At 70.4% G+C, this 56,543-nt stretch carries 51 protein-coding genes and 2 pseudogenes (2 of these 53 only partly in view); 30 read left to right on the top strand and 23 right to left on the bottom strand.

The genetic code is table 11. The annotated features are described in order from the left end of the window. The 4 genes in view from AC07DS_RS26100 to AC07DS_RS26085 are tightly spaced (at most 44 nt apart) and all read left to right on the top strand, a layout consistent with a single transcriptional unit that may run on beyond the window. Positions 1-2,597: the 3' portion of a glycoside hydrolase family 2 TIM barrel-domain containing protein gene (locus AC07DS_RS26100; protein WP_479148981.1), read on the top strand. The gene continues 328 nt to the left of window position 1, outside the view; 2,597 of the gene's 2,925 nt are visible here — the last part of the coding sequence; the start codon falls outside the window, past its left edge; it ends in the stop codon at positions 2,595-2,597. Positions 2,598-2,641: 44 nt separating this feature from the next. Continuing rightward, positions 2,642-4,474 (top strand): LamG-like jellyroll fold domain-containing protein, encoded by a 1,833-nt coding sequence (locus tag AC07DS_RS26095; protein ID WP_479148979.1) that lies wholly within the window; start codon positions 2,642-2,644, stop codon positions 4,472-4,474. Between the two features lie 26 nt (positions 4,475-4,500). After that, on the top strand, positions 4,501-6,174 hold the full coding sequence (locus AC07DS_RS26090) for a PHP domain-containing protein (RefSeq protein WP_479148977.1): 1,674 nt from the start codon (positions 4,501-4,503) through the stop codon (positions 6,172-6,174). Then, the gene (locus tag AC07DS_RS26085; RefSeq protein WP_479148976.1) at positions 6,174-7,016 is read left to right on the top strand and encodes a hypothetical protein; all 843 of its coding nucleotides are present in this window, start codon (positions 6,174-6,176) and stop codon (positions 7,014-7,016) included. The genes AC07DS_RS26090 and AC07DS_RS26085 overlap by 1 nt, the downstream gene beginning before the upstream one ends. A gap of 4 nt (positions 7,017-7,020) precedes the next feature. On the opposite strand, the gene AC07DS_RS26080 is transcribed toward AC07DS_RS26085, so the two are convergent. From AC07DS_RS26080 to AC07DS_RS26065, 4 genes are read right to left on the bottom strand one after another with little or no spacing between them, the layout of a single operon-like run. Further along, positions 7,021-7,476 carry a MaoC family dehydratase gene (locus AC07DS_RS26080; protein WP_479148975.1) on the bottom strand — a complete coding sequence of 152 codons (456 nt, stop codon included), beginning with the start codon at positions 7,474-7,476 and terminating at the stop codon, positions 7,021-7,023. Then, positions 7,473-8,987: an o-succinylbenzoate--CoA ligase gene (menE, locus tag AC07DS_RS26075; RefSeq protein ID WP_479148973.1), complete on the bottom strand. Its 1,515-nt coding sequence runs from the start codon at positions 8,985-8,987 to the stop codon at positions 7,473-7,475. Before menE ends, AC07DS_RS26080 begins: the two co-directional genes overlap by 4 nt. A 10-nt stretch (positions 8,988-8,997) precedes the next feature. After that, entirely contained in the window at positions 8,998-9,873 is an 876-nt protein-coding gene (locus AC07DS_RS26070) for an amidohydrolase family protein (protein ID WP_479149008.1), read from the bottom strand. Next, on the bottom strand, positions 9,873-10,790 hold the full coding sequence (locus tag AC07DS_RS26065) for an SDR family NAD(P)-dependent oxidoreductase (RefSeq protein WP_479148971.1): 918 nt from the start codon (positions 10,788-10,790) through the stop codon (positions 9,873-9,875). Before AC07DS_RS26065 ends, AC07DS_RS26070 begins: the two co-directional genes overlap by 1 nt. Positions 10,791-11,006: 216 nt before the next feature. Here AC07DS_RS26065 and AC07DS_RS26060 point away from each other — a divergent pair, with 216 nt between their 5' ends. Beyond that, a complete protein-coding gene (locus tag AC07DS_RS26060; RefSeq protein WP_479148970.1) occupies positions 11,007-11,426 on the top strand; it encodes a MarR family winged helix-turn-helix transcriptional regulator in 420 nt (139 codons plus the stop codon). A gap of 25 nt (positions 11,427-11,451) precedes the next feature. Here the strand turns inward: AC07DS_RS26060 and AC07DS_RS26055 are convergent, their stop codons facing one another. Next, positions 11,452-12,834: a hypothetical protein gene (locus AC07DS_RS26055; protein WP_479148968.1), complete on the bottom strand. Its 1,383-nt coding sequence runs from the start codon at positions 12,832-12,834 to the stop codon at positions 11,452-11,454. Between the two features lie 163 nt (positions 12,835-12,997). Here AC07DS_RS26055 and AC07DS_RS26050 point away from each other — a divergent pair, with 163 nt between their 5' ends. Then, the gene (locus tag AC07DS_RS26050) at positions 12,998-13,195 is read left to right on the top strand and encodes a hypothetical protein (protein WP_479148967.1); all 198 of its coding nucleotides are present in this window, start codon (positions 12,998-13,000) and stop codon (positions 13,193-13,195) included. Between the two features lie 110 nt (positions 13,196-13,305). Here the strand turns inward: AC07DS_RS26050 and AC07DS_RS26045 are convergent, their stop codons facing one another. Then, a complete protein-coding gene (locus tag AC07DS_RS26045; RefSeq protein WP_479148966.1) occupies positions 13,306-14,577 on the bottom strand; it encodes a lipase family protein in 1,272 nt (423 codons plus the stop codon). Positions 14,578-14,805: 228 nt separating this feature from the next. Between AC07DS_RS26045 and AC07DS_RS26040 the strand changes: the two genes are divergently transcribed. After that, a complete protein-coding gene (locus tag AC07DS_RS26040) occupies positions 14,806-15,600 on the top strand; it encodes a DUF817 domain-containing protein (RefSeq protein ID WP_479148965.1) in 795 nt (264 codons plus the stop codon). 96 nt (positions 15,601-15,696) lie between these two features. On the opposite strand, the gene AC07DS_RS26035 is transcribed toward AC07DS_RS26040, so the two are convergent. Continuing rightward, the gene (locus tag AC07DS_RS26035; protein ID WP_479148963.1) at positions 15,697-18,390 is read right to left on the bottom strand and encodes an FAD/NAD(P)-binding protein; all 2,694 of its coding nucleotides are present in this window, start codon (positions 18,388-18,390) and stop codon (positions 15,697-15,699) included. A 194-nt stretch (positions 18,391-18,584) separates the two neighbouring features. On the opposite strand from AC07DS_RS26035, the gene AC07DS_RS26030 reads away from it, so the two are divergent. Both AC07DS_RS26030 and AC07DS_RS26025 read left to right on the top strand, forming a co-directional pair. Next, positions 18,585-19,832 (top strand): L,D-transpeptidase, encoded by a 1,248-nt coding sequence (locus AC07DS_RS26030; protein WP_479148961.1) that lies wholly within the window; start codon positions 18,585-18,587, stop codon positions 19,830-19,832. 182 nt (positions 19,833-20,014) lie between these two features. Further along, positions 20,015-21,409, top strand: coding sequence for a glycoside hydrolase family 16 protein (locus tag AC07DS_RS26025; RefSeq protein WP_479148959.1), 1,395 nt, complete (start codon positions 20,015-20,017; stop codon positions 21,407-21,409). A 249-nt stretch (positions 21,410-21,658) separates the two neighbouring features. On the opposite strand, the gene AC07DS_RS26020 is transcribed toward AC07DS_RS26025, so the two are convergent. Continuing rightward, complete coding sequence (locus tag AC07DS_RS26020) at positions 21,659-22,015, bottom strand: hypothetical protein (RefSeq protein WP_479148957.1); 357 nt, start codon at positions 22,013-22,015, stop codon at positions 21,659-21,661. A 396-nt stretch (positions 22,016-22,411) separates the two neighbouring features. Between AC07DS_RS26020 and AC07DS_RS26015 the strand changes: the two genes are divergently transcribed. After that, positions 22,412-22,759, top strand: a complete 348-nt coding sequence (locus AC07DS_RS26015; protein WP_479148955.1) for a hypothetical protein — start codon at positions 22,412-22,414, stop codon at positions 22,757-22,759. A 34-nt stretch (positions 22,760-22,793) separates the two neighbouring features. On the opposite strand, the gene AC07DS_RS26010 is transcribed toward AC07DS_RS26015, so the two are convergent. Beyond that, positions 22,794-23,390, bottom strand: a complete 597-nt coding sequence (locus AC07DS_RS26010) for a TetR/AcrR family transcriptional regulator (RefSeq protein WP_479148953.1) — start codon at positions 23,388-23,390, stop codon at positions 22,794-22,796. 161 nt (positions 23,391-23,551) lie between these two features. On the opposite strand from AC07DS_RS26010, the gene AC07DS_RS26005 reads away from it, so the two are divergent. Next, the gene (locus AC07DS_RS26005; protein ID WP_479148952.1) at positions 23,552-24,511 is read left to right on the top strand and encodes an alpha/beta hydrolase family protein; all 960 of its coding nucleotides are present in this window, start codon (positions 23,552-23,554) and stop codon (positions 24,509-24,511) included. 19 nt (positions 24,512-24,530) lie between these two features. Here AC07DS_RS26005 and AC07DS_RS26000 read toward each other — a convergent pair whose 3' ends face one another. Beyond that, a complete protein-coding gene (locus AC07DS_RS26000; RefSeq protein ID WP_479148950.1) occupies positions 24,531-25,421 on the bottom strand; it encodes a helix-turn-helix domain-containing protein in 891 nt (296 codons plus the stop codon). 146 nt (positions 25,422-25,567) lie between these two features. Between AC07DS_RS26000 and tkt the strand changes: the two genes are divergently transcribed. Genes tkt through AC07DS_RS25965 form a run of 7 tightly spaced genes read left to right on the top strand, consistent with a single transcriptional unit; the run spans position 25,568 to position 34,454 of the window. Beyond that, on the top strand, positions 25,568-27,643 hold the full coding sequence (gene tkt, locus AC07DS_RS25995) for a transketolase (protein WP_479148948.1): 2,076 nt from the start codon (positions 25,568-25,570) through the stop codon (positions 27,641-27,643). Positions 27,644-27,662: 19 nt separating this feature from the next. Then, complete coding sequence (gene tal, locus AC07DS_RS25990; protein ID WP_479148946.1) at positions 27,663-28,805, top strand: transaldolase; 1,143 nt, start codon at positions 27,663-27,665, stop codon at positions 28,803-28,805. Beyond that, on the top strand, positions 28,805-30,394 hold the full coding sequence (gene zwf / locus AC07DS_RS25985) for a glucose-6-phosphate dehydrogenase (RefSeq protein ID WP_479148944.1): 1,590 nt from the start codon (positions 28,805-28,807) through the stop codon (positions 30,392-30,394). The genes tal and zwf overlap by 1 nt, the downstream gene beginning before the upstream one ends. After that, a complete protein-coding gene (opcA, locus tag AC07DS_RS25980; RefSeq protein ID WP_479148942.1) occupies positions 30,391-31,317 on the top strand; it encodes a glucose-6-phosphate dehydrogenase assembly protein OpcA in 927 nt (308 codons plus the stop codon). Before zwf ends, opcA begins: the two co-directional genes overlap by 4 nt. A gap of 1 nt (position 31,318) precedes the next feature. Beyond that, entirely contained in the window at positions 31,319-32,968 is a 1,650-nt protein-coding gene (gene pgi / locus AC07DS_RS25975; RefSeq protein ID WP_479148940.1) for a glucose-6-phosphate isomerase, read from the top strand. Positions 32,969-32,975: 7 nt separating this feature from the next. Continuing rightward, positions 32,976-33,854 (top strand): phosphogluconate dehydrogenase (NAD(+)-dependent, decarboxylating), encoded by an 879-nt coding sequence (gene gnd / locus AC07DS_RS25970; RefSeq protein ID WP_479148939.1) that lies wholly within the window; start codon positions 32,976-32,978, stop codon positions 33,852-33,854. Positions 33,855-33,860: 6 nt separating this feature from the next. Beyond that, a complete protein-coding gene (locus AC07DS_RS25965; protein WP_479148937.1) occupies positions 33,861-34,454 on the top strand; it encodes a histidine phosphatase family protein in 594 nt (197 codons plus the stop codon). A 21-nt stretch (positions 34,455-34,475) separates the two neighbouring features. Here AC07DS_RS25965 and AC07DS_RS25960 read toward each other — a convergent pair whose 3' ends face one another. Then, the gene (locus AC07DS_RS25960) at positions 34,476-36,368 is read right to left on the bottom strand and encodes an ArnT family glycosyltransferase (protein ID WP_479148936.1); all 1,893 of its coding nucleotides are present in this window, start codon (positions 36,366-36,368) and stop codon (positions 34,476-34,478) included. A 246-nt stretch (positions 36,369-36,614) separates the two neighbouring features. Between AC07DS_RS25960 and AC07DS_RS25955 the strand changes: the two genes are divergently transcribed. Continuing rightward, positions 36,615-37,280, top strand: coding sequence for a TetR family transcriptional regulator (locus AC07DS_RS25955; RefSeq protein WP_479148934.1), 666 nt, complete (start codon positions 36,615-36,617; stop codon positions 37,278-37,280). Positions 37,281-37,397: 117 nt separating this feature from the next. On the opposite strand, the gene AC07DS_RS25950 is transcribed toward AC07DS_RS25955, so the two are convergent. After that, positions 37,398-37,739, bottom strand: coding sequence for a VOC family protein (locus AC07DS_RS25950; RefSeq protein WP_145877835.1), 342 nt, complete (start codon positions 37,737-37,739; stop codon positions 37,398-37,400). 53 nt (positions 37,740-37,792) lie between these two features. After that, positions 37,793-38,389: a TetR/AcrR family transcriptional regulator gene (locus tag AC07DS_RS25945; protein WP_479148932.1), complete on the bottom strand. Its 597-nt coding sequence runs from the start codon at positions 38,387-38,389 to the stop codon at positions 37,793-37,795. Between the two features lie 71 nt (positions 38,390-38,460). Here AC07DS_RS25945 and AC07DS_RS25940 point away from each other — a divergent pair. After that, positions 38,461-39,378 (top strand): annotated as a pseudogene (locus AC07DS_RS25940) (NAD(P)-dependent oxidoreductase); the annotation flags it as partial. Positions 39,379-39,385: 7 nt separating this feature from the next. On the opposite strand, the gene AC07DS_RS25935 reads toward AC07DS_RS25940, so the two are convergent. Then, entirely contained in the window at positions 39,386-39,823 is a 438-nt protein-coding gene (locus AC07DS_RS25935; protein WP_479148930.1) for a PPOX class F420-dependent oxidoreductase, read from the bottom strand. 89 nt (positions 39,824-39,912) lie between these two features. On the opposite strand from AC07DS_RS25935, the gene AC07DS_RS25930 reads away from it, so the two are divergent. From AC07DS_RS25930 to AC07DS_RS25905, 6 genes are all read left to right on the top strand, one after another. Further along, complete coding sequence (locus tag AC07DS_RS25930) at positions 39,913-40,491, top strand: TetR/AcrR family transcriptional regulator (protein WP_479148928.1); 579 nt, start codon at positions 39,913-39,915, stop codon at positions 40,489-40,491. Next, positions 40,488-41,849, top strand: a complete 1,362-nt coding sequence (locus AC07DS_RS25925) for an MFS transporter (RefSeq protein ID WP_479148926.1) — start codon at positions 40,488-40,490, stop codon at positions 41,847-41,849. The genes AC07DS_RS25930 and AC07DS_RS25925 overlap by 4 nt, the downstream gene beginning before the upstream one ends. A 61-nt stretch (positions 41,850-41,910) precedes the next feature. After that, a complete protein-coding gene (locus AC07DS_RS25920) occupies positions 41,911-43,134 on the top strand; it encodes a serine hydrolase domain-containing protein (protein ID WP_479148924.1) in 1,224 nt (407 codons plus the stop codon). A gap of 579 nt (positions 43,135-43,713) precedes the next feature. Beyond that, entirely contained in the window at positions 43,714-44,247 is a 534-nt protein-coding gene (locus tag AC07DS_RS25915; RefSeq protein ID WP_479148922.1) for a DUF4232 domain-containing protein, read from the top strand. 434 nt (positions 44,248-44,681) lie between these two features. After that, positions 44,682-46,478 (top strand): trypsin-like serine peptidase, encoded by a 1,797-nt coding sequence (locus AC07DS_RS25910; protein ID WP_479148921.1) that lies wholly within the window; start codon positions 44,682-44,684, stop codon positions 46,476-46,478. A gap of 335 nt (positions 46,479-46,813) precedes the next feature. Continuing rightward, positions 46,814-47,011 carry a hypothetical protein gene (locus AC07DS_RS25905; protein WP_479148920.1) on the top strand — a complete coding sequence of 66 codons (198 nt, stop codon included), beginning with the start codon at positions 46,814-46,816 and terminating at the stop codon, positions 47,009-47,011. A 580-nt stretch (positions 47,012-47,591) separates the two neighbouring features. Here the strand turns inward: AC07DS_RS25905 and AC07DS_RS25900 are convergent. The 3 genes from AC07DS_RS25900 to AC07DS_RS25890 are packed head-to-tail and all read right to left on the bottom strand — an operon-like array spanning position 47,592 to position 48,523. Then, positions 47,592-47,963, bottom strand: a complete 372-nt coding sequence (locus AC07DS_RS25900) for a hypothetical protein (RefSeq protein WP_479148919.1) — start codon at positions 47,961-47,963, stop codon at positions 47,592-47,594. Continuing rightward, on the bottom strand, positions 47,960-48,094 hold the full coding sequence (locus AC07DS_RS25895; protein ID WP_479148917.1) for a hypothetical protein: 135 nt from the start codon (positions 48,092-48,094) through the stop codon (positions 47,960-47,962). The genes AC07DS_RS25900 and AC07DS_RS25895 overlap by 4 nt, the downstream gene beginning before the upstream one ends. Before the next feature lie 54 nt (positions 48,095-48,148). After that, entirely contained in the window at positions 48,149-48,523 is a 375-nt protein-coding gene (locus AC07DS_RS25890) for a MerR family transcriptional regulator (protein WP_237514721.1), read from the bottom strand. A 45-nt stretch (positions 48,524-48,568) separates the two neighbouring features. Here AC07DS_RS25890 and AC07DS_RS25885 point away from each other — a divergent pair, with 45 nt between their 5' ends. The 3 genes and pseudogenes from AC07DS_RS25885 to AC07DS_RS25875 all read left to right on the top strand — a co-directional run bounded on the left by AC07DS_RS25885 (position 48,569) and on the right by AC07DS_RS25875 (position 50,478). Further along, a complete protein-coding gene (locus tag AC07DS_RS25885; protein WP_479148915.1) occupies positions 48,569-49,462 on the top strand; it encodes an NAD(P)H-binding protein in 894 nt (297 codons plus the stop codon). A gap of 88 nt (positions 49,463-49,550) precedes the next feature. Next, positions 49,551-49,733: pseudogene (locus AC07DS_RS25880) on the top strand (helix-turn-helix domain-containing protein); the annotation flags it as partial. 109 nt (positions 49,734-49,842) lie between these two features. Then, positions 49,843-50,478, top strand: a complete 636-nt coding sequence (locus AC07DS_RS25875) for a transposase family protein (RefSeq protein WP_479148913.1) — start codon at positions 49,843-49,845, stop codon at positions 50,476-50,478. A gap of 104 nt (positions 50,479-50,582) precedes the next feature. Here the strand turns inward: AC07DS_RS25875 and AC07DS_RS25870 are convergent, their stop codons facing one another. After that, positions 50,583-51,236, bottom strand: coding sequence for a hypothetical protein (locus tag AC07DS_RS25870; protein ID WP_479148911.1), 654 nt, complete (start codon positions 51,234-51,236; stop codon positions 50,583-50,585). A gap of 48 nt (positions 51,237-51,284) precedes the next feature. Between AC07DS_RS25870 and AC07DS_RS25865 the strand changes: the two genes are divergently transcribed. Then, positions 51,285-51,650, top strand: a complete 366-nt coding sequence (locus tag AC07DS_RS25865) for a hypothetical protein (protein ID WP_479148909.1) — start codon at positions 51,285-51,287, stop codon at positions 51,648-51,650. Positions 51,651-51,793: 143 nt separating this feature from the next. Here AC07DS_RS25865 and AC07DS_RS25860 read toward each other — a convergent pair whose 3' ends face one another. The 5 genes in view from AC07DS_RS25860 to ribA are tightly spaced (at most 33 nt apart) and all read right to left on the bottom strand, a layout consistent with a single transcriptional unit that may run on beyond the window. After that, positions 51,794-52,945 carry a saccharopine dehydrogenase family protein gene (locus tag AC07DS_RS25860; RefSeq protein ID WP_479148907.1) on the bottom strand — a complete coding sequence of 384 codons (1,152 nt, stop codon included), beginning with the start codon at positions 52,943-52,945 and terminating at the stop codon, positions 51,794-51,796. Beyond that, positions 52,938-54,002, bottom strand: a complete 1,065-nt coding sequence (locus AC07DS_RS25855) for a saccharopine dehydrogenase (protein WP_479148905.1) — start codon at positions 54,000-54,002, stop codon at positions 52,938-52,940. The genes AC07DS_RS25860 and AC07DS_RS25855 overlap by 8 nt, the downstream gene beginning before the upstream one ends. Further along, a complete protein-coding gene (locus tag AC07DS_RS25850; RefSeq protein ID WP_479148903.1) occupies positions 53,999-55,144 on the bottom strand; it encodes an NAD(P)/FAD-dependent oxidoreductase in 1,146 nt (381 codons plus the stop codon). The genes AC07DS_RS25855 and AC07DS_RS25850 overlap by 4 nt, the downstream gene beginning before the upstream one ends. Next, a complete protein-coding gene (locus AC07DS_RS25845; protein ID WP_479148901.1) occupies positions 55,141-56,115 on the bottom strand; it encodes an ornithine cyclodeaminase family protein in 975 nt (324 codons plus the stop codon). The genes AC07DS_RS25850 and AC07DS_RS25845 overlap by 4 nt, the downstream gene beginning before the upstream one ends. 33 nt (positions 56,116-56,148) lie before the next feature. Continuing rightward, positions 56,149-56,543: the 3' portion of a GTP cyclohydrolase II gene (gene ribA, locus AC07DS_RS25840; protein WP_145884785.1), read on the bottom strand. The gene runs 265 nt beyond the window's last position; only the last 395 of its 660 coding nucleotides appear in the window; the start codon falls outside the window, past its right edge — the gene reads right to left on this strand; it ends in the stop codon at positions 56,149-56,151.

The following is a 56,543-nucleotide window of genomic DNA, read 5'->3' as shown; positions in this document are numbered from 1 at the left end:
GCCGTCGTGTCGTCCTCCAGGTCGGCGCCGCCGAGAGCGTGCTGCTGGTGCATGTGGACGGGCATCCGGTCGGCATCTCGAAGGACTCCCACCTGGCCGCCGAGTTCGACCTGTCGGGTGTCGTACGCGCCGGGGAGCCGTCCGTCGTACGGCTGACCGTGGTGAAGTGGTCGGACGCCTCGCACATCGAGGACCAGGACCAGTGGTGGCACGGCGGGATCACCCGGTCGGTGCTGCTGTACGCGACGGATCCGCTGCACCTCGCGGATGTGACCGTCCGGGCGAGGTTCGACGGCGCACTGCGGGTGGACTGCCGGGTACGGGACGCAGGCGGTGCCGCGCTGCCCGAAGGGTGGTTCGTCGGCGCGGAGCTGGACGGGCAGCCGCTCCCCCAGGACGCGGAGTTCGACCGGGCCAACGCCGAGGACGAGCGGATCTCCGACTTCCTGGGCGAGGCGCGCATCAGTGCCGTCGTCCCCGAGGTCCGCACCTGGACCGCCGAGACCCCCGAGCTGTACGGCCTCACCGTCCGGCTGCACCGCGCCGACGGCACGGTCGCCGACGTCTCCCGCCACCGCGTCGGCTTCCGGGACGTCGAGGTCGTCGGGCGGGACCTGCTGGTCAACGGCGAGCGCGTGTTCGTCCGGGGCGTGAACCGGCACGACTTCCACCCGCTGACCGGGCGGACGGTGTCGTACGACGACATGCGCGCGGATCTCGTGCTGCTCAAGCGGTTCGGCTTCAACGCGGTCCGCACCTCGCACTACCCGAACGACCCGGCCCTGTACGACCTCGCGGACGAGCTGGGCCTCTACCTCGTCGACGAGGCCGACGTCGAGTCGCACGACCACGCGCACGAGATCGCCGACGATCCGCGCTATCTGAACGCCTTCGTGGACCGGGTCTCGCGGATGGTGCTGCGAGACAAGAACCACCCGTCGGTCATCATCTGGTCCCTGGGCAACGAGTCCGACTACGGCGCGAACCACGACGCGGCGGCCGGCTGGGTGCGGCGGCACGACCCGACCCGGCCCCTGCAGTACGAGGGCGCCGCCAAGCGCGGCTGGGCGGATCCGGACGTGGCCTCCGACATCGCCTGCCCGATGTACGCGCCGATCGAGGACTGTGTCGCACACGCCCTGTCCGGGGAGCAGACCAAGCCGCTGATCCAGTGCGAGTACTCGCACGCGATGGGCAACAGCAACGGCACGCTCGCGGACCACTGGGCGGCCATCGAGTCAACGCCGGGTCTTCAGGGCGGCTTCATCTGGGAGTTCTGGGACCACGGAATTCTGCAGCGCGTGAGCGACGGAAGACCGGCCGGGCGCACGGGCGCCGGGCTCCATGACAACGGTGTCGCGGCGCCCGGCCATCGCTGGGCGTACGGCGGCGACTTCGGCGAGACCCGCCACGACGGTGCCTTCATCGCCGACGGGGTCGTCTTCCCGGACCGCACGCCCAAGCCGGTGATGTACGAGCACCGTGAGCTGGCGGCCCCGGTCCGCATCCGGTGCTACCGGCACGAGGGGATCGTCCTCGCCAACCATCAGCACTTCCGCGGCCTGAACTGGCTTGCGGCCACCTGGGAACTGTCGCTGGCCGACGGCCGCGTCCTGACCGCCCCGGCCCGGCTGCCCGACCTCCGGCCGGGCGAGACGGCTGCCGTGCCGCTGCCCTTCGCGCTGCCCCGGGACGGCGGCGAGGCGTGGCTGACCCTGCGGGTGACGACGGCCGAGGACGAGCCGTGGGCGCCGCGCGGCACGGAGGTGTGCGCACCGCAGGTACGGCTGCGGGCGGCCGCCGTACCGCAGTCGCGGCCGGCCGTGGCCGGGCCGCCGGTGGCGGTGGACGACGACGGGCTGCTGACGCATCCCATGCTGACGGCCGCGCCGGTGCTGTCCCTGTGGCGGGCGCCCACCGACAACGACGAGCTGGGCGGCGCCGCCCGCCGCTGGCGCACCTGGGGTCTGGACGCGCTGGTCCGCAAGGTCGTCTCGGTGCGCCGCGCGGGCGGGACGGTGACGGTGCTCGCCGAGTACGCGGGGACGGCCGGTGTCGTACGGCACCGGCAGGAGTTCACGCCGGTCGAGGGTGGCATCCGAGTGGCCGAATCGGCGGAACTGCCCGCCGAGTTCGACGATGTGGCCCGGGTCGGCTCGGTGTTCGAGACGGTGCCGGGGCTGGATCTGCTGGAGTGGTTCGGCCAGGGTCCCTGGGAGTCGTACCCGGACCGCTCGGCGGGCGCACCGGTGGGCCATCACGCGCTGCCGGTGAACGAGTTGTTCACGCCGTATCTGCGCCCGCAGGAGAGCGGCGGCCGGCACGGGGTGCGGCGGTTCACGCTGTCGGCTGCGGACGCCACCGGACTCGGGGTCGAGCTGGACGAGCCGCGGCAGGTGTCCGTGACGCGCTATCGCGCCGAGGATCTGACGTCCGCCGCCCACCATGACGAACTGATGCCGCGCCCGGGCTGCGTGGTGCACCTCGACGCCGCGCACCGGGGCCTCGGCACCGCGTCCTGCGGCCCCGACACCACCGCCCCCTACCTCGTTCCCGCCGGGGTCCACCGCTGGAGCTGGACCCTGCGCGTTCTCTGACTCCCCCACGCCTCCTCTCCCCCGTCACCTCTCACGGAGCACACGTGTGTACTTCGCATGACCACCCCCAGGACGAGGCCGCGCAGGCCGGAGCCGGACGACGCGGCTTCCTCCGGGCCACGGCGCTGCTCGGCGCCGCCGCCACGGCCGGGCTCGCCCTGCCGGCCGCCGCCGAGGCGGCGCCCCGGCCGGCCTCCCACCGGCGGCCCGACCCGGAGAGCCGCCGCTTCACGCTCGCGGTGATGCCGGACACGCAGTACCTGTTCGACGGACCGAGCATCAACCCCGCGCCCGTCGAGGCCTCCCTGCGCTATCTGCTGGAGCACGGCCGGGACGAGAACATCGTCTTCCTGTCCCACCTCGGCGACCTCACCCAGAACGGCGCCGAGGACGAATTCGCCGCGATCGGGGAGGCGTTCGGGATCCTCGACCGGCGGGGCGTCGGCTACAGCGTCCTCGCCGGCAACCACGACGTCCGGTCCTCGACGGACGACCAGCGCGGTGCGACGCCGTACCTGGATGCCTTCGGGCCGCAGCGCTTCCAGGACACGGAGACGTTCGGCGGGGCCTCGCCCGACGGCTACAACACCTACCACCTCTTCCGGGCCGGCGGCCGGGAGTGGATGGTGCTGGCGCTGGACTGGCGGCTGTCGGCGGCGGGGTACGCCTGGGCGAAGGAGGTCCTCGCCCGGCACCCGAAGACGCCGGTCGTCCTCACCACGCACGAGCTGGTCGCCGAGGACGACACCCTGTCGGGCTACGGGCAGCAGCTGTGGGACCGGCTGATCGAGGACCACGACCAGATCTTCCTGACCCTGAACGGCCACTACTGGCCCGCGGGCCGCGCGATCCGGAAGAACGCGGCCGGCAACGAGGTGCACCTGCATCTGACGAACTACCAGAACCGCTACTTCGGCGGCGCCGCGATGATCCGTCTCTACCGCTTCGACCTGGACCGCGGCGTGATCGACGTGGAGACGGTCTCCCCGTGGATCCTGGGCCGGGCGGCAAAGGGACTCAACGAGCTGGAGCGGCAGGAGATCGAGCTGAGCGGCGACGCGGACCGCTTCTCGGTCGAGATCGACTTCGCCGAGCGGTTCGCCGGCTTCGACCCGGTGCCGGTCCGCCGGGCCCGGCCCGCCTCGGAGATGCTGATTCGGGGCACGCTCGCCTACTGGCACTTCGAGTCGCCTGTCTCCGGAACCGTCCGTGACCTGTCCGGCCGCGGCAACGACCTCACCGTGGTCCCGGTGGGCGGCGGCTCGCTCGGCTGGTCCGCCGACCACCACCCCGACCAGCCCGGCCACGGCAGCCTGGAGTTCCAGGGGTACAAGTCCCCGCTGAAGGGCGCCTACCTGCGCACGGTCGACGGCGCCCCGCTCAACTCGGCCACCTTCAGGAACGGTTACACGATCGAGGTGTTCTACCGCCTGCCCGCGGACTGGGACCCCGGGCACAACGCCTGGTCGGGCCTGGTCAGCCGCACCGGCCGCAACGGCTCCGCCGGTCCGGTCACGGACGATCCCGACGAGCCGCTCGCCACGCTGTCGATCTCCGACGGGCCGGGCCCGCAGTGGGCGGTCCATCCGCTCAACCAGCAGCAGCTCGCCACCAACTGGGGGGACGAGACCGCCCGCGAGAAGTGGTGGCACCTGGCCGTGGTCAACGACGGACGGCACACGACGATGTACGTCCAGGGCTGCCCCGTGGCCCGCAACCCGCACGCCGCCGCCGTCGGCATCGCCTCGGCCGGGCTGCCCTGGCTGCTCGGCGGCTACGAGTACGCCGACCGGATCGACCAGATCCTGCATGGCCGCCTCGGCGATGTCCGCATCGTCGAACGGGCGCTGCCCGTCACCTCCTTCATGACCCACTGACGACTTCGCGGAGGACCTTGACGATCATGACCGAGCAGCAGCTGCCCGCCTGGGCCGACCCGTCCGTGTCCGCCGCATCCCTCGACGCGCAGGGCGTGTCGAGACGCGGACTCCTGCGCCGTGCCGGCCTGTTCGGCGCCGCGTTCGCCCTCGGCCCGGCCGCGACGCCCGCCTTCGCCGCCTCCCGCAGGGAGGGCTTCGGCGGCGACGACCCGCACCTCGCCTACCTCGTGGGCGACCACCACGTCCATTCCGTCTACAGCCACGACGCCAAGTACACGTTCTCGCAGCAGGCCCAGGCCGCCGCCCGGTACGGCCTGGACTGGATGGTGTTCAACGAGCACGCCAACTTCGGGCACGCCCGCTACGGCGCCGCGCTGGAACACCAGGAGATCCTCAAGGCCCGCGCCGAGAACCCGCGTCAGCTGATCTTCCAGGGACTGGAGTGGTACATCCCGGCCGCGGAGCACTGCACGGTCTTCGCCGCCCCCGGCCCCCACGAGGCCGACCTGCTCACCCGGTTCGAGCTGGCCTACGACGGCAAGCTGCTCGGCTACACCGACGGCGCCCCGGGCAGCGCCGACACCGCCCGCAACGAGGCCCATGCCGTCAAGGCCATCCAGTGGCTGGCCGAGCAGCGCCGCACCGGCTACGTCGACGACGTCCTGGTCCTCGCCAACCACCCGCTGCGCCTCGGCATCGACTCCCCGCACGAGATGCGCAACTGGCGGGACGCGGCCCCCGAGATCATGATCGGCATGGAGGGCGCGCCCGGCGCCCAGGGCGCTGCCATCCCCGGCCGGCGCGGCTCGACGTCGATCCGCGGCGAGTACGAGAACAAGCCGTCCGCCAACTCCTTCGCCGGCTACCCGGCGGACGCCTACCTCACGTACGGCGGCTTCGACTGGGCGACCGCGACGGTCGGCGGCCTGTGGGACTCGATGCTGGCCGAGGGCCGGCTGTTCTCGATCACCACCAACTCCGACAACCACCGGACCGTCTTCGACACCTGGAAGAACGGCGACTGGCAGCCCGGCCAGAACTTCGACAACACCGGCAGGCTGCCCGACCCCGTCGACACGGACACTCCGCAGCCCGGCAGCGACTTCTGGCCGGGAGAGTTCAGCCGCACCCATGTCGGTGTGACCCGCTACGGCTACCGTGCCGTGATGGCGGGCCTGCGCGCGGGCCGCGTCTGGCTGGACCACGGGCAGCTGCTCGACGGGCTCGACGTGCGGCTGAAGCGGGACTGCGACTTCGGGCGGGGCGTCACGCTGGGCGGACGGCTGCGCGTCCGCAGGGGTGAGAAGATCACGCTGTATGTGACGGTGACCACCGCCTCCCGGGCCAACCCGCAGGGCATCCTGCCCGAGTTGGCGCACGTGGACGTGATCCGGGGCGCGGTGCGCGGCCCCCTCGCCGACCGCGACAGCTGGCAGGCGCCCGACACCAAGGTCGTCCGGAGCAAGGACGTCAGCGGTCGCAACGGCACGTACACCCTGCGCATCCCGCTGACCGCGGGCGACGAGTCCTTCTACGTGCGCCTGCGCGGCAGCGACGGCAACCGGCACGGCGCGGGATACCTCGGCGCGGCGATCGACCCGCACGGGCCGATCACCCACGAGCCCGGAAACGGTGACCCGTGGGCCGATACGTGGTTCTATTCCAACCCCATCTTCGTCGACGTGGCAGGAGTCTGATGAGACGCCATCTCCTCACCCTCACCGCCTTATTGGGCACGCTGGCCCTCGGCGCCCCGAGCGCCTCCGCCGCCGAGGGCCCCCAGTGGACGCACACCGGGACGTCGTACACCGACACCCTCGGCGGCGGTCAGGGGCTCGCGAGCCGGGCGGACGGTTCACTGCTGCACCGCGGTCTGCTGGACATCCCGCTGGACCTGCGGATCAAGGGCTGGAACCACGTGGGCGACCCGGACATCGCGCGCGGCTACGTCTTCGACGCCTACCAGGGCGCCGACACGGCCACGTCGAAGATGTACGCGGTCACCACGCCCTCCGGGAGGCGGTACGACTATGTGCACCGGCTGGATCCCGGCGAGAAGGTGAACAACTCCTTCGCCACCGTCTCGCCCGACGGCCAGTGGCTGGTGTCGGGCGAGTGGGGCGACCAGAACCGGCTCCAGGTGTTCCCGGCGCCCCTGCTCAACCCGGCCACGCCGGCCACCGGCGGCTCGCTGGCGCAGGCCGGGCAGATCAGCCTGGACAAGCCGGTACGGGACATCCAGGGCTGTGACTTCGTCACCGCCACCCGGCTCGCGTGCGCCTCGGACGACGCCTCCGGCACGCTCTTCCCGCAGAGCAGGCCGCTGCTCCGGGTCGACCTGCCGCACCCGCTGGACGGCAAGCCGGTCACCGGCACGGTGACCAGTCTCTTCGGGCTGGAGCAGAAGAGCGTGTGCACCGGCACGTTCGAGGCGGAGGGCGTCGACTACGACCCGGGCAGCGGCACGCTGCGGGCCGAGGTGATCCCGCCGGGCGTGTGCGCGATCGCGACGACCGTGTACGCGTACCGGCAGCAGTAGGCGCTCACGCGTAGAAACGGGAGAGACTCTGCAGGACGGCGGCGGGCTTCCCGCCGCCGTCGATCTCCACCGTGCCGTCGACGGCGATCTGCACCCCGCCCGGCACCTCCTCGACGGCGGCGAGCCGCGCGGCGAGCCGGATGCGCGAGCCCGCCTTCACCGGGGCGGGGAAACGCACTTTGTTCAGCCCGTAGTTGACCTTCGTGGTCACCCCCTGGACGTCCAGCAGCTCGGTGAAGAGCGGGATGAACAGGGAGAGGGTGAGATAGCCGTGGGCGATCGGGGCACCGAACGGGCCCTTCCCGGCGCGTTCGCGGTCCACGTGGATCCACTGATGGTCGCCAGTGGCGTCGGCGAAGGTGTCGATGCGTTCCTGGGTGACTTCGATCCACTCGCTGGTGCCGAGGTCGCTGCCGGCCAGCTTCTTCAGCTCGTCCAGACCGTTGACGGTGACGCTCATGAGGTGCCTCTTCCTTGCGGGAGCCGGTGACCGAAGTGCTCGCGCACCCGGGACTTGAGCAGCTTTCCGGAGGCGGTGCGCGGGAGTTCGTCCGCGACCACCAGCGATTTGGGGATCTTGTACTTGGCGAGCCGGCCGGCCAGCGAGGCCAGCGCCTCGTCCGGGTCGAGGTCCACGCCCGCCTCGGGGACGACGACCGCGCGGGGCACCTCGCCCCACCTGTCGTCCGGGACACCGATGACCGCGCACTCCGCGATGCCGGGGTGGGCGAGCAGCAGGTCCTCGATCTCGGCGGGATAGACGTTCTCCCCACCCGAGATGATCATGTCCTTCACGCGGTCGACGATGTACACGTAGCCGTCCGCGTCGACACGGGCCACGTCCCCGCTGCGGAACCACCCCTCGGCGAAGGAGGCGGCCGACTCCTCGGGCAGTCCCCAGTAGCCGGACATGACGTGCGGCCCGCGTACGACGACCTCGCCGCTCTCGCCCACGTCCACCGGAGTGAGGTCGGGCCGCACGACCCGGACGTCGCTGAAGAAATGCGGCACGCCCGCCGAGCCGGCCTTGCTCACCGCGTGTTCGGCGTCCAGGAACAGGGCGCCGGGCGCGGCCTCGGTCATGCCGTAGCCCTGCAGGAAGGTGAGGCCGCGTCTTTGGTAGGCGGCGATGAGCGGCGTCGGGACCGGTGAACCGCCGCAGGTGAGGAGCCTGAGCGAGGACAGGTCGGCGGCCGGCCAGCGAGGGTGCCGGGCGATCTGGTCGAACATGGTCGGCACGCCGAACATGAAGGTGATCCGGTGCTGTTCGACCAGGTCGAAGGTGGCCTGCGGGTCGAAGGACTCCACCAGGACGCAGGTGCCGCCCTTCAGCAGGACCGGCAGGGTCAGCATGTTCAGGCCGGCCGTGTGGAACAGCGGGGCCGAGACCAGGGCGCGTTCGTCGGCGGTCAGGTCGGTGTCCACCAGGACGTTGATGGCGTTCCAGGCGAGGTTGCCATGGGTGAGCACCGCCCCCTTGGGCCGGCCGGTCGTCCCCGAGGTGTACATGATGATGCAGATGTCGTCGGGAGTGACCGGTTCGTCGACCGGCTCGTCGTCCGCCGACGCCAGGAACTCCTCGTACACGGAGCCCACTTCGACGTACGTCCGGACCTCGGGGGCGTCGGGCAGTGCGCTGCGGGCGGGTGCGTGGACGAGAATCCGGGCGCCGGAGTCGGCCAGCTGGTAGGTGAGTTCGGGGCCGGAGAGGCGGGTGTTGAGCGGGACGAAGACGGCGCCGAGCAGGCCGGCCGCGAACAGGGTCTCCAGATGGGCGGGGTGGTTGGGGCCGAGGTAGGCGACGCGATCGCCGCGGCGGACGCCCCGGGCACGCAGGGCCCGGGCCAGCCGGGTGGTGCGGGTGTGCAGTGTGCGGTAGTCGGTCGACTTGTCACCGTGCACCAGCGCGGTGCGGTGCGGGGTCTTGCGGGCCCGGCGTGCGGGCCACGACCCCAGTCCCTCGTTGCGCATCCGGCACCCCCTACGAATCCGTCAGGCCGAGCAGGCGGGCGGCGTTCTCCTTGAGGATCTTCGGCCTGACCTCGTCCTTGACGGGCAGCCCGGCGAAGTCGGCGAGCCAGCGGTCCGGGGTGAGGACGGGGAAGTCCGAGCCGAACAGGACCTTGTCCTTCAGCAGCGTGTTGGCGTACTGCACCAGCTGCGGCGGGAAGTACTTGGGCGACCAGCCGGACAGGTCGATGTGCACGCCCGGCTTGTGGGTGGCGACGGCCAGGGCCTCGTCCTGCCAGGGGAACGAGGGATGCGCCAGGATGATCTTCAGATGCGGGAAGTCGGCGGCGACGTCGTCCACGTGCAGGGGGTTGGAGTACTTCAGGCGGATACCGCCCCCGCCGGGCACGCCCGCGCCGATTCCGGTCTGGCCGGTGTGGAACAGGGCGATGGCGCCGGTCTCCTCGATCACCTCGTACAACGCGTACGCGACATCGCGGTCGTTGGGGAAGAAGCCCTGGATGCCGGGATGGAACTTGAAGCCCTTCACCCCGTACTCCTCCACCAGCCGCCGGGCCTGCCGTACGCCGGCCTTCCCGCGGAAGGGGTCGACGGAGGCGAAGGGGATCAGGACGTCCGCGTTGGCCGCGGCCGCCTCCGCCACCTCCTCGTTCGGGACGGGCGCGGTGCCGGTGGCGGACTCGGCGTCCACCGTGAAGACCACCGCGGCCATCCTCCGCTCTCGGTAGTACGCGGCCGTCTCCTCCAGGGTGGGCTTCCGCGTGCCCTCGACCTTGAAGTAGGCGGAGGAGGCGGCATGCAGATCGTCGTCGAGGGAGGAGTGCCCCTTCGAGGACACCTCCGCGTGGGTGTGGACGTCGATCGCGACCAGGTCCTCGATGTCCATCACGCCTCCGGAACCTTCGGGGCGGGGATGCCGACGGTCTGGAGTTCGGCGCCCACCGACGTGTGCCAGGCGCCGGCCAGTGCCTCGGGGGTCCAGCCGCCGTCCGTGCAGGCCGTCCGGATCTCCTGCGGGTGCGACCACAGCGCCACCCTGTCGCCGCCGATACCGATGGCCTGGCCGGTGATGCCGCGAGCCGCCTCGGAGGCGAGGAAAGGCACGAGGGCCGCGCAGTCCTCCGGGGTGCCGAAGCCCTCGCCCTTGCGCAGGAAGTCCGGCAGTGGCTCGCCGTCCCGCATCGCCTCGACATAGGGGGCGAAGGCCGGGATCGTCTCGGTCATCGCGGTCGCGGCGACCGGCACGATCGCGTTGACGGTGATCTGCGCGCGGGCCAGCTCCATCGACCAGGTACGGGCCATGGCGGCGATGCCTGCCTTGGCGGCGGCGTAGTTGGTCTGCCCGAAGTTGCCGCGCTGCCCGGCCGGGGAGCCGACCAGGATCAGGGTGCCGCCCTCGCCCTGCTCGCGCATGCGGACGGCGGCGGCGCGGGCGCAGGTGAAGGTGCCCCTGAGATGGGTGGTGACCACGGCGTCGAAGTCCTCGTCGGTCATCTTCCACAGCACCTTGTCGCGCAGGATGCCGGCGTTGGTGACGAGGACGTCGAGCCGGCCGAACGCCGCGACCGCGCGGGCGACCAGCCGGTCGGCGGCTTCGGCGGTGCCGACCGGAACCACCTCGGCCACGGCGGTGCCGCCGGCCTCGGCGATGGACTTCACCGCCTGTTCGGCCACGGCCTCGTCGACGTCGTTGACGACCACCGAGGCACCACGGGCGGCGAGGGCTTGGGCGTAGGCGAGGCCGAGGCCCCGGCCGCTGCCGGTGACGACGGCGGCCTTGCCGGTGAGATCGATGGGGGGCACGTGCGGGTCCTTTCGGACGGGAACGGCTCGGGAGGCGGACGGACTGGTCCGCGAGATCGAAGCTAAGAGCAATAATTGTTGTCGTCAATAGTTGTTGCCGTCCTGCGCATACGGCATGCTGGGGTCCACCCAGCCGAGAAGACCGAGACCAGGGGGCCCGCCATCACCCGTCGGCACACCAAGAACCCGAGCCCGATCGACGCGGACGAGCCGTGGATGCGTGGGCTGCACGCGGACACGGGCTATCTCCTGTACCGCCTCGGCCTGCGCTCCGGTCAGATGTTCAACTCCTTCCTCCAGGAGTCCGGGCTGCGGCTGCGGCACTACGCGGTGCTGCGCTTCCTCGCCACCTCCGAGGGCGCGCTCCAGCGCGCGCTGAGCACCCGGCTCGGCTACGACCCGAGCGCGATCGTGGGCCTGGTCGACGACCTGGAGAAACTGGGCTTCGCCGAGCGCCGCCCCTCCCCCGACGACCGGCGCAGCAGGATCGTCGTACTGACCGAGAATGGCCGCAGGTTCCTGCGCGACACCGACGAGGCGGGCCTGAGGGTCACGAACGACCTACTGGCCCCGCTCGACACTGCGGAGCGCGAGACGCTGCACGCGTTGCTCCTGCGGGTCGCCGACCAGCCATGACGCGGCATCGGAACGTGCGGTTGGCTCACTGACTGGGGCGCTCGACCTCAGCCCTCCCCAGGAGTTCCGCGAAGGGTGTCTGCGCCATTGAGCCACGCACATCTTCGAGCCCATACCTATCAATGGCATCTCTGTTCGCGTGGATGTCGTTCGAGTCGTAGCCTTTATCTTTCCCCGGTGACGCCACATCCACATAAAGGGTCGGCATCTCGCGATCCTCAACCCGCCACAGCGTCAGGCGTTGCCGACCTCGAGTCAGATTGAGAATCTCATCACTGTTCGAGATGGAGGATTGGTATCTGAAATATTCACCGGGAGGCCCCTTGGGATCTTTGTCTGTATGGAACTCCTTGAGCCGCCGGACAGAATCCCCCGAACGCTCATAATTAGCGCCCAGTCTCACCCTGTCCCTCCTGATCACGTAAACCTCGGTCTGGGCCTTGACTGCATCATATGTAGACTTTTCAGGGTTCTTGATTTCCGCGACCACATCCTGCGCAACTTCTTCCCCTGGATTCAACGCTCGCCCCACTGGCGTGACGAACTCGCCGGAGTTGATCAAATTTTCCTTTACACTCTCACTTCCGCCCTGAATCCAGAAGATACTGCCGAGGATATAGACGGAGATCTTGCCGGAATTCTTTACGTAGAGATGAACCGGCAGATACATCACCGTCCCCTCCCTGTTCATGCTCGGCATCTCGAATTCGGCTCCACTCTGCACCAGCGGATCTGTCGTGTAGGGGACATAGACTTGCGAATACGTCAAGTTGGCGATCGCGAGGAGGGCGGATGCGATCGCCCCGATCGCAATCCGCCTTGGATTTCGAATTCCTTTCCATGCCTGACCGCGGACGAGTATCCACAGAGCCCATGCAGACCAGGACACAAGGGCTATCCAATACATAAGGTGAATGTCGATCACCCGACCGTGGATCTGCAGAACGAGTAGCAACAAGCCGACACTGAAGGCGACCAGGACACCGAACAGAATGACCGCCCCCGAGTATTTCATTTTCCGCTTGCGCCAATAGTCGAGAGTGGTTATGGCGGCAGTTAATTCCGCGACGGCCAGGAAAATAAAAATCGCCCCTGTGATTCGTCCGGCATAGGTCAGTGAATTGGTGGAATCCACTACGCCGATCCTGAGGAGCAGATATTCTGCCGCCATAAGGCCGGCTGCCATGAGGGCGCCGATCGTTCGCCGCCGCCACGGGCGATCCGGCCAGACAGTTCCGTCACCGCCGAGCCAGTCGATGTCGTACCCGGATGCCAGACCGGCGCGGCGCAAAAGTCTTTGCAGCTCCCTCGGGCACTGCACCCTGTCTACGGCCTTACCGTCGATCATGACTTTCCGCAGGCCGAGGTCATCCGGTGGCCCGACGGTCACCACGGGTGTGTTCGCCATGACATCAGCCTGCTGCTCGTACCCGGTGAGTGCACCTCTGGAGCGCCTCCCGTGTCATGACGCGGGCATATCCATCACCCGATTGGAGTAATGGGGCGCGCGCCTCGCATCGTGCGGGGCGAACCTGGCCATGACCTGTCACTCGCCCGTACAGGAGCTCCTCATGCGTACACGACTTCTCGGGTTCGCCGCCGCCGTGATACTCGCTGTTCTTGGCGCCACGGGCCCTGTTGCCCAGGCTGCCGTATCCGGTGTCGACGGGCACAAGTGCATGAGCAACGGCGGAAAGGTGAAGTACGACTCCGGTACCGGTCTGTGGACCTGCATCGGCGGCAAGTACGACGGCGAGCCCATCTCCTGACAGGGCCGGTCCCGCGAACACCTCGAACCCTCGCCGTCATCGGCGAAGTCCCCGTGCCGTGGGGCTGCGGCACGGGGATGTTCACGGGCGGGTGAACTCCGCCGCGGGGATCAGCAGTTGCCCTTCGTCTCCTTTCCGGCGAACCGGTCGCCGAGCCAGGACACGACATCGCCGACCGCCTGGGCGTCGCCGGTGAGGTGGTCACCGACGTACGGCGTCCACTGGGTGGTGATCCCGGCGGCGCAGTAGGCGCGGCGGGTCTCACTCGCCATCTGCGCCGGGATCACCTCGTCCAGCAGGCCGCGGTACTGCAGCACCGGGAAGCCGATCTCGTAGCGGGCGCCCGAGCCCGGGGTGCCGACCCCGGCGCCCAGTTTGTTGGCCGCGACGGCGTCGCCCCAGGTGGCGCCGTCGGAGCCGTGCAGGGCGTAGATCTGGTCGAGCGTCAGCCCGTCCTTGGTGTACTGCTCGATCCGCGCGCCCGGGAAGCGGCTCACGGTACCGACCGCGCACAGCGACTCGGCGTCCTTGACGGCCTTGTGCCCGCTGTCGTTGAGAAGGCCGTCGAACGGCATGTCGGGATGGGTGACGGACAGACCGATGAACGCGTCCATCAGGAACCCGGCGAAGAACTGTCCGTCGAGGTTGCTCGCCACCTGCTTGAGGTCGGCGGGGATCCCGCCGGAGGCCGAGCCGACGACGTGCAGTCCGGGGGCGTACGACCGGGCGAGCTGAGCCGCCCACAGGCTGCCGGAGCCGCCCTCCGAGTAGCCCCAGATCCCGACCTTGGCATCGGGGCTCACCCCGGCGCCCGGCACCCGGGAGGCCGCGCGGGCCATGTCCAGGGTGGCGTGACCGGCCTCGATCCCGGAGGCGTAGGGGTGGACCTGGCCGTCCATGTAGCCCTGGCCGTCCGTCGCGGCGACGGCGTAACCGGCGTTGAGCAGCGCCGCGATGTTCGGTCCCTCGTAGGCGTCCTGGTACTGGCCCGCGAGCTGCTTGGAGAACGCGCACTGCGGTCCGATGCCGAGCGTGCCCGGCACGAACGCGACCAGCGGCCGCTCGCCCGGTCCGGTCCACGGCTTCTGCGGTACGACGACGGTGCCGACGACGGAGACCGGCCGGCCCCGCCCGTCGGTGGAGCCGTACTGCACCTTCCAGGCGTTCAGCGGCGGGCCGCCGATCACCATGGGCAGCGAGTCGACCTTGCGGCAGGCGACGACGGCGCCCGGTGCGGCGGTGGGGCTGTCCGGGGGCCGGTAGAGGTCGGCGTCGGCGGCGGAGCACGCCTCCGGCGTCCCGGCCGCCGCGGTCACCGCCGGCATCGCCAGCAGTCCGCCGAGCAGGCCGGCGGCGGCGAGCAGTGCGGCTCTTCTCGGCAACGGCTTCCTAGGCCTTGGGGAGTTCACGTCACAGCGTCCCTTCTGTGGGGTGAAGAGCTACGTGAAGCTGAGTAGGCCGAGAGGTTACGGAGGCGTAGGTAAGCGCTGATAGTTAAAGGACGACGAACCGGCGGGGGCAGGGCTGTGCGCCGTTGACTAGCGCGGCCGGAGGGCCGATCGGCTCCTCGGGCAACCGCAGGCGGGCCGGATGTCGTCCTCCTGATCACCATGCCCACTACAAATCCGGCCGGCTTCCCGGCGTCCCCGATCAGCCAGTTGCTCGACTTCACCTGGACCCAGACCCGGGCCTGCGCCTTCGCCATCGCCCTGCTGTCCGGAGTGGCGGCATCGACCCTGCTGCCACCGCTGCCGGTGGCCCGCTACGACCTGCTCGCCTGCTATGGCGTGCTTCTCACGCTGCTGTTCTGGCGGCGCGGCTGGGAGAGCGGACGCGATGTCGCCGTCATCGCCGCCTGCCATGTCATCGGTCTCGCCTTCGAGCTGGTGAAGGTCTCGCTCGGCTCGTGGAGCTACCCGGAACCGGCCGTGCTGAAGTTCGCGGGCGTCCCGCTGTACGGGGGCTTCCTCTACGCGGCCGTCGGCAGTTACATCTGCCGAGCCTGGCACCTGTTCGACCTGGAAGTGGTCCGCTACCGGCCGCGGGCGACGGCCCTGGTGGCCGCCGCCGTCTACGTCAACTTCTTCAGCCACCACTGGCTGCCCGACGTCCGCTGGCCCCTGGCGGCCCTCCTCGTGGCCGTCACCGCGGGCACCACCGTGCACTTCACGGTGCGCGGGACACGGCGCCGCATGCCGCTCGCGCTGTCCTTCACCCTGATCGGGTTCTTCCTGTGGCTGGCGGAGAACCTCGCCACCTATGTGGGCGCGTGGCGCTACCCGTACCAGCTGCACGGCTGGCAGCCCGTCGACGTCGGCAAGTTCGGCGCTTGGTCCCTGCTCATCAGCGTCACGTTCGTCCTCGCGGCGTTCGGCCGGTCCAGGGCCTCCTCTGCACCTCGCTGACCGCCGTTGTCCCCGGGCTCCCCTGGCAGGGGGGAAGCCCGGGGCCGGTTCTCGGCATGTGATCGAGTCGGGGCCCCAGGCGAGGCAGCCGTCCGGTCAGCCGGACAGGCCGGCCAGCAACCGTCGGTCCCGGGGGGCCGGTTTGCGGTCGAGGCGGGCGTCCAGGAGGCGGCGGGCGGCGTCGCTGCGGCCCGCTGCCACGAGGGCGTACAGCAGTGTCTCCTCGACGACCTCCCGCTGGGCCGCGCTGCCGCCGACGCTGCGCAGCACGGGCAGCAGCGCGTCCAGGCCACGGGCCGCCTCCACGAAGCGTTCCTCGACGAGCGCGGCCAGCGCCTCGCACAGCGGCGCGACGACCTCGCGTTGCACCTGGTCCGCCCCCAGCGCGTGGTCGCGCAGCCGGCGCAGGGCGGGCAGATCCCCGGCGGCGGTGCGGGCGACCGCGACATGCAGTGCGGTGAACGCGGTCGCCGGCCGCTCCAGCACCTCCAGCTCGACCGACTCCAGCACGTCGGCCGTGGGCAGTTCGCCCCGCCAGCTGTCGCTCAGCCTCGCCCGCCACAGCAGTGATCCCGAGTCGACCAGGGCCCGCATTCCGGTCACCCGGCCGGGTGCGAGCTGCGCGAACCAGCGCCTGCGGACCGCAGCCGGGTCGTCGAGGGCGAGTTCGTGCAGCGCGATGTGCCAGGAGAAGTGCGCCCGGTGGACCGCGCCCCGGCCCCGGCCCGACACCCAGCGGTCCAGCCAGTCACGTCCGGCCTCGTGCGCGCCCGACTCGTAGTGCACGTGCGCCAGGGCGTGCACGGCGTGCCCGGAGGCGGGCTCGACGGCCAGCGCCCGGTGCGCCAGCTCGCCCGCCTCGTACAGTCGGCCCTCCTCCTGGCGCAGGAAGGCGAGCAGCGAGGTGTGGAACCAGTGCCCGTCGTACGCCGGCGACGTCAGTTCGAGCAGACCGAGCGCGTCGTCGTCGTGCAGATCGCTGACCCCGGAGAAGGCGATGGTGGGCACGGCGGCGGCCAGCGCGAGCGCGTCGGCGGGGTAGGTCCTCAGGTGCCGTACCAGCGCCTCGTCCCCGTCGTCGCCGGTGATCCGGCGCGTGACCACGTCCACGAAGGACCGCTCGCGCGTGTCGGCCCGCTCGCGTGCGCAGCGCTGTGCGTCGGCGAGGGCGCGGGGTACGTCGACGGCGGCCCCGCACTCGTGGCCCAGCAGGGCGAGGGCCGCGTGGCCGAGGGCGAAGCCGGGGTCGAGGGCCACCGCGCGGGCGAAGCCCTGCGGAGCTCCCGAGCGGACCTTGAGGACCCGGTCGAGCCCGCCGCGGTAGGCGGCGGCCGCCTCGGCGTGGGTGGTCAGGGCGAGGCCGTGCCCGTCGACGGGTCGGCGGGTCGTTCGGCGCCTCGGGGCGAGCGGGGCCAGCAGCTGCTGGGCCAGCTCGACTGCCTGGACACGGATTTCGGGCATCGCGGTGGTCTCCCACAGCTCGCCCCGGCGTGGGGCGCCCAGCGTGAACAGCGGGAGCCCGGCACCGCCCCGTGCGTCCAGGAGGCGGCCGTCCCGGGTCGCGGCGCCCATGCCGAGCGGGCCGGGAACCGCCGCCCCGGACGCGAACAGCCCACGCCACAGCGGGTCGTCGAGGCCCCGCCCCGGGCCGGTGCAGTCGACCACCCAGCCCACGTGCAGCGTGCGGCCGCCCGAGAGCTCGACGGCGAGCGCTGCGCCGTCGGACCCCGCCACCCGCACGACCGTGCCCGCGTGGACCTGGAGGCGGCGCGCGGTGCGGGCCCGGGAGACGTGCTCGGCGGTGGCGGGGGCCATGCGGTGGCGGTGGGTGTTCCACAGGGCGCCCTCGCGGGCGAGGAAGTCCTCCCGCTCCTCGGGGGTGAGGCTGCGCCACAGTCGCGTGGTGTGGGGGCGGAGGCTGTCGAGGCCGGGGCGCCAGTCGCCGTGGGTGCGGACCGAGCGGCTGAGGTGCCGGTAGACGGCACGGCGCAGCCGGCCCAGCGATGTGTCGTGCAGTTCCTGGGGCGCGGGCATCACGGCGGCCGGGCCGAGCGCGTGCGGCTGGGGCAGCAGGCCGTTGCGGGAGAGGGCGTGGAGGGTGCGGCCGGGGCGGTCGAGGGTCAGCGCGAGGTCGACGGCGGTCAGGCCGGTGCCGACGAGCAGCACGTCGTCGCTGCCGTCCCGGGCGCCGTCCGGGGCGCCCGACAGGGCCCCGTCCAGCGCGCCCGGCGCCCACGGCGCGCCGACGAAGCGCGCCGAGGCGCGCAGCGCCGGCGGCGCCCATGCGGCGGTCGCGGCGGCGGGGCCGGTGGCAAGGACGGCGGCGTCGGCGGTCAGGTGTCCCCCGTCGGCGAGGCTCAGCTCCACCCTGCCGTCGGGGGTGCCGGTACAGCCCTCCGCCCGGGTGCGCAGCCGGCGTACGGCGACCGTGCCGTGGGCGCGGACGATCGCCTGGCCGAGGGTGTCGGCGAGGTAGGCGCCGTAGCGGTAGCGGGTGGCGTAGTCGGCGCCGGTGACCTCGGGTTCGCCGTGCCGGCACAGCCAGCGGGTGAAGTGGCCCGGGTCGTCGGGGTAGGCGCTCATGTTGCCGGCGGGCACGTTCAGGCGGTGGCGTGGGTCGCGGGTGGCGTAGGCGGTGCCTCGGCCCGCCTCGGGGGCCGCGTCGATCAGGACGACGTCGAGGGGAGTCCGGCGGCGGGTCGCCGTCTCGCAGAGCTGGACGGCGGTCAGGGCGCCTGCCGCGCCGGCTCCGACAATGGCCACGGTGTGCCGCTTACGGACGTCGGTCACGGATACCTCCGGCGGGTCGGTGAAACTTTTTCTTCACTCTTCCGATCGGGTCGGGGCCCCCACAACCACGACTTCCAGCCGTCTCGGCGTGTCTTCATCCGAATCTCAGGGAGCACCCCGCGGATTCAAAGGGCCGGCCCAGACAGCCGGCGCAGGATGCCCACGCACGGACAGACAACTCAGGAAGGCGTGTCGTGGGCGTCTCGCACATATCGAACCGGTCCGGACAGCGGTCGCGCGGGTGCTCCCGGCGCGGGATCCTCGCCGCTCTCGGAGCGGTGCCGGCCGCCGCCCTGGCGGGCTGCAGCTCCTCCGCGGGTGCCTCGGCGGCCGCGGACGGCAAGGGGGCCACGGCGTCCGCGCGGGCCGCGACGACGAAGAGGGCGACCATCGCCGTCACGCCCGCGGCCGGCGCGAAGAAGGCGGACTTCACCAGCCCCGTCGAGGTCACCGTCACCGACGGCACGCTGGCCTCCGTCCACGTCACCGGCAACGACGGCTCCACCCTGGAGGGCACTCTCAACTCGGCCGGAACCAAGTGGACTTCGGCCCGAAATCCCTACTCGGGCACGAAGTACACGGTGACGGCCGAGGCGGCGGGCGCCGCCGAGGAGACCGTGTCGTCGTTCACCACCAGGCCGCCCGGCGCCACGTTCGTCGGCCGCTTCACGCCCGAGGCGGGCTCCACCTCGGGCGTCGGCATGCCGGTGTCGGTCGACTTCACGCACGCCGTCGCCGACCGGGCCGCCGTCCAGAGGGCGATCACGGTGACCGCCGAACCGGCCGTCGAGGTGGTGGGACACTGGTTCGGCGACACCCGGCTGGACTTCCGCCCGGAGACCTACTGGACCCCCGGCACGAAGATCACCCTCAGTCTGCGGCTGAAGGACGTCGAGGGCGCGGACGGCGTCTACGGCATCCAGCACAAGGACGTCACCTTCCACATCGGCCGCGAGCAGATCAGCACGGTCGACCTCGCGACGAAGACGATGACGGTCAGCCGGGACGGGAAGACCGCCGCCGCCTACCCGGTCACCGGTGGCGACTCGGGCCACACCACCTGGTCCGGGATCATGGTGATCAGCGAGCGGTTCAAGCAGACGCGGATGGAGTCGTCCACGGTCGGCCTCGGCGACGAGTACGACATCCCGGACGTGCCGCACGCGCAGCGGCTCACCACCTCCGGCACCTTCGTGCACGGCAACTACTGGGCGTCCACCGCGGTGTTCGGGCACCAGAACGCCAGTCACGGCTGCATCGGCCTGCACGACACCAAGGGGGCGGGCGACAGCTCCATGGCCGGCTACGAGTTCTACGAGAGTTCGATGCTCGGCGACGTCGTGATCGTGAAGAACTCCGGGGAGAGGACGGTGGACCCGGCCAACGGACTCAACGGGTGGAACCTGTCGTGGGCCGACTGGAAGGCGGGCAGCGCGGTCTGAGTCGGTCTGGGTGCCTTCATGGGGTGAACTCCCGTGCGGCAAAAGGAGTTTCTCTGCTTTAACTCTTGACGGCCGCAGGGTCGGGGAGCACATTGGCGGCACCTTGAGAGCGCTCTCAAGCCATCATGGGAGCGCTCTCACAGGTCTCCCGCACTCCCCTCCGTACCCGAGAGGCCCCCCTCATGAGCGATTCCTCCGGCATACCCAGACCCCGGGCGTTCCGCCGCGCGCTCGTCGCCGTGGCCGCCACGCTCGGTCTGGCAGCCGCCGTGGCGACGGCGGCCACCGCACCCGCCAGCGCCTCGGCCCCGACTCCCCCGTCGGGCTGGACGCAGGTCTTCCTCGACGACTTCAACGGCTCGGCCGGCTCCGGCGTCAACACCTCCAACTGGCAGTACGACACCGGGACTTCATACCCTGGCGGCGCGGCGAACTGGGGCACGGGCGAGGTCGAGACGATGACCTCCAGCACCAACAACGTCTCGCTGGACGGCAACGGCAACCTGCTCATCACCCCGCGCCGTGACGCGTCCGGCAACTGGACGTCCGGGCGCATCGAGACGACCCGTACCGACTTCCAGCCACCGGCCGGCGGCAAACTGCGCGTGCAGGCCCGTATCCAGATGCCCGATGTCACCGGCGCGGCCGCCAAGGGCTACTGGCCGGCGTTCTGGATGCTGGGCGCGCCCTACCGCGGCAACTACCAGAACTGGCCGAGCGTCGGCGAACTGGACATCATGGAGAACGTCCAGGGCCTGAACACCGACTGGGCCACGATGCACTGCGGCACCAACCCGGGCGGCCCCTGCAACGAGACCTCCGGCATCGGCAACTCCACCTCCTGCACCGGCAGCACCTGTCAGGCGGGCTTCCACACCTACGCGATGGAGTGGGACCGCTCGACCAGCCCCGAGGAGATCCGTTTCTACCTCGACGGCGTCAACTTCCACACGGTCAAGGCCAACCAGGTCGACGCGGCGACCTGGGCCAACGCCACCGACCACGGCTTCTTCGTCATCCTGAACGTGGCGATGGGCGGCGGGTTCCCGGCCGCATTCGGCGGCGGCCCGGACAGCGGCACCGAGCCGAACCACCCGATGGCCGTGGACTACGTACAGGTTCTCCAGGCCACGGGCGGCGGGACCACTCCCCCGCCCTCCGGCAACCGGGACGCCTACACGGCGATCCAGGCCGAGTCGTACGACAGCCAGTCCGGCGTGAGTTCCGAGGCCACCACGGACTCCGGCGGCGGCCAGGACATCGGCTCGCTCGCGAACGGCGACTGGGCCCTCTACAAGGGCGTCAACTTCGGCTCCACCGGGGCCACCCAGTTCTACGGGCGGGTGGCGAGCGGTGCCGGGTCCGGGGTGAGCGGCCTGGTCGAGGTGCGCCTCGACAGCCGCAGCAACGCCCCCATCGGCAGCTTCGCCCTGTCCAACACCGGGGGCTGGCAGAACTGGCGGACGATCCCGGCGAACATCACCTCGGTGACCGGCACGCACGACGTCTATCTCACCTTCACCAGCGGCCAGCCGTCCGACTTCGTGAACGTGAACTGGTTCGACTTCGGCCACTGACAAGGGTGCTGACGCCGCCCCGCGAGCAGGACCGGTGAGCCGAAGCGCGATAGCTGTCACAGGGGCGGGCATGTTGTCACCGGGATCTGTTCCGGCGGCGGCAGGCTCGCCGCGCATACCAACCCAGAGTGCAAGCGAAAGGCGCGCACCCGGCGGACCGCGATCCGTCAAACGCGCGCCTATGTGACGCCCTGTCAGTTCTGCGTCAGCTTCTCAGTAATGTGGCCACGGGCACCGGGACCGTTCAACTCAGTTGCCCTTGAAGACGATCAAGGTCAGATTCGCCCCGTAAGTGGGTGTGCACGCGCCTCGGTAGAAGTCCCACTCGCGTCCCGCGGCGTCCTTCACGTATCCCGTGTAGCTGCCCGAGCACACCTTCCAGGAACCCGTGATGTTCATCCAGCCTTGGTTGGCGCTTCCACCGTCCCAGACGTAGCAGTAGTGGCCGGTCGAGCCGTTCGATTTGATGTAGGCGACGTCGACGACGGACGACAGGTTGCACGTGGAGTTCACGACCGTGGCGCTGGCCGGGGTCGCAGCGAGGACGCCGGCCGTGGTGAGGCCGGCCGCGATGGCTCCGGCTGCCAGCTTTCGGGCGAGATTCATGTAGTTCCCCCTGAGGATGCGTGCTGGGTGAGTGGTCTCCCATGCGAGCAGTACCGCCGAGAGGCGTGCGAGCCCCCGTGACGCGCTTTATGCATGACGGCTCGTTACGGGGTCGTTGTGCAAGATCGAGGCTAGGAGCTGCTGTCCTAGATCCGTCCTAGGTCCGTCCTTGCGCACGCTGTTCACAGGAGCGCATGTGACAAGTCGAGTGCCTTGTCGGTGACAACCAGACTGCTTCGACCGGTCCGAATCGCCAGCTCATCCCTCTCCGCTGGTGACAACTACGGTGCTTTGGCTCAACCGGCGCGGCCGGCACATCCGGCCCGGTCCGGGAGCGGGTTCACGCGCTCCCGGACCGGGCCGATGCGCGCGTGGCGGGGCTGCGAGGATGGGTGCGTGGTGACGGACGCGGAGTGGGAGCGGATCCGGCGGAGCCTTCGCTTCGGGCAGGCCTTCCGGGGCACCGTCGTGAAGGTGCCCAGGCCGGGGTCGATCGGGATCTTCGTGGACATCGGCCTGGCCGTCGGAGGCTTCGTGGACGGCCTGCTGCTCCCGGAGCGGGAAGAGCTCTGGCCCACCGAAGGCGCGGTCGCCGATTTCGAGATCTGGTGGGCGGACAGCCGGCAGCAGATCCGGCTGAAGCCCTCCGATCCGCGCCACCTGCGGAGCGACTTCGCGGAGTACACCGCACGCTTCAGGCCCGGCTGGACGTCCGACATCGGCCGGCCGGTACTGGCCGGCTGATCGGTACTCGCCGGCCGGCCGACCACCGTCGCCGTCAGACCGACTGCGGTCGCCGCAGCCCCCGAAGGAGCAGTTCGACCAGTCGGCGCGGGTCGTAGCGAGGGTCGCCGTCACGGCCGATGCAGAGGTTGCCGATGCCGCGCATCAGTTCGTACGGGTGCGTACCGGGCCCGACCTCTCCCGCGGCGGCCGCGGCGTCGAGCAACTGTCCGCAGACGGGCACCAGTCGGTCGAGGAAGTAGGTGTGCAGCGTCTCGAAGCCGCCGCTGTCCGACTGCATCGCGTTGGCGAGTCCGTGCTTCGTGACCAGGAAGTCGACGAAGAGGTCGACCCACTGACGGAGTGCCGCGAACGGGGAGTCGGCACCGGCCAGCAGGCTCGGGCCGGCCTCGGCGCAGGCCTCGACCTGGTGGCGGTAGACGGCGACGACGAGATCGGCCCGCGTCGGGAAGTGCCGGTAGATGGTCCCCACCCCGACCCCCGCCCTGGCCGCGATCTCACGGATCGGCGCATCGACGCCGGAGGTGACGAACACCGCGGCGGCGGCGGCAAGCAGCGTCTGCTGATTGCGCTGCGCGTCGGCCCGCCTGCTTCGGGCGGGCACCTCCCCGGACTGGCCTGCAGCGGACACCACGCTCTCCTCCCGATGATCCTTGCCTAAACGGAACAGCGTTCCGTATATTAATCGGAACGACGTTCCGGTTTCAGGGTAGCTGAAACCGGACGCTCCCGACCGCCTCTCCCGCCGGACGAGCGAGACCGGCGGCGCAGGCATTCGAAGGGACACACATCGTGAGTCGATCGACCCGCACAACCGGCGGCCCCAGCTCGCCCACCCCCGTCCTCTCGGTCGGTCCGGTGGTACTGCCCACCCCCGACCGCGCCGTGGACCTCCAGGTGCGCGTCTCCGCACCGGTGACCGGAAACGACCTGCCGGTCATTCTCCTCTCGCACGGCCAGGGCCACTCGAACCACCTGTCCTCACTGAACGGCTACGCACCCCTCGTCAACTTCTGGGCGGCGCACGGCTTTGCCGTGATCCAGCCCACCCACCTGAGCTCGCGGACCCTGACCCTGGACCCCGGCACCCCCGGAGCCCCGCTGTTCTGGCGATCACGAGCCGAGGACATGACGCGCATCCTCGACCGGCTGGACGAGGTGGAGGCCGCCGTCCCACAGCTGCTCGGGCGCCTGGACGGGGGCAAGGTCGCCGTGGCCGGGCACTCGATGGGCGGGCACACCGCGAGCCTGCTGCTGGGCGCCCGGCTCACCGATCCGGACGACGGGAAGGAAGTGGACCTGACCGAGCCCCGGATCAAGGCGGGGGTACTGCTCGCCGCGCCCGGCCGAGGGGGCGACGCCCTCACCGATTTCGTGGCCGGGAACTGGCCTTTCTTCTCGACCACGGACTTCTCCCGGATGCGGACTCCCGCGCTCGTGGTCGCGGGCGACAAGGACGACTCCGCCCATCTGACGGTCCGGGGCCCGGACTGGCACACCGATCCGTACTTCCTCTCCCCGGGCCCCAAGTCCCTGCTCACCCTGTTCGACGCGGAACACGGCCTGGGCGGGGTCTCCGGATACGACGTCGCCGAGACCACGGACGAGAGCCCCGAGCGCGTGGCCGCGATCCAGCAACTCACCTGGTCCTACCTCCGCAGCCGGCTCAACCCCGGGGATCCCGCCTGGCAGGCGGCATGTGACGCATTGGCGTCGGGCCCGAGCCCGCTCGGACGGGTCGAGTCCAAGTAACCCGGGCAACAGGGAGGCTCTACCGCAGCTCCGCCCGGAACGCCGCCGGTGTGACGCCGGCGTGCAGATGGAAGAACTTGGAGAAGTTCGCCGCGTCGGGGAAGCCCACGGCCGCCCCGACGCGGCCGATCGGCATGTCCGTGTGGGCGAGCAGGCGCTTGGCCTCCAGGACCACCCGCTTGTCGATGAAGCCCTTCGGCGTCTCGCCGGTGGCCGCGCGGACCGCCCGCACGAGGGTGCGGCGGGAGTAACCGAGCGCGTCGGCGTAGGCGCTGACGCTGTGATTGGTGGCGAACCCCTGCTCGACCGCGTCCCGGAACAGGGTGAAGGTGGTGTCCGCCTGCTCTCGGGACGACTCCGCGGCACTGGCCGCGAGGTGCGCCAGACGCAGCAGGAACGCGGTCAGCGTGTGCCGGAGCACCGCCGTGTGCAGGCTCAGCGGGAGCGTCGCGGTGTCCTCGTACTCGCGGCGCAGCTGGTCGAGGGACGCCTGGAGCGCGGCACGTTGTGCCGGGTCGGGGTGCAGCAGCGGGGGCAGGTCGTAGCGGTAGAGGCCGGTGGCCTCGACGGTGGCGCGGGGCAGGAAACCGGGCTGCATGGTCAGCACGGTGCCGTGGTACTCGCTGGTCCGGGAGAACCGGTGGACCTGTCCGGGGCGGATCCACAGCAGATCGCCGGCCGACGCCTCGTGCTCGGCGAAGTCGATCATGTGCCGCACGGGGCCCTCGGTGAAGAGCATGACGACGTGGAAGTCGATGCGGTGGACGCGATGCAGTGGGGCGTCGGCATGCCAGCTGTGACCGGTCCCCATGGGGCCGACCTGCATGCCGACGCCGCCGACGGCCAGCTCGGTGGGGAAGGGGAAGGTCCTGATCCCCTCACCGTCGCCTTGGTGTGTTCTGTCCGCCATGTCCTGCTCGTGCCATCCCTGTCGCCCGATCGATGTCCCAGATTCACCACAGGCTGACACACCGCTCCCTTCCTTCTAAAAAGTCAGACTTTTAGTTTTGAACGCGTCCAGCCAGCGATCACGCACTGAACGAGGACTTCTTGAAGATGAGCACGCAGACATCCGACGGCTTCGAGTGGACCGACCTCGACCGGCGTGCCGTGGACACGGCCCGGCTTCTCGCGGCAGACGCCGTGCAGCAGGTCGGCAACGGCCACCCGGGCACCGCGATGAGCCTGGCCCCGGCCGCGTACACGATCTTTCAGAAGGTGATGCGACACGACCCGGCGGACCCGGAGTGGACCGGCCGTGACCGCTTCGTGCTGTCCCCCGGCCACACCTCGCTGACCCTCTACACCCAGCTCTTCCTCGCCGGGTACGAGCTGGAGCTGGACGACCTGAAGGCGTTCCGCACCCATGGCTCGAAGACGCCCGGCCACCCCGAGTACGGGCACACCGCCGGTGTCGAGACCACCACCGGCCCGCTCGGCCAGGGCGTCGCCAACGCCGTCGGCATGGCGATGGCCGCCCGCTACGAGCGCGGACTGTTCGACCCGGAGGCCCCGGAGGGCACCTCCCCCTTCGACCACACCGTCTGGGCGATCGTCTCCGACGGCGACCTGGAGGAGGGCGTCTCCGCCGAGGCCTCCTCCCTGGCGGGCCACCAGAAGCTCGGCAACCTGGTCTTCCTCTACGACGACAACCACATCTCCATCGAGGGCGACACCGCGACCGCCTTCTCCGAGGACGTGCTGAAGCGGTACGAGGCCTACGGCTGGCACACCCGGCGCATCGAGCCCACCGCCGACGGCGACGTCGACGTGCCCGCCCTGTACGCGGCGCTGAAGGCCGCGCAGGACGAGACCGGACGGCCCTCGATCATCGCGATGCGCACGATCATCGCCTGGCCGGCGCCGAACGCGCAGAACACCGAGGCCTCCCACGGCTCCGCGCTCGGCGCGGACGAGATCGCGGCCACCAAGCGCGTCCTCGGCTTCGACCCGGAGCAGTCCTTCGAGGTCACCGACGAGGTCCTGAACCACACCCGCCGGGCCCTGGACCGGGGCGCCGAGGCGCACGCGGCCTGGGACAAGCGGATCGCCGAGTGGCGCACGGCCGCCCCGGAGCGGGCCCGGCTGTTCGACCGGATCAGCAAGGGCGAGCTGCCCGAGGGCTGGGAGGACACCCTGCCGGTGTTCGAGGAGGGCAAGTCCGTCGCCACCCGTGCCGCCTCCGGCAAGGTGCTGCAGGCGCTCGGCCCCGTCCTCCCCGAGCTGTGGGGCGGCTCCGCCGACCTGGCCGGCTCGAACAACACCACCATCGACAAGGCCAGCTCCTTCCTGCCGAAGGGCAACCCGCTGCCCGAGGCGGACCCGTACGGCCGAACCATCCACTTCGGCATCCGCGAGTTCTCGATGGCCGCGGAGATGAACGGCATCGCCCTGCACGGCAACACCCGCGTCTACGGCGGCACCTTCCTGGTCTTCTCCGACTACATGCGCAACGCCGTCCGGATGTCGGCGCTGATGCAGCTGCCGGTGACGTACGTGTGGACGCACGACTCCATCGGCCTCGGCGAGGACGGGCCCACCCACCAGCCGGTCGAGCACCTGGCCTCGCTGCGCGCCATCCCGGGCCTGAACGTCGTCCGCCCGGCGGACGCCAACGAGACCGCGGTCGTCTGGGCCGAGATCCTGAAGAGGCACGCCACCGCCCCGGCCCCGCACGGGCTCGCGCTCACCCGCCAGGGCGTGCCGGTGTACGCGCCCCACGAGGACGCCGCCAAGGGCGGGTATGTGCTGCGTGAGTCCTCGACCGAGACCCCGGAGGTGATCATCATCGCGACGGGTTCCGAGGTACACCTGGCCGTCGCCGCGCGGGAGCAGCTGGAGGCCGAGGGGATCGGCACGCGGGTGGTGTCGATGCCGTCCGTGGAGTGGTTCGAGGAGCAGCCGCGCGCCTACCGCGAGAGCGTGCTGCCGCCGGCCGTGAAGGCCCGTGTCGCCGTCGAGGCCGGTATCGGCCTGACGTGGTACCGGTTCGTGGGCGACGCAGGTCGGATTGTCTCACTCGAACATTTCGGTGCCTCCGCCGACGCGACCACACTGTTCGCCGAGTTCGGCTTCACCCCCGAGAACGTCGCCGCCGCTGCCCGTGCATCGCTGGCCGCCGCGCGCGCCTGATATCGACGCGACTAGAAAGATGATCACTGTGACCGAAGCAATCGCGACCCCGGGAGCCCTCGGGCGCCTCGCCGACGAGGGCGTGTCGATCTGGCTGGACGACCTGTCGCGCAAGCGGATCACGTCGGGCGGCCTGGCCGAGCTGGTCAAGAGCGGTGGCGTCGTCGGCGTCACCACCAACCCCTCGATCTTCCAGGCTGCCATCGGCTCCGGCGAGGGCTACGAGGAGCAGCTGACCGACCTCGCCGTACGCGGTGTCACGGTCGAGGAAGCCGTGCGGATGATGACGACCGCCGACGTGCGCGCGGCCGCCGACATCCTGCGTCCGGTGTACGACGCCACCGGTGGCCGCGACGGCCGGGTCTCCATCGAGGTCGACCCGCGTCTCGCGCACCGCACCGTGGCGACGGTCGCCGAGGCCCGGCAGCTGGCCTGGCTGGTCGACCGTCCCAACGTGATGATCAAGATCCCGGCGACGAAGGCGGGCCTTCCGGCCATCACCGAGGTCATCGGCCTCGGCATCAGCGTCAACGTGACGCTGATCTTCTCCCTGGAGCGTTACCGCGAGGTCATGGCCGCCTACCTGGCCGGCCTGGAGAAGGCCCGCGAGCGGGGCCTCGACCTGTCCCGGATCCACTCGGTGGCGTCCTTCTTCGTCTCCCGCGTGGACAGCGAGATCGACAAGCGGCTGACCGCCCTCGGCACGGACGAGGCCCACGCCCTCAAGGGCCGGGCGGCGCTCGCCAACGCGCGGCTCGCCTACGAGGCGTACGAGGAGGTCTTCGCCTCCGGGAGCTGGCCGGCGCTCGCCGCCGACGGGGCGAACGAGCAGCGGCCGCTGTGGGCCTCCACGGGCGTGAAGGATCCCGCGTACAAGGACACGCTGTACGTGGACGAGCTGGTCGCGCCCGGCACCGTGAACACGATGCCGGAGGCCACCTTGAAGGCCACCGCCGACCACGGCGAGATCACCGGTGACACGGTGACCGGCGGCTACGCGCAGGCCCGCGCCGACCTCGCCGCCGTGGAGCGGCTCGGCATCTCCTACGACGAGGTCGTCCAGCAGTTGGAGGACGAGGGCGTCGCCAAGTTCGAGACGGCCTGGCAGGAACTGCTGGACGCCGTCACCAAGTCCCTGGACAGCAAGGGAGTTGACGCGTAATGACGACCAAGGCTCCGGAACCCGAGACGCCCGCCGCACAGGTCGGCGTCCCGGACGCCCCGGCCACCGACTGGGACAACCCGCTGCGGGACACCCGCGACCGCCGGCTCCCCCGTATCGCGGGCCCCTCCGGTCTGGTCATCTTCGGTGTGACCGGCGACCTGTCCCGCAAGAAGCTGATGCCGGCCGTGTACGACCTGGCCAACCGCGGCCTGCTGCCGCCCGGCTTCTCCCTCGTCGGCTTCGCCCGCCGCGACTGGGAGGACCAGGACTTCGCACAGGTCGTCCATGACGCGGTGCGCGAGCACTCCCGCACCCCGTTCCGCGAGGAGGTGTGGCAGCAGCTCGCCGAGGGCATGCGGTTCATCCCCGGCGACTTCGACGACGACACCGCCTTCAAGCAGCTGAAGCAGGCCGTCGAGGAGCTGGACGCCTCCCGCGGCACCGGCGGCAACTTCGCGTTCTACCTGTCGGTGCCGCCGAAGTTCTTCCCCAAGGTCGTGCAGCAGCTGAAGAAGCACGGCCTTGCCAACCCCCCGCAGGGCGCCTGGCGCCGGGCGGTCATCGAGAAGCCGTTCGGCCACGACCTGAGGTCGGCCCAGGAGCTGAACGCGGTCGTGCACGACGTGTTCGAGCCCGACCAGGTCTTCCGGATCGACCACTACCTGGGCAAGGAGACCGTCCAGAACATCCTGGCGCTCCGCTTCGCCAACCAGATGTACGAGCCGATCTGGAACCGCAGTTACGTCGACCACGTGCAGATCACCATGGCCGAGGACATCGGCATCGGCGGCCGCGCGGGCTACTACGACGGCATCGGCTCGGCCCGTGACGTCATCCAGAACCACCTCCTGCAGCTGATGGCGCTCACCGCCATGGAGGAGCCCATCGCGTTCGACGCGGAGGCGCTGCTCACCGAGAAGCTGAAGGTGCTCAAGTCGGTGCGGCTGCCACAGGAACTGGGCAAGCACACCGTGCGCGGCCAGTACACCACCGGCTGGCAGGGCGGCGAGAAGGTCGTCGGCTACCTGGAGGAGGACGGCATCGACCCCAAGTCGAAGACCGACACCTTCGCCGCGATCAAGCTGGGCATCGACAACCGCCGCTGGGCGGGCGTCCCGTTCTACCTGCGCACCGGCAAGCGGCTCGGCCGCCGGGTCACCGAGATCGCGGTGGTCTTCAAGCGGGCCCCGCACTCCCCGTTCGACTCCACCGCCACCGAGGAACTGGGCCAGAACGCGATCGTCATCCGCGTCCAGCCCGACGAGGGCATGACCGTCCGGTTCGGCTCGAAGGTGCCGGGCACCTCGATGGAGATCCGGGACGTGTCCATGGACTTCGCCTACGGCGAGTCGTTCACCGAGTCGAGCCCGGAGGCGTACGAGCGGCTCATCCTGGACGTACTGCTCGGTGACGCCAATTTGTTCCCCCGTCACCAGGAAGTGGAAGAGTCCTGGAAGATCCTCGACCCGATCGAGGAGTACTGGGCGGCGCACGGCAGGCCGGCGCAGTACGCGTCGGGCAGCTGGGGACCGAGGGAAGCGGACGAGATGCTCGCACGAGACGGACGGAGCTGGCGCAGGCCATGAAGATCGACCTGACCGACACCACGGCAAGCAAGATCAACAAGGCGCTGGTGCAGGGCCGCCGCGCCATCGGCACCCCCGCCGTGGGCATGGTCCTGACGATGGTCATCGTCACGGACGAGGAGAACGCCTACGACTCGATCCGGGCCGCCGAGGAGGCCTCGCACGAGCACCCCTCGCGCACCCTGGTCGTCATCAAGCGGCATGCCCGCACCCTGCGCGACCGCACCACCTCGCGTCTGGACGCCGAGGTCCGGGTCGGCTCGGAGGCCGGCACCGGCGAGACCGTCGTGCTGCGGACCTACGGCGACGTGTCCGACCACGCCGACTCCGTGGTCCTGCCGCTGCTGCTGCCGGACGCCCCGGTGGTCGTGTGGTGGCCGGTGGACGCGCCGGACACCCCGTCCAAGGACCCGCTCGGCGCGCTCGCTCAGCGCCGGATCACCGACCTGTACGCGGTCGAGCGGCCGATGGAGGTCCTGGAGACCCGGGCGGGCAACTACGCGCCCGGCGACACCGACCTCGCCTGGACCCGGCTCACGCTGTGGCGGTCCATGCTGGCCGCCGCCCTGGACCAGGCCCGCGCGAAGGTGACGTCGGCGGCCGTGGAGGCCGAGGCGGACAACCCCAGCGCCGAGCTCCTCGCCCGCTGGCTGGAGGCCCGCCTGCACGTCCGGGTGGACCGCGTGGTCACCGCGGGCCCGGTCGTCACGGCCGTACGCCTCGGCACCGCGAACGGCGAGATCGTCATCGACCGGCCCGAGGGGCCCATCGCGAAGCTGACCCTGCCCGGCCAGCCGCCGCGCACCCTCGCCCTGAAGGTCCGTGGCACCTCCGAACTCATCGCCGAGGAGCTGCGCCGCCTCGACGCCGACGAGATGTACGCCATCGCTCTCAAGGGCGAGGCCACCAAGGAGAACGCCTGAGATGTCCGACGCACCGTCAGACTCCGTCAAGCTCAACCGCCGCCCGGAGTGGATGGCCCTCGCCGACCACCGCGCCGAGGGGCAGCCGCACCTGCGTGAGCTGTTCGCGAAGGATCCCGGCCGCGCCGAGCGGTACGTCGTGCGGGTCGGCGATCTGCACATCGACTACAGCAAGCACCTGATCACCGACGAGACCCTGGCCCTCCTCCAGGAACTCGCCTCCGCCACCGGTGTGTTCGCGCTGCGGGACGCCATGTTCCACGGCGAGAGGATCAACATCACCGAGCGCCGAGCCGTCCTGCACACCGCGCTGCGCGCCCCGCGTGACGCGGTGGTCGAGGTCGACGGCGAGAACGTCGTGCCGCAGGTGCACGCCGTCCTGGACAAGATGGCCGGCTTCGCCGAGCGGGTCCGCTCGGGCGAGTGGACCGGACACACCGGCAGGCGGATCCGCAACGTCGTCAACATCGGCATCGGCGGCTCCGACCTGGGTCCGGCGATGGCATACGAGGCACTGCGCGCGTACACGGCGCGGGAGTTGACGTTCCGGTTCGTGTCCAACGTGGACGGCGCCGACCTGCACGAGGCCGTCCGGGACCTGGACCCGGCGGAGACCCTGTTCATCGTCGCGTCCAAGACGTTCACCACGATCGAGACGATCACCAACGCCACCTCGGCCCGCTCCTGGCTGCTGAAGGCCCTCGGCGACGAGAAGGCGGTCGCCAGGCACTTCGTGGCGCTGTCCACGAACGCCGAGAAGGTCACCGGCTTCGGCATCGACCCGGACAACATGTTCGAGTTCTGGGACTGGGTCGGCGGCCGCTACTCGTACGACTCCGCGATCGGCCTGTCCCTGATGATCGCCATCGGCCCGGACCGGTTCCGGGAGATGCTCGACGGCTTCAGGATCGTCGACGACCACTTCCGCACCGCGCCCGCCGAGGCCAACGCGCCGCTGCTGATGGGCCTGTTGGGCATCTGGTACGGCAACTTCCACGACGCCCAGTCGCACGCGGTCCTGCCGTACAGCCACTACCTGTCCAAGTTCACCGCCTACCTCCAGCAGCTGGACATGGAGTCCAACGGCAAGTCGGTGGACCGGGCGGGCGATCCGGTGGAGTGGCAGACCGGCCCGGTGGTCTGGGGCACGCCCGGCACCAACGGGCAGCACGCCTACTACCAGTTGATCCACCAGGGCACCAAGCTGATCCCGGCGGACTTCATCGGCTTCGCCGAGCCGGTCGCCGAGCTGAGCGGTGAACTCAAGGCCCAGCACGACCTGTTGATGGCCAACTTCTTCGCCCAGACCCAGGCCCTCGCCTTCGGCAAGACGGCCGAGGAGGTCCGTGCGGAGGGCGTGTCCGAGGAGCAGGTGGCACACCGTACCTTCCTCGGCAACCACCCCACCACCACGGTCCTCGCCCGCGAGCTGACCCCGTCCGTGCTCGGCCAGCTGGTCGCCCTCTACGAGCACAAGGTGTTCGTCCAGGGCGCGGTCTGGAACATCGACTCCTTCGACCAGTGGGGCGTGGAACTGGGCAAGGTCCTCGCCAAGCGCATCGAGCCCGCCCTGACCGAGGGCGCCGCCGTGCCCGGTCTCGACCCGTCCACCACGGCCCTCGTCGCCGCCTACCGCAATCTCAGGAAGTGAACTGATCATGCAGCTCGGTCTCATCGGTCTCGGCAAGATGGGCGGCAACATGCGCGAGCGTATCCGCCGCGCCGGCCACACCGTCATCGGCTACGACCGCAACCCGGAGGTCTCCGACGTCAAGAGCCTCGAGGAACTGGTCCAGCAGCTCGACGGTCCGCGCATCATCTGGGTGATGGTCCCGGCCGGCACCGCCACCCAGACGGTCATCGACGAACTCAAGGACCTGCTCTCCCCCGGTGACGTGGTCGTGGACGGCGGCAACTCCCGCTGGACGGACGACGAGAGGCACGCAGCCGAACTCGGCATCAAGGGCATCGGCTTCGTCGACGCGGGCGTCTCCGGCGGCGTCTGGGGCCTGCAGAACGGCTACGCGCTCATGGTCGGCGGCGACAAGGAGCACGTGGAGCGCCTGAAGCCCATTTTCGAGGCACTCAAGCCGGAGGGCCCCTACGGCTACGTCCACGCCGGCCGGGTCGGTGCCGGGCACTTCTCGAAGATGGTCCACAACGGCATCGAGTACGCCATGATGCAGGCCTATGCCGAGGGCTGGGAGCTGCTGGAGAAGGTCCACTCGGTGGAGAACGTCCGCGAGGTCTTCCGCTCCTGGCAGGAGGGCACCGTCATCCGTTCCTGGCTGCTCGACCTCGCGGTCAACGCCCTGGACGAGGACGAGCACCTGGAGAAGCTGCGCGGGTACGCGGAGGACTCCGGCGAGGGCCGCTGGACGGTCGAGGCCGCCATCGACAACGCGGTGCCGCTGCCCGCGATCACCGCGTCGCTGTTCGCCCGGTTCGCCTCCCGCCAGGAGGACTCGCCGCAGATGAAGATGATCGCCGCGCTGCGCAACCAGTTCGGCGGCCACGCCGTAGAGACCAAGGGCTGAGCGGCCGTGGGGGACCTCCTGCTGGTCCGCCACGGCGAGACGGAGTGGAGCGTGTCGGGACAGCACACCAGCTGGACCGACCTGCCCCTCACCACGCACGGCGAGGAACAGGCCAAGTCCCTCGCCCCGCTCCTCACCGGACGGACCTACGCCCTCGCGCTGACCAGCCCGCTGGGCCGCGCGATACGCACAGCCGAACTCGCGGGCCTGACCGGGGCCGTACCCGACCAGGATCTGCACGAGTGGGACTACGGCGGCTACGAAGGTGTCACCACGGTCGACATCCATCGCACCCGCCCCGACTGGGACCTGTGGACCGACGGCGTACCGCCCGGCCCCGAAGGGCACCCCGGCGAGTCGCCCGAGCAGATCGGGGCGCGCGCCGACCGGGTGCTGGCCCGGGTGGAGAAGGCGCTCGCCACGGACACCGGTGACGTGATCCTGGTCGCGCACGCCCACTTCCTGCGGGTGCTCACCGCCCGCCGGCTGGGTCTGCCGCCCGCAGAGGGCCGGCTGTTCCAGCTGGCGACCGGCACCGTCAGCCGGCTCTCCACGGAGCACGGGCGGCCGGTCGTCGCCGAGTGGAACCGACGCGCATAGCGGCCCTTTCCGCGGCCCGGGTCACCCCGAGTGACCCGGGCCGCAGTCGTACAGCAGCCGGGTCCGGTCACCGGGGTCGTAGGCGGCGGGCGGGACGAGCCGGCAGTGAGCGGTGGTCCAGCGCACCAGGGTCCCGGCCGGGATGCGTCCGGTACGGGCGCCGGGGAGCAGGTCGGCGCGCGACAGGACGACGTAGCGCAGCCGCCCGGAGCCGATCAGGCGGTGGAAGGCCGCCGGTGCCGGGTACGGGACCCGGCCGGTGAAGCCGCCCATCGGCAGCACGGGCGCGTCGGCGGCGATGACGTAGGGCGCGGCGTCCTGCCATCCGGGGACGGCGGCCAGGTAGCGGGCGCCGTCGCGGTGCGCGGTCAGATAGGCGAGGATCCGCTGCCGCTCGGGGCCGAGCGTGGCCTGCCCGGAGCCGGTACGGGTGCTGGTGGGGCCGACCCGGCCGAAGCCGCCGGGCTGGTTGTAGCGCAGGGACAGCGCGGAGGCCGACCACACGGCGGGGATCAGCAGGACGGCACAGACGCCGACGGCGAGTGCGGCCGGGCGACGGCGCGCGCCGGCCAGGAGCAGCGCGAGCAGGCCAAGGGCCACGGCGAACGCCGCCGACCAGGCGAAGAAACGCGGGTACCACAGCGTCAGGGCCGCACACCAGAAGACGTCGGCCAGCAGCACCACGGGCAGCACACGACTGCGCCGCGCCCGCACGACCCCGACCGCGGCGAGTGCGCAGACGGCCACCGCGACCACGCCCATGTAGTAGGTGTGGCCGGTCACGCTGCCGAAGCTGAACACCAGGAAGAAGGTCGCCAGCCACACCCCCCACAGCAGGAACCCGGCGAGCAGCGGGTCCGTGCGCGGCAGGCCCCGCCTGCGCACCGCCAGCACCCCTCCGACGAGGCCGAACGCGGCGAGCGGGTACAGCCAGCCCGTCTGGGTGGCCAGGCCCGGGCCGAACATCTTCCAGATGCCGTCGCCCATGCCGGGCGGCAACCGGTGGCCGCCGTGGGCCGCCCGGCTCGCGACGATGCTGCCGGTGCCGGCCGCGTCGATGCCGACGGCATGAAAGCGCGTCAGGAAGTTGTAGCCGACGACCATCCCGAACGGCGAGTCGTCGGTGGTGCCGTCGAGGTACGGGCGGGCCCCGGACGGGGTGAACGCGGCCACCAGCATCCACGACAGCGACACCACGACCATGACCGCCGCGGCCAGGGCGAGATGGCCGACGCGGCGGCGGAGCGTCGTGGGGGCGGCGACGGCGTACGTCACGGCCAGGGCGGGCAGCACCGCCCACGCCTCCAGCATCTTGCACTGGAAGGCGAGCCCCACCCAGAACGCGGCGAGCAGCAGGGTGCGCGGCCGGGCGTGCGCGGTGGCCCTCCAGGTGGCCTCGGCGGCCAGCAGCAGGAGCAGCACGAACGGCGCGTCCTCGGTGACCGAGCGGCCCAGGCCCACGGTCACCGGGGTCAGGGCGAGGAAAGCGGCGGCGAGCAGCCCGGCCGGCACCCCGGCCCAGCGGCGCACCAGGACATGGAGCAGCAGCACGCAGGCCACGGTCTCCAGTGCCTGCGGCAGCACCAGCGCCCATGGGTGGAAGCCGAACACCAGCGCGGAGAGGGCCTGCGGCCACAGGAAGCCGGGCAGCTTGTCCAGGGTGATGGAGTTCGCCGGGTCGAAGGAGCCGTAGAAGAAGGCGACCGGGTTGTCGGTCATGCTGCGCACGGCGGCGGCGTAGAAGGAGTGGTAGGCACTGTTGCCGAGGCCCCACAGACACAGCACGGCCGAGAGCGCGGCGACGGCGGCCAGCACCGGGCGCTCGTAGCGGGGGGCGCGGGTGCGTACGGCCGTGTCGGGTATGGGCGGCGGGGCGTGGCGGACTAGGAGTGGCTTGCTGGCGGGGCTCGGCATGAACGGCCTTCCAGGCATCCCGGGGATGTCATGGTCCGGGACGCTGGGAACGCCCCGGATTGTGGTGAGTATCGGCCGGGCCTGCGGGCCGGTGACCGAGGCGGGGCCGGGTCTCACCGAGGTCTCACCGCGGGCACACCTGCTGCTTGGCGGGCTCTCACCGGGGGCGAGCCGCTGTCCGGCGGGTCCTGCTCCGGGCCCTGCTTCTACAATCACCGCCACTGGCCCCATGCCCGAAGGAACCCGATGACCAGCGTCGAAGAACCGGTGCACACCGGCGGGCGGACTCGTGACGCCGTCCGCACCAAGGCCGAGATCCTCGACGTGGCCACGCAGGAGTTCGCCCGGGCCGGCTACGACGGCGCCCGGGTGGACGAGATCGCTGCGCGCACCCGTACCACCAAGCGGATGATCTACTACTACTTCGGCGGCAAGGAGCAGTTGTTCACCGCCGTGCTGGAGCGGGCGTACGGCGTGATCCGCGAGGCCGAGCAGCGGCTGGACGTCGAGCACCTGGACCCGGTCGCGGCGATCCGGCGTCTGGCGGAGCTGACCTTCGACCACCACGAGCAGCACCCGGACTTCATCCGGCTGGTCAGCATCGAGAACATCCACGGCGCCGAGCACATCGCGGCCTCCCGGAAGCTCGGGCGGATGGGTTCGCCGGCGCTGGACGTGATCCGCCGGATCCTGGTCACAGGGCAGGAGTCCGGGGTGTTCACGGCCGATGTCGACGCCGTCGACCTGCACGCGATGATCAGCTCGTTCTGCTTCTTCCGGGTCGCCAACCGGCACACCTTCGGCGCCCTGTTCGGCCGTGACCTGGTGGACCCTGCGCAGCGCGGGCACTACCGGACCATGCTGGGCGACATGGTGATCGCCTACCTCACCGCGGAGCGAGCCGCCGGCTGACGCGGACCGGCGCCGGCCGACGCGGAGCCGATCGGCTCACGCACGGCCGCTCGACACGACGGAAACGCGGGCACCGGCCGACCGCCCCGCGCCGTCCGCCCCGCGCCGTCCGGGGCCCTAGGGTCGCGGATGGCGCGGCTCGTACAGCCCGAGGCGGCCGCCGCCCGGCAGCCGGAGCGCGGTGAGCCGGCCCCACCGGGCCTCCTCGACCGGCTGGGCGAACTCCACGCCCTTCTCGGCGAGTTGCTCCCGTGTCGCGTCGAGGTCGTCGCACATCAGCATCAGTTCGTGCGACGGGTCTCCGTCCGTGGGATGGCAGGCCACCTCCGCGGGCGGTGCCTGGAAGATCAGCCAGCCGTGGCCCGCGTCGACGTGCGCCCATCCGAGGACGTCCCGCAGGAAGGCCCGGTCGGCTTCGGCGTCACGGCTGTAGATCACCACATGTGCCCCATTGATCACGCGCGGAGGCTAGTCCGGGAGACCGCGCGGAACAAGCACCTGCGCGCAGAGCGTCACCCGGAGGAGACCACCGCGGCGTCGAGCAGCGGCCCGAGTTCACGGACCACGGCCCGCAGCGGGCGTACGTCCTCCTCGGCCCGGGCCATCAGAATCGCGCCCTCCAGGGTGCTGATCATCAGGGTCGCGAGGGAGTCGGCGCGGACGGCGGGGACACCCATGCCGGTCAGCGCCTCGGCGACCGGGGTGCGCCAGGTCGCGAAGGCCGCGGCGGCCGCCTCGCGCGTGGTGGTACCCGCGGCGGCACAGTCCACGGTCGCGGCGGCGACCGGGCAGCCCCCGGCGAAGCCCTCCGTCTCGTACTCACCCGTCCACTGGGCCGCCATCGCCGCGAACAGGCTGCTCGGCGTCGGCTCGGCCAGGCCCGCGAGGAAGCGGGCGACGCGTCTGCCTGCGTACCGCCCGGCCCAGGCCACGGCCTCGTTGACCAGCTGTTCCTTGCCGCCCGGGAAGTAGTGCTGGAGCGAACCGCGCGGTGCTCCGGCATGGGTGGCGACGTCCCGCATGCCCGTCGCGCCGACCCCGTCGCGCCGGATCAGCTGGGCCGCGCTGAACACCATCCGCTCGCGCGGCCCGTGCGGCGCCTGCGCCATGGCCGACCTCCGATCGCCTTCACCCTCGGCCTTCACTCTATGACCGGTGTCATAACTCTCGCTACTATGACAGCGGTCATAGTAGGCCGGCAGAGCGAAGGGCGGCCCCCGTGAACGTCGGATTCATCGGTCTCGGAGTGATGGGTCAGCCGATGGCGCTGCGCCTGGCGGCTTCCGGCACACCCCTCGTGGTGTGGAACCGGACACCGGAGCGCACCGAGCCGTTGCGCGCGGCCGGCGCCGAGGTCGCCGCGGACGCCGACGAGGTGTTCGCGCGGGCCGAGGTGGTGCTGCTGATGCTCGCGGACGAGGCGGCGACCGACACCGTCCTCGGCCGCGGCACCCAAGCCCTCCCCGCGCGGGTCGCCGGACGCATGGTCGTCCACATGGGCACGACGTCCCCCGAGTACTCCCACGCCCTGGAGTCCGACGTCCGTGCGGCCGGCGGCCGGTACGTGGAGGCACCCGTCTCCGGCTCCCGGGTGCCGGCGGAGCAGGGGCAACTGGTGGCGATGCTGGCCGGCGAGGAGTGCGCCGTGGACGTCGTACGACCGCTGCTGGCGCCCCTGTGCCGGGAGACGTTCGCGTGCGGCGCGGCACCGGGCGCGCTGCTGATGAAGCTGTCCGTGAACCTCTTCCTGATCACCCTGGTGACCGGGCTGACCGAGGCCTTCCACTTCGCCGAACGGCAGGGTCTGGACCGGCGCCTGTTCCTGGACGTCCTGGACGCGGGCCCCATGGCCAGCGGGGTCTCCCGGATGAAGGCGCCCAAGCTGCGCGAGCGGGACTTCGCGGTGCAGGCGGCCGCCCTGGACGTCCTGAAGAACAACCGGCTCATCGCCGAGGCGGCCCGCAGGGCTCACCTGGCCTCGCCCCTGCTCGACGTCTGCCACAGCCTGTTCGAGGAGACGGTCACGCGGGGGTACGGCGGCGAGGACATGGTGGCGGTACTGCGGGCGATCGAGGCGCGGACCGCCGAGGTGCCGTAGGCCGGGCCTAGCCTTTCGGGATGCCGTACGCCCGCTCGACGGGGAGCCGCAGCACCAGCCGCCGGTCGCGGACCATGGCGGCCCGGTAGTCGTCCCAGTCCGGGTGTTCGCCGACGACGTCCCGGTAGAGCCGGACCAGCTCCTCGACGGTCTCGTCGTACGGGTCCCCGGCCACCGGCGTCAGCTCGGCCGTGCCCTCGGCGACCGTGTACGCCCAGCGGTCCTGGCTGGTGACGTGGTAGGAGGCGCGGGGGTCGCGGCGGAGGTTGCGGGTCTTGGCGCGGTCGTCGGTGATCGAGATCCGGATGACCCGTTCGTCGGGGTAGTAGGCGTGGCTGACGTTGGACAGCTGGGGCCGGCCGTCGCTCTTGAGCGTGACCAGCACGCCGCCTCGCGTCTCGGAGAGCAGCTTGAGCAGGGCGTCCTGCGTCGGGTCCTGAGTCATATGAGGGTCAACTGGCCCGGGGGTACGGGCATTCCCTCACCCGGACAGGCGAGTAGACACTGTCTACGACCGCCTGGTAGACACTGTCTATGACCGAATCCGACACGGGGCTGCGCACCCGCCTCATCGACGTCGGCGTGGACCTGGTCGCCGTCGAGGGTGTCCAGGCGCTGACGCTCCGGGAGATCGCCCGCCGCGCGGGGGTCTCGCACGGGGCACCACGCCGCTACTTCCCCACCCATCTGGAACTGCTGTCCGCCATCGCCCGACGGGGGTTCGCCGATCTGGGCGAGCGGGTCCGGCCGGCACTCGCCGGCACCGGCGACCCGCGCACACAGGTACGGGAACTGGCCCGCGTGTACCTGGACTTCGCTCTGGACAACACCGGCATGTATGAGTTGATGTTCCGTCACGATCTGTTGGAGAGCGGCCACTTGGGGCTGCGCGAAACGAGCCTGCCGCTGTTCACCGTCCTCGCGGACCTCGTCGGCCGGGTCCGCCCGGAGTCGGACGCCCGGCGCACGGCGGGCGCCCTGTGGGCGAACCTGCACGGCATCGCCCAGCTGTGGGGCTGGGGCAGCCTCCGACTCGCCACGGGCGAAGCCGACTTCAACGCGCTGCTGGACACGGCCCTCCTCGCCCACCTGGGCCCGGAGGGCGGGCGGTGAACCGCCGGCTGACCCTGGTGAGCAGTGTGGCGGGCGCCGTGCTCGTAGCCCTGGACGGCACGGTCCTCACGGTCGCCCAACCCTCGCTGCAGCGGGCGCTGCACGCGTCGTACGCGCAGGTGCAGTGGACCAGCACCGCGTACCTCGTGGCAGTGGCGAGCCTGCTGGTGTTCGCGGGCCGGCTCGGCGACCGCTACGGGCAGCGGCGGATGTTCGCGCTCGGCATGCTGGGGTTCGGCGCCGCCTCGGCGGGCGTCGGGCTGGCGCCCACGATCGGCTGGGTGATCGGACTCCGCGCGGCACAGGGTGTGTTCGGGGCACTGCTGCAGCCCGCCACGCTCGGCATGCTGCGGGCCGCCTTTCCGCCGGACCGGCTGGCGATGCCGCTCGCGATACGCACCAGCGCGATCGGCCTGGCGGCGGCAGCGGGGCCGTTGCTGGGCGGGGCGCTGGTGAACGGGCTGGGCTGGCAGGCGGTGTTCTTCCTGAGTGTGCTGCCGGCCGTGGGCCTGGGCCTGGCGGCCCTGGTCCTGCCCGACCCCGACCACGCGCCGGCTCCCCACACCCCATCGGACCTGCCGGGGGCACTGCTCCTCGCCGTGACCCTGGCCTGTCTCGTCCGGACGCTGACCGCGCTGCCCGCCTCCGGGACGGCCGTCGCCGCCGGTCTGGCGGTAGCCGCGTTCGCCGCGGCCGCCTTCGTACGGCACGAACGCCGCATCACAGGCCCCCTGCTGCCCCCCGACGTGATCCGCTCACCCGCGGTCGGGTCGGCCCTCGCCCTCCTGGTCGCGGCGTCGGCCTCCCTCTTCGGAACCCTGTTCGTCGAGACGTACGTGCTGCAGCGCGGACTCGGCCTCGATCCGTTCCAAAGCGCCCTGCGCAGCCTGCCGTTGGCGGTGCTGATGGTGGGGTCCGCTCCCCTGTGCCCGGTACTGCTGCGCAGGCTGGGTGCACGACGAACGACGGCAACAGCAATGGCGCTGCTCGCACTCGGCGTCCTGGTCCTGTCCGGGGCCACCGGCGCATTCGCCCAGGGCTGCGCCTTCGCCCTGCTGGGAGCCGGGTTCGGCACGGTGATGGTGGCGGCCACGCACGTGGTCGTACGGCAGGCGCGGGTGGCGGTGGCCGGAGTGGCAGGGGGCCTGCAGCAGACCGCGCTCAACATCGGGCCCGTACTCGGCGTGGCCGCGGGCACCGCGCTGATGGGCGCGGGCCCCCGGACGGCGCTGCTCGTGCTCGCCGCGGTGGCCGCGGCCGCCGTCCCGGCGGCCCGCGCACTGCCGGGGCCCGGGGTCGCGTCGATCACACACACCCCTGACGAACAGGTCCGTTCCGGGATTCCTGCGCGACGATGAGGTGTGCGTCGCGGCGGACCTGCCTGCCCGCACGCGCGTACGACGCGACCTGAGGAGAGCGATGGCACAGTTGCGACAGGAAGTCGACCCGGGCGAGGCCGGGCTGGACCCGAAGGCCCTCGACCGCCTCGACCGGCGCTTCGCCCAGCACGTCGACGAAGGCCGCCTGCCCGGTTTCCTGTTGGCCGTGGCCCACGGCGGCCGCGTCGCCCACCTCACCACGTACGGCCACCGGAACGTCGCGGCCGGGCTGCCCGTCGAGACGGACACCCTCTGGCGCATCTACTCCATGACCAAGCCCGTCACGGCGGTCGCGGTGCTCCAACTGGTCGAGGAGGGCCGCCTGTCCCTGGACGACCCGGTCGACCGCTACCTGCCGGAATTCGCCGACCCCCAGGTGTACGAGAGCGGTGCGGGAACCGAAGTGCGCACAAGCCGCGCCTCCGGCCCGATCCTCATCCGGCATCTGCTCACCCACACGGCAGGCCTGACCTTCGGCTTCTACTACAAACACCCCGTGGATGCCCTCTACCGCGAGGCCGGCCTGGAGTCGTCCGTACCGCCCGGCGCGAACCTGGCCGAGACGATGAACGTGTACGCGCGCCTGCCCCTGCAGTTCGAACCGGGCACGCAGTGGAACTATTCAGTCGCCTCCAACGTGCTGGGCAGGATCATCGAGGTGGTCTCCTCACACCCCCTGGACGAGTACGTCGCCGAGCGCATCCTCCGCCCCCTCGGCATGACCGACGCCGGCTTCCACATCACCCCCGAACAGGCCGAGCGACTGGCCGAGATGTACGGCGAGACCGAGGACGGCGGCATCACACCGATCCCCGGACTGCCACTGCGCGGCCGGCCCCGCTTCCTGTCCGGCAGCGGCGGCATGGTCGCCACGGCCCAGGACTTCCACCGTTTCATGGAGATGCTCCGCCGGGGCGGTGAACTGGACGGCACCCGCCTCCTCTCCCCCGAGACGGTCGCCCTGATGACCCGCAACCACCTCCCCGGCAACACCGACCTGCGCACCTTCGGCGCCCCCAGCCACCAGGAACGCAACAACGACGGCCTCGGCTTCGGCTTCAACGTCTCCGTCGTCATCGACCCGGCCCGCACCCTCGCCCCTCAGGGCCTGGGCACCTACGGCTGGACCGGCGTGGCCACCACGGCCTTCTGGATCGACCCGACCCATGATCTGACCGTCCAGTTCATGACCCAGGTACGCACGAAGAAGCTGAAGGTGTTCCCGGAGCTGCGGCGAATGGTGCACGAGGCGCTGGTGGACTGATCGCCGGTGGCGCCTCGTCCCACTGCGAGAGCGGCTAAAAATGGCGAATGAGCAGCGCGAACCCGCCCAGAGCGCACATGCTCGCCCCGAGCCCGAACAGCCGGCCGGTCGGGCCCCCGGAACCGTGTCGCCGCCGAGAGAGAGCGGCCGCCGCGCCCGCTGCCACGACGACCATGCCGCCCACCACGAGGAGGACCACGGCAGGCCCGGTCGAGATGGGCCCGGTGTGCTCCCCGTTACGCGGCATCCACTGGGCGACGAGCATCCGTACCCCTCACCGCTCGATCAGTCCGGCCGTCAGCCTAACGAGGGGGGTGGTGCGGCCTTGCGGCGCCTTCCTCGCATGCGCACTCATGTGCCGGCGACGACTCGTCTCCCTACGCCGACAGCATCGGAACCCAGTGATTGCTGCTGGGACGAAGGAGTGCCTGGAGAGGCTGCACGAGATCGCGCGAGGGAGTTGATCACCTCGCCGGTCGAAGAGGAACCTCGGCGCGCCTGCCTGCATCTAGTTGTCCGGTGAGGCGTGAGCGGCGGCACTCGGCCCCGCGGGAGTGGTGTCACCCAGGGGGAGATCTCATGTCACGGCGGACAGCGGCGGTCTGCACGGTCGGCCTGGTGATGCTGCTGAGTGCCACCGCCTGCGGCCAGAGCGACAGCGTCTCGGCAACCCGGATCGCCGCATGCGGAACGCCCCAGCTGAGCTGGAAGATGACCCTTCTCCCGGGCAAGCCGCACAACACGCCCACGGCGACACTCAGCGCCGCGCACAAGGGATCGAAGCCTTGCGCCTTCGACGGCTACCCGGAGCTCAGTGTGTACGTCGGCAAGGGGCCGTCGGCCGACTCCAAGCCGAAGGAGTCCACGCCGGTTCATCTGGTGTTGAAGCCGGGCCACAGCATCGCGATCCCGGTCTTCTACGACGCGATCGGCTCGCCGTCCGGATCCTGTGAGGTCATGGCCGAATACAACCCTCGCGTCGACGTACGGCCCCCGCACCCCACGGCGCATGACTACGGCTCTCGCGTGCAACTGACGGATGCGAAGGGGCACCACCGGCGGGCACAGGTGTGTGACCTCGACATGCTGCTGGGAGAACCTCAACTGCACTGATACAAAGCCGGATGAACAGTATGTATTCGCCCGCCCGCCATGCGATCATGACGGCTGCGACCGCTGACCACGGTCGATCGAAAGCCGCCGTACGGCGGCACGGGGGAACGCATCGGGGGTTGCTGTTGCGCGCGGTGAGCGCGGAGCAGGTCGTCGGCGGAAGATCACGCGTCGGACTCCGTAGCAGTGGCTCGCCTGCTGTCCCGTAGCGGGCGCCCGCTCTTCGGGTCCTCGTGCCGTCCGGCCTGCCACTTGGAGAAACCTGAATGCAGAAAGCCGAATCGCTCTGCAGACGAATACGTCTCGGGGCTGTCGTGGTACTGAGCGCCGTGGTGCTGCTGGGCAACGCCGCTGCGGCCCAGGCCGATACCGCGACTCCTGTCCCCGGCACCCCCACGCCGACCATCTCGGTGCCCTTGCAGAGCGCTACACCCGTGCCGAAGCCTCCGACCAGCCCGACTCCCCCAGACTCGGCCGGCCCGGCGCCCACAGACTCGGCCGGCCCGTCCGCCGAGCCCTCGGCTTCGGACGCGGCGGTGCTGGCCGCCGATGACGACTGGACGGTCGAGGCCGCCATCCGCTTCTGGACTCCCGAGCGCATGGACTCGGCCACCGACCCCTCGGGTCGTACCACCCCGCCGGACGGATTGACGGCAGCGGTCCAGCGGCCCTCCGCCGGCGGCATCACCGCCCAGCACTTCAAGGGCATCAAGTCCGTCGGCACGATCTTCAGCAAGGACAAGGGGCTGAAGGGGCACCGCTGCACGGCCAGCGTGGTGCGCAGCGGGGGGCACAACCTGATCCTCACCGCGGGGCACTGCGTCGGCTCGAATTCCATGTTCGTACCCATGTACGACCACACCAAGACTGCGGCCGCGCAGCCGTACGGGGTCTGGGCGGTCGACAAGTGGTTCCGCGACAAGAGGGCCACCTGGGACAAGGCCAAGACTTCCGACCTGGACTACGCCTTCGCGAGCCTGAAACCGAACGGCCGTGAGAACGTCCAGGACGTCGTGAGCGCCAACACCCTGGCCCGTACGCCCGACTACGCCAACAAGGTGACCGTCATCGGCTACCCCAAGATCGCGCACAACCCGCCGGACCAGGCGGTCCGCTGCCCCGACATCTACACGACCGCACTGTCGGGCTACTACCAGATGCAGATCTTCTGCGCCGGGATGTGGGGCGGAGTTTCCGGCGGGCCGTTCTTCTCCGAGCTCGACTCCTCCGGCAACACCGGCACGATCATCGGCAACGTGGGCGGGTTTCTTCAGGGCGGCCCCGATGTGGACGGGTCGGATCCGCGATACAACGAGATCACCTACAGCCCTCTGCACGGTGACCGCTTCTTCCGCCTCTACGCCGATGCCCAGCAGGGCCGCAACCCCGACTACGGTCCCTACGATCAGCCATCGCTGCCCTACACCATGGGCTCCGGCGAAACCTGGAAGCACGCCGGCCTCATGGCCTCGGGCGACTTCGACGGCAAGGGCCACAGCGACATGGTCGTGGTGTGGTCCGACGGCGAGGTCACGCTCTACAACAGCGACGGTCGCGGCCACTTCACGGGCGAGCGGCAGTTGCTGCCCAAGAACTCCACCTGGACGAACGCCAAGACCATCACCGCAGGCGACTTCACCGGGTCGAACCGTTTCGACCTGATGGTCCGCTGGGTGGACGGCGAGGTCACACTCTACGGAGACATCGGCACCAAGGGCCTCGACCGGGCAGGCACCCAGATGATCAAGCCCAACGACCTGTGGAAGAACGCGACCCAGATCGCGGCGGGCCGCTTCAATGCCTCCCAGTACGTCACCGACCTGATCGTGCGGTGGGTGGACGGCGAAGTGACCCTCTACACCAACGTCAGCGCGGGCACCTTCGGCCAGGAGCACAAACTCAAGGACAAGAACGACACGTGGAGGGACGCCACCCTTCTCACCAGTGGTGAGTTCTCCGGCAACCATAAGTGGGACCTCATGGTGCGCTGGACCGACGGCGAGCTCGACAACTACGTCGGCACGACCACGTCCGGCCTCGGCACCGAGCAGCGCATCCTGAACCCCAACGGGCTCTGGAAGCACGACACGGTCATGACGACCGGCGACTTCACGGGGAACCACCGGACCGACGACCTCGTCATCCGCTGGTCCGACGGCGAGACCACCATGTACCAGGACACAGGCGCCGCCCACCTAGGCAGCGAGGAGACCCTGGTTCACGCCGGCTGAGCCTGGGGACCGCGCTCCACACCCGATGCCCTCGGCACGCGACCGTGCCGAAGGCATCGCTGAGCTTCTTCAGCTCTTGAGTTCGGCCGGGCAACGCGGTGAGAGCCACAGCAACCGGCCGCCCGAATCGGTGACCACCTGCACGTTCACCCCGTACCGGCGGCGCTTGTAGGCCCCCGAGCAGTGTGGTCGAGACGTCAGACATCTCGATCAACAGCTCGGGGGCCCCGCTCGTTGCGCTTGGAGGCCATCTGATCCAGATAGTTGGCAGTGGTCTTCACGGCCTGGCGAGCCAGACGGACCGGCCCGGGAACGGCTGCCCGCGTGCATGAGCTGTGGGAGATCACGGCGCGCCCGAGCAGGTTCACGACCCGTTACGTGACAAGACCCGCCGGGCCCACGGTCGCACCGCAGAGCCGACCACGGCCGTGGTGGACGCACAGAATGTGAAGACCTCGGCAAACGTGCCCGAGACCAGTCAGGGCATCAACGCCGGCAAGAAGATCAAAGAGCCGGGATCGGCATCGACATGATTCGCCAGGCAAGGGCGCCCGTGGACCGCTCTGCACCGACAACATCGATTCGGACTGGGCCGCTCCCATTGATCCGCTGCTGGACCACGGACCGGTCGCAAGGAACAGTTGCGCCGGAACCCGAGGCCGTAGGGGCGACGGTCAGGCGTGCACTGCCCTCACCGACACACGTCAGGACGAGTCGGTATGTCTTCCCCTTGTTCAGTACCGGGCGAGTATGAATCCCGTCTCCGACACGCTCCGATCCGCCCTCCAGGAGCACACCTCCGGACAGGCTGGTCACGACGGATGTCGCCTGCCTCAGCAATGCCGTCTCCCGTGCCGCACTTGGCGCCGGAGCGTGGGCGGTGGCTTGCGGAGAGGGCGTGGAGCGCCCCGCGCCGTGCCGATCGGAATCCTGACTGCAGGAGGCAAGGAGCAGGACCGATGCGGCAACGGCGGCGCATGCCGGGACAGCGCGCCGAACGATCGGACGGCTCATGACGATGTCTCTCTTCGGTTGGCGATCAAGACCCTGACGCTATCCGTCCGCCATGAGCACAACAATCACAAGCCGGGGATTCTGAGGAGTATTTGAGGGTCAGTGACGGTTGCCGACGGCGTCGCCGGCATCCTCGGGGCTGCTGAGAACCCTCGCGGTTCCGGCCTCGACCGCGAACGCGCTGGCGGTATGTCCGTAGTGCGTCAAGGCATTTCGATCATCCGCCAGGTCCATGACTTCCTTGCGTTCCCTCGGCGGAATCGGCACCCGAGCGATATGGGCGAGCCTGTCCATGGCGGCACCGACGGTGCAGCTTTCGAACTTGCCGGTCTCGAACTTGCCGGTCTCGAACTTCTCAAGGCTCGCACTGCCTGGATCCTTGAAAACCAGGCTCCAACGCTCCAGCACCAGCCGAGCCTTGAGGAGCACCTCGGTAGCTGCCTGGAGGTGCAGAACGGCGCACTTGCTCATTCCCCACCCGCCATGGCGATGGATTGCAGGATACGTAACAAGCGCTGGCCGAGAGTTCGGAACGATGAGGTCCGCGCGATGAGCGTGGAGCACCAGATGTTGCGGGCCAAGACGTTGATGTCGGCGGTCACTTGCTACTGATCAAGGGCTAGGGTCATCGACCGCGAATTCCTCACATCGGATGATCAAGGGTCCCAGACGAATGTCGCGCAGTCCGCGCACTCCTCGAGGTACCGATGGCGACACTCGACGGTGTGCCGGAGGAAGGTGATCGCTTGCTGTCTGCTGCGGACCTCGCTTTCGAGCGCAGCGATCTTCGCGCGCACGACCTCCTGCGCTGCGGACTTCTTCGGGGACATCGCTGCGGTGACCTCTGGCAACGAGAGCCCGACTTGTCGCAGTTTCAGCACGGTTCGCGCCTGCTCCAGGACGTCGTGGTCGTAGAGGCGGTAACCGTTCGCGTCCCGGTGCACCGTGAGTGCTCCGACGTGCTCCCAGTGCCGTAGGACATGGGCCTCGACGCCAAGCTGCGCGGCCGCCTCGCCGATCGTTATCGCCATTCCGCCCTTGCCTTGATGTCGACCTGAACCTTTAGCGTCCCCAGCATGCCTGACAGTTCTCCCACCCCGCCTACTCCTGCTTGTTCCCGATCGGTCCTGGTCACCGGCGCGACGGGCAACCTCGGCCTTGAGCTCCTCGCCCGGCTGCACGCGCGCGCAGCAGCTGTGCGGTGCCTCGATCGTCGCCGTGTTGGCCCGCGACCCGGCATCGAGTCGGTGCGCGGTGACCTGACCGACGCCGACTCCGTCCGTGCGGCGCTCGACGACATCGACACCGTCTTCCTCATATGGCCGCTGCTCGACACCGCCCCCGCCGAGCCTCTGATCGCAGAACTCGCCGCAGCAGCACCGCGCGTCGTCTACCTCTCCTCGACTGCGATCGATGACGCCTCATTTCGCCAAAGCGACCCGATTGTGCAGGTACACGCGGACATGGAATGCCGGCTCCGTGATGCCGGCCTGCATCCCACCGTGCTGCGCAGCGACACGCTGGCGTCCAACACCCGGGGCTGGGCGGCACAGCTGCGCGCAGGCGACGTGGTCAAAGGTCCGGACATAGCGCGCACAGCAGTCGTGGACGAGGGTGATGTCGCGGCCGCAGCCGCGGAGGTGCTCCTTCGACGCCAGGACGATTCGCATCGCACCCCCTACCTGCTGACCGGGCCCGAGCCGCTCAGCAGGGCCGACCAGGTCGGAATCCTCGGTGCCGCCCTCGGACGAAAGTTGCGTTTCGAGCCGGTCCCCGTGGATATCGCGCGCGCACGAATGCTCGCGGACGGCCGTCCCGAGCGGCTGGTCAATGCCCTCATCACGGCGTCAACGCGGCGACCGGAATCACGCCTTGTCACCGATGATGTCGAGTGCCTGACCGGTAGGCCAGCCCGCCCCTTCGCACAGTGGGCCATCGACCACAGCACCGAGTTCGGCCCGCGGCCATGACCACACACATCAGTCAGTCTCCAACCGGTGTGATGACCGCCGAAGATCGCTTCCCCGACAATGTCGAAACCGTCACGGGAAACTGCCCATGAGGCACGCCAATGCTCCACTGACAGTCGAAGGTCGATGCCTACTTGTCGAGCACTGCCGGACTCGTCCAATAGTGCACGTCGCCGTCGAGATGGGGATCTCGCGCGCCTGTGCATCGAAGTGGGTCAACCGCTACCGCCGCTACGGGGAAATCGGCCTGTTGGACCGTGAGCTGTTTCCAACCTGGCTGAGATGCTGGTCAGTTGCTGCAGGGGTGGTGTTGGGGAAGGGGTGAAGCTCCTGGTAGATGGGTTGTCGACCAAGATCAACCCGTCTGCCCGGAGCTTCATGTGCTTGTCTACCCATCGGGGATCGATCTGTCCAGCGCGACGCTTGGCCACCTGGCCCGACTGCTGGCCTCGCGGCGTCTGGAGCGAGGCACGCCCTGGCGCCGACTCACCACGGGCCGGCAGGCTTTGCTGGTGCTGGCCCATCTGCGGTGCGGGCACACCTATGCCCAACTCGCGGCCGGTTTCGGTGTCGGGATCGACCGTATTGCCGCCGACGGGCCGTCCTACTCCGGGAAGCATAAGAAGCACGGGATGAACGTGCAGGTCATCGCCGATCCATTCGGCCGTCTACTGTGGGTCTCGCCGGCCCTGCCCGGCGCCGTCCACGACGTCCGTGCGGCCCGCGAGCACGGCATCGTCAGCACCCTCGCAGACGCAGGCATCACCTGCTGGGCCGACAAGGCCTACCAAGGCGCCCGCGGCACAGTCCGCGTTCCCTACCGCGGCCGTTGGGAGACGCTCTCCGTCGGCCAGCAAGCTGTCAACCGCTCCCACGCCAGAATCCGGGCCCTGGTCGAGCAGGCCGTCGCCACCCTCAACTCCTGGCGGCTCCTGCGCAAGCTCCGGTGCTCGACCAACCGCATCACCGGCCTGGTCAAGGCCATCCTCGCCCTTCACCTGGCAGCGTCACTCTGAGGTTTGAAACGGCTCACTGGATGCCTTCCGCACGCGCAGCGGCCCACCCCGTCATCGGTTCGCAACCTCAGGAACAGCTGCCCCGGCCTCGGCAAACCTCTTGATCAGGGCCTTCCCAGCAGACCTCGCAAGCTCATACGTCGACGTTTGGAGCTAACCCCGTCGTCTACTGTCCCTCTGACAGGGACGATTCGATCGGGCCGGCCAAGACCTGAAGTCTGGATCCAGTTCAGGCCGACCACTTGGCCAGCAGCTATGAGTTCTTGTTCCTGCCCAGGTGGAGAAAGCGTGCTGTTGTACCCCTGAGCCATGCCCTCCCTGGTATCCGCGAACAGGTATAGCTCAGCGTAGATCTGGCCGTTGTGCTCCCACTCGTACCGCACAACAGGCTTGCGAAGGATCGCCTCGAACCACTCGGCGGCCCGCTCGGCCAGCTCCTCAGGGGAGCCGGTGACCTCCATCGAAAACGAAGTCGGCCGCTCCGGCAGAAAGTACAACTGATTGTGCAGCCGGTCGCCGCGCATCGTCGAACCGGTGATGTGGACTCCGAAGTCAGCCAGCGAGAGCTGTGACGTCCCCAACGTGACAACCGCCAAGAGCGATGAGTCGTCTTCCGGCCTCCCCACCCAGCTGGACGCGAAGGGCACGTCCCAGCAACCCGCGAGGGCTCGGAGCCGTGCCGCGAAGGCGAGCTCAGCCTCGTCGATCTCCAACTCGCCAACAGGGCCATCGATCTCGAACCACGGGTTTTCAGGCACCTGGCCACTGTAGAGCGGCGCAAGTTCCGGCTGTGTCACAAGTCAAACATGGGTACGTTCATCGACGCCGGGGACGGGCTGAGCACCGTTCGGAGGCCATTGATCATGGCGAGCCAGCGGCGCGCATCAGCGCATCCAGCCCAGTCAGTACCATGCGAGGACCTCATCGTCGGCGGCAATCCGAGCGAGGGCTTCGTCCGCCAACGTCCGAAGATCAGCAGGGAACGTCGGCATCGGCGGCAGGTTGAAAACGGCTCACTGCATCGCGACGGCTCTGTGTCCGTGGCCGATGACGGTCGAGGCACCGACACGCGCGCCGATGAGCGCGGCCGGATCGTGAAGAAGCCGGTCATGGCCACCAAGGACCTGCGGTTCTTCGACTCTCCGGACGCGGAGAGCCTTCCTTTCCGGTGACCGGTCTGGAACCCCTCCAGGCCGACGGGACGACCGGCACGCTCATCCGGTTGCTGCCGGACAGGGCGCTGCGCTCGCAGACGTCCCGGCCGTGGACGACCTGCGGGTCCGCATCGACGACCAGCGCGAGAGCGGATCCTCTTCTACCGGCCGAGTCGCAGAGTGAAGTCCAGTCCCTCCTCGGCGAGTTCGGCGAGCCATACGTCCGACCGCTCCGCCGTCTCCGCCGCCCGGTTCAGTCCCGCGGGAAGGCTGCCGTCCAGGATGTGGCGGACGCCCAGGGCCAGCGGGCTGGAGACGCAGCGGGCCATGGCCGACTCCTCGGCGGTGCCCACGAGGTCGAGGAGGTAGCCGCCCGTCCAGGTGCGGTCCGGGGTCTCGACCTCCAGGGACACCGACAGGACGACGCGGTCACGGTCCTCGTCCGTCGTCGGGTAGGTCGCCGCCAGCTCTCGGGCCAGGGCTGCGATGGTCTCGTCGTCCCCCGCCTTCAGCTCCTCGAAGACCGGCTCCCACGCCTTCAGCCAGCCGTCCAGGCGCAGGGTGCCCCGTACGAAGGTGCTGGGGGTCCAGGCGGGCGGGAGGCCGTACTGGGCGATGAAGGGGATGCTGTCCCTGTTGGGGTAGGCCTCGAAGGTCTCCCCGGAGAGGGTGTGGGGCCGGGTCGCCTCCCAGGGGCGGGTGGCCGTGGTCTCGGTGCCGTTCTCCAGGTAACGGGCCGGTGAGCGGAGAGCGTTGAGGACGCCGAGGGGTGCCCAGCTGAAGCGGTACCGGAAGTCGTTCGGGACCGCGGGGACGCCGCCGCAGTACGAGGTGAGGCGGTAGGCCGCCGGGGTGTCCGCGCCGATCTCCGTGCGCGCCCTGCCGATGAGGCTGTGCGCGAAGAGGTGGTCGATGCCCGGGTCCAGGCCCGCCTCGGTGAGGACGACCAGGCCGGCCGCCGTCGCTGCCGGAACCTGGTCCAGGACCTCGGGCGAGACATAGCTGGAGCAGGAGAAGTGGGCTCGCCCGGCTACGCACGCGGCCAGGAGTGCGGCGTGCTCCGGGGCGGGCAGCATCGATACGACGACATCCCCGGGGGCCAGTTCGGCGGTGAGCGCGGGGAGCGTGAACGCGCGGGGCTCGGCTCGGCCGGTCAGGCCCAGGGTGGCCAGGGCGCCGGAGGCGCGTTCCTCGGTGCGGTGCCACAGCCGTACCCGTTCGGCGCTGTCGCAGAGTGCGGCCAGTCCGCTGCCCGTGGACAGGCCGGCACCGACCCAGTGGACGGTGCCGGACGCCGGTACTCGGTCAGTCATGGGGCAACTCCCTTTGGTCGACGATGCCCAGCTCACGGCAGGCCTGGTGGAAGCGGTCGAGGCAGCGCTGCCACACGTCCGAGGCACCGAAGTCGAGCAGCTGCAGCACGAGGGCCGCCGAGAAGTCGGCGCTGGACTCGCGGGGCAGGAGCGAGGGCAGGTTGTCGATGGCGATCAGGGACAGGGGCGGCTCCTTGCGCAGAGGGCGCACGGGGTCCGTCCAGTCGGTGGTGCGGTCGTACACGGGCAGGACGTTCAGCGGGGAGCCGACGTCGCAGGTGACGTCGCACAGGGTGCGCAGGCGGCGGGTCGGGGCGTCCAGGTCCGCCTCGCGCAGGAAGGGCGGGACGGGGGTGGTGGCGAGGACGCAGTTCACCATCACGTCGTGGCCGAGCAGGGCCGGGCGGTCGAGGGTGCGGGTCTCGGCGAGGTCCCAGTGGGTCGCGGTGACGCCTGCGGTGTCGAAGGCGGCCGCGGCGCCCCGGCCGCTGCGGCCCAGCGCGCCGACGACGAGCGCCGTGAAGTCCTCGTCCTGGGGCGTCGGTTCGAGGGTGGCGTCCAGGTGCTGCTTGGTGGTCGGGTGCAGGGGTGCCACCAGGCGGCCCCGGTGCTGGAGCACGGCGAGCGCGGCGCCCAGGTAGCCCGCCCAGTAGCCGAAGGCGGCCAGCCTGCGGCCCTGGTCGTCCACCAGGTACTCCAGGTCCAGCAGCGCTCCTCCCCCGGCGGCGAACCGGCGCAGCAGCTCCGTCGCCCCCGGCTGCTGCTTGTAGGCGTGCCCGAAGAAGATGTGGCGGTGCGGCAACGACGACGGCTCGTCGGGGAGTTCCTTCAGGCCGAGGATCACGGCGTCGCGCGGTGCCGTCGGCCAGGAGCCCGCCGGGGCGCGGCGGCAGCCGGCCGCCTCGTACTCCTCGACGGGGAAGATCCGCTGCGGGGAGTCCTCCACGGTCAGCCGTACCCCGCTCCGGGTCAGGCGGCGGGCGTCGGCGGGGACGACCGGCGTGCGCCGCTCGGTGGTACGGGCCTCGTGGCGCAGCCACAGGTGCAGCTCGGTCATACCAGGTTGGCCTCCGGGCGCGGGGCGTCGGCCGCGAACCGGCCGGCGCTCAGGGGGCGGACGTCGAGGAAGGGTACGCGGCCCAGGTACAGATCGCGGACGATCTCGCCCACGGCGGGTCCCTGCAGAAAGCCGTGGCCGGAGAAGCCGGTCGCGTACAGGAAGCGGGACACCGAAGGCGCCTCGCCGATCAGGGCGTTGTGGTCGGGGGTGTTCTCGTACAGGCCCGCCCAGGTGCCGGTGCGGCGCAGGTCGAGCAGGGCGGGGGCGCGGTGCTGCATCGCCTCGTACAGGCGGGGGATCCAGCGGTCGTGGGTGTCGGTGGCGAAACCGGGCTTCTCGTCCGGGTCGGACATGCCGAGCAGCAGGCCGGGGCCCTCGGCGTGGAAGTAGAGGCTGGTGGTGAAGTCGATGGTCATGGGGAGCGTCGGCGGCAGTCCGGGTACGGGTTCGGTGACCGCGATCTGGCGGCGCAGCGGCTGCACCGGCAGGTCCACGCCCACCATCGCGCCCACCGCCCTGGACCAGGCGCCGGCCGCGCAGATCACCGTGTCGGTGGCGATGCGGCCGAGGGTGGTGCTGACGGCGGTGACGGTGTCGCCGTGCAGTTCGATGCCGGTCAGTTCGGTGTGGCGCAGGATGCGGGCGCCGTGGGCGCGGGCGGCGGCCGCGTAGCCGTGGACGACGGTCTCGGGTGTGCAGTGGCCGTCGTCCGGGGAGTAGGCGGCGGCCAGCAGTCCGTCGGTGGTGATCAGCGGGGAGAGCCGGCGGGCCTCCTGCGGGGTGAGCATACGGCTGGGCACGCCGAGGGAGTTCTGCAGCCGCACCCCCGCCTCGAAGGAGGCGACCTCCTCGGGCGTGGACAGCAGGAACAGATAGCCGACCCGGTGGAGCCCGATGTCCTGTCCCAGCTCCTGCCCGAACCGGCCGAAGGCCTCCAGGCTTCGTGCGCCGAGCTGGATGTTCAGCTCGTCGGAGAACTGCGCCCGTACGCCGCCCGCGGCCCTGGAGGTGGAGCCGGCGGCCAGTTCGTCGCGTTCGACCAGGACGACGTCACGCACTCCGGCGCGCGCCAGGTGGTAGGCGATGCTCGTGCCCATCACCCCGCCGCCGACGATGACCACCCGGGCCTGAAGGTTCACTCGGCTGTCTCCTTCGCGGCGCGGATCACGGCCCAGGCCGCCGCGGCGTCCTGGATGCCGAGTCCGGTGCTGTTGTAGTAGACGATGTCCTGTGGTGCGGTACGGGCGCCGCGGCGGCCGGTGAGCACCTCGCCCAGCGGGATCAGGGCGTCGGGGGTGAGCAGTCCGTCGCGCAGGGCGTCCACGACCGGCCCGGCGTGCCCGGCCGCGGTACCGGCGTCGTCCACGACGACGGCCGCGGCACGTCGTACGACGTCGGCGTCCACCTCGTGGCGGGTGGGCTCGAAGGAGCCCACGCTGACCACCGTGCAGCCCGGGGCCAGCCATGCGCCGTGCACCACGGGGGTCCTGCTGAGCGTGCAGGCGGCGACCACCCCGGCGCCGGTCACGGCCTCCTCGGCGCTGTCCACCGCCCGGACGGGAACGCCGAGTCCGGCCGCGAGGGCGTCCGCGGCTGCGGTGCGGCGGCTCAAGGTCGGGCTCCACAGCCGTACCGCCGTCACCTCCCGCACCCGGGCGATCATGCGGGCGTGGGCGAGGGCCTGGGTGCCGGAGCCGAGCAGCGCCAGCTCCGTGCGGCCGGGCACGGCGAGGGCGTCCACGGCCACGGCGCTGCCCGCGGCCGTACGCAGCGTGGTCACCGCCGTACCGTCCAGGACGGCCGCGAGCCGCCCGGTGTCGGGGTCGAGCGCGGTGACGACCGCGTGCACGGTGGGCAGCCCGGCGGCGGCGTTGCCCGGGTTGACGCTGCCGAACTTCGCCACTGCCCCGGTGTCCTTGGACAGCCGGGAGACGTAGGCGAAGACCACGCTGTCGTCGAAGCGGCTCGGCTGCATGATCTTGCCGGGCGTGTCGGCCTCGCCCGTGCCGAGCGCGGTGAAGGCCGCCCGTTGCGAGGCGATCGCCGCGTCCGCGCCGAGCAGCCGGGTCACCTCGGCCGCGGAGAGGAAGAGGACGTCGTCGTCGGTCACCCCCTGATCCTGTCCGGACGGCCGCCCGCCGAATCAGGAGCCGTGGGCGACCGCGTCCAGATGGGGCAGGTGGTGGTCCAGCCGCTCCCGCTTCGTCCGCAGGTACGTGATGTTGCTCTCGCAGGGTTCGATCAGCAGCGGCACCTGCTCGGCGACCTGGATGCCGTGCCGCACCAGCGCCTCGCGCTTGCGCGGGTTGTTCGACATCAGCCGCACCGAGCCCACCCCGAGGTCCTGCAGGATCTGCGCGGCGACACCGTAGTCACGGGCGTCGACCGGGAGCCCGAGGGCCAGGTTCGCCTCGACCGTGTCCAGGCCCTCCGCCTGCAGGGCCATGGCGCGCAGCTTCGCCAGCAGACCGATGCCACGGCCCTCGTGGCCCCTCAAGTACACGACGACGCCACTGCCTTCGGCGACCACCGCACGCA

The sequence above is a fragment of the Streptomyces sp. NPDC044064 genome (assembly GCF_056434245.1).
Note: the sequence above shows the minus strand (reverse complement) of the source record. Positions and strands in the feature narration are given on the sequence as shown.

Bases quoted from the DNA above. Each gene is read 5' to 3' on its own strand.
- AC07DS_RS26055 (WP_479148968.1), bottom strand. From the start codon at position 12,834: ATGGCGAACACACCCGTGGTGACCGTCGGGCCACCGGATGACCTCGGC.
- menE (WP_479148973.1), bottom strand. From the start codon at position 8,987: ATGCGCAACGAGGGACTGGGGTCGTGGCCCGCACGCCGGGCCCGCAAG.
- AC07DS_RS26090 (WP_479148977.1), top strand. From the start codon at position 4,501: ATGACCGAGCAGCAGCTGCCCGCCTGGGCCGACCCGTCCGTGTCCGCC.
- gnd (WP_479148939.1), top strand. From the start codon at position 32,976: ATGCAGCTCGGTCTCATCGGTCTCGGCAAGATGGGCGGCAACATGCGC.
- AC07DS_RS25955 (WP_479148934.1), top strand. From the start codon at position 36,615: ATGACCAGCGTCGAAGAACCGGTGCACACCGGCGGGCGGACTCGTGAC.
- AC07DS_RS25915 (WP_479148922.1), top strand. From the start codon at position 43,714: ATGTCACGGCGGACAGCGGCGGTCTGCACGGTCGGCCTGGTGATGCTG.
- AC07DS_RS26040 (WP_479148965.1), top strand. From the start codon at position 14,806: ATGCCCACTACAAATCCGGCCGGCTTCCCGGCGTCCCCGATCAGCCAG.
- AC07DS_RS26000 (WP_479148950.1), bottom strand. From the start codon at position 25,421: ATGGCGGACAGAACACACCAAGGCGACGGTGAGGGGATCAGGACCTTC.
- AC07DS_RS25930 (WP_479148928.1), top strand. From the start codon at position 39,913: ATGACCGAATCCGACACGGGGCTGCGCACCCGCCTCATCGACGTCGGC.
- AC07DS_RS25860 (WP_479148907.1), bottom strand. From the start codon at position 52,945: ATGACTGACCGAGTACCGGCGTCCGGCACCGTCCACTGGGTCGGTGCC.
- AC07DS_RS26050 (WP_479148967.1), top strand. From the start codon at position 12,998: ATGCGTACACGACTTCTCGGGTTCGCCGCCGCCGTGATACTCGCTGTT.
- tal (WP_479148946.1), top strand. From the start codon at position 27,663: ATGATCACTGTGACCGAAGCAATCGCGACCCCGGGAGCCCTCGGGCGC.
- AC07DS_RS25920 (WP_479148924.1), top strand. From the start codon at position 41,911: ATGGCACAGTTGCGACAGGAAGTCGACCCGGGCGAGGCCGGGCTGGAC.
- AC07DS_RS25890 (WP_237514721.1), bottom strand. From the start codon at position 48,523: ATGGCGATAACGATCGGCGAGGCGGCCGCGCAGCTTGGCGTCGAGGCC.
- AC07DS_RS25855 (WP_479148905.1), bottom strand. From the start codon at position 54,002: ATGACCGAGCTGCACCTGTGGCTGCGCCACGAGGCCCGTACCACCGAG.
- AC07DS_RS25945 (WP_479148932.1), bottom strand. From the start codon at position 38,389: ATGGCGCAGGCGCCGCACGGGCCGCGCGAGCGGATGGTGTTCAGCGCG.
- AC07DS_RS25935 (WP_479148930.1), bottom strand. From the start codon at position 39,823: ATGACTCAGGACCCGACGCAGGACGCCCTGCTCAAGCTGCTCTCCGAG.
- AC07DS_RS25865 (WP_479148909.1), top strand. From the start codon at position 51,285: ATGGGTACGTTCATCGACGCCGGGGACGGGCTGAGCACCGTTCGGAGG.
- pgi (WP_479148940.1), top strand. From the start codon at position 31,319: ATGTCCGACGCACCGTCAGACTCCGTCAAGCTCAACCGCCGCCCGGAG.
- AC07DS_RS26025 (WP_479148959.1), top strand. From the start codon at position 20,015: ATGAGCGATTCCTCCGGCATACCCAGACCCCGGGCGTTCCGCCGCGCG.
- AC07DS_RS25885 (WP_479148915.1), top strand. From the start codon at position 48,569: ATGCCTGACAGTTCTCCCACCCCGCCTACTCCTGCTTGTTCCCGATCG.
- AC07DS_RS26020 (WP_479148957.1), bottom strand. From the start codon at position 22,015: ATGAATCTCGCCCGAAAGCTGGCAGCCGGAGCCATCGCGGCCGGCCTC.
- AC07DS_RS25900 (WP_479148919.1), bottom strand. From the start codon at position 47,963: ATGAGCAAGTGCGCCGTTCTGCACCTCCAGGCAGCTACCGAGGTGCTC.
- AC07DS_RS26085 (WP_479148976.1), top strand. From the start codon at position 6,174: ATGAGACGCCATCTCCTCACCCTCACCGCCTTATTGGGCACGCTGGCC.
- AC07DS_RS25960 (WP_479148936.1), bottom strand. From the start codon at position 36,368: ATGCCGAGCCCCGCCAGCAAGCCACTCCTAGTCCGCCACGCCCCGCCG.
- tkt (WP_479148948.1), top strand. From the start codon at position 25,568: ATGAGCACGCAGACATCCGACGGCTTCGAGTGGACCGACCTCGACCGG.
- AC07DS_RS26060 (WP_479148970.1), top strand. From the start codon at position 11,007: ATGCGTGGGCTGCACGCGGACACGGGCTATCTCCTGTACCGCCTCGGC.
- opcA (WP_479148942.1), top strand. From the start codon at position 30,391: ATGAAGATCGACCTGACCGACACCACGGCAAGCAAGATCAACAAGGCG.
- AC07DS_RS26070 (WP_479149008.1), bottom strand. From the start codon at position 9,873: ATGGACATCGAGGACCTGGTCGCGATCGACGTCCACACCCACGCGGAG.
- AC07DS_RS26080 (WP_479148975.1), bottom strand. From the start codon at position 7,476: ATGAGCGTCACCGTCAACGGTCTGGACGAGCTGAAGAAGCTGGCCGGC.
- zwf (WP_479148944.1), top strand. From the start codon at position 28,805: ATGACGACCAAGGCTCCGGAACCCGAGACGCCCGCCGCACAGGTCGGC.